This window comes from Roseateles sp. P5_E8 (genome assembly GCF_054177665.1).
In genome coordinates this window covers 56687-113030 of the sequence record NZ_JBGCUM010000016.1, presented here as the reverse complement: position 1 = coordinate 113030, position 56344 = coordinate 56687, and the positions used below count along the sequence as shown (strand labels likewise).

Here is a 56344-nt window from a genome sequence, read left to right as displayed (position 1 = left end):
CAGTTGTTCGCGGTGCTGCGCCAGGATGGCCAGGAAGGCCTGCAGCTGCGGCGCGGCGCTGGCCTGGCTGTCGTACATGTCGACGAGCTGCTTGATCTCCTGCAGCGCCAGGCCCAGGCGCTTGCCGCGCAGCGTCAGCTTCAGGCGCGTGCGGTCGCGCGGCGTGTAGACGCGGTTGCGGCCCTTGCGGCCGGGCTCCAGCAGGCCGGCTTCCTCGTAGAAGCGGATGGCGCGCGGCGTGATGTCGAACTCGGCCGCCAGCTCGGTGATGGTGAAGGTGGCTTCGGTCGCGGCGGCGACAGGTTTGCGGGAGGGCATGGCTAAACTGAATTGACGTTAACGTCAGTCTACTGGGGTCTGTTCAGGTGGCGAGAGTCGGATGCGTTGCCACTCAAAAGCCCGCGAGCAAGGCGCGAAACGAAGCTGGGGTAGGCCCCCAGCGAGGCTTCGCAACGCCGCGCGCGGGCTTTTGAGTGACAACCCTTCGGGAGAGGGTCTGCGCGGGCGCATGGCGTTGTTGCGCGCCTTGCCTGGGCATGAGCCCAGGCGGCGTCGCACGCCTAGCTCTGCACCCGCGCAAACCCTCTCGCACCGACTCTCGCCACCTGAACAGACCCCTTGCCATGGCCAACGCGCGCGAATCCGAACTCCACTACCTTCTCGGCGATACCTTGCCTGGCCCCGGCGAGGCGCTGGACCTCGCGCCGGGCGTCCGCTGGGTGCGCATGGGCCTGCCCTTCGCGCTGGACCACATCAACCTGTGGCTGCTGCGTGATCGCATCGACGGCCGCGAGGGCTGGACCATCGTCGACTGCGGCATCAGCAGCGACGAGACGCGCGCGAACTGGGAGACCGTCTTCGCCGAGCGCCTGGACGGCCTGCCGGTGCTGCGCGTGATCGCCACGCACTTCCATCCTGATCATCTCGGTCTGGCGCACTGGCTGACCGAGAAGTGGAGCTGCCGCCTGTGGATGAGCGCCACCGACTTCAACCTCGCTCGCCTGGCCAGCAGTTCGACGGTGGGCATGGGCGGCGCCACGGCCGCCGCCTTCTTCGGCAGCCATGGCCTGAGCGACGAGGACTCACTGGCCAAGATCCGCGACCGCGCCGACTACTACCCAAAGATGGTGCCCGTCGTGCCGTCCAGCTTCCGCCGGCTGATGGACGGCGCCGAGGTCGAGATCGGCGGGCGCGCCTGGCGCTGCATCGCCGGTTACGGCCACGCGCCGGAGCACATCAGCCTGTTCTGCGCGGAGGCCAAGCTGCTGATCAGCGGCGACATGGTGCTGCCGCGCATTTCGACGAATGTGTCCGTCGTCGACGTCGAGCCCGAGGCCGATCCGCTGACGCTCTATCTCAACTCACTGACCCGCTACCTGGACCTGCCCGCCGACACGCTGGTGCTGCCCTCGCACGGCAAACCCTTCACCGGTCTGCACCAGCGCATCGACCAGCTGCGCGAGCACCACGATGAACGGCTGGCCGAAGTCGTGGCCGCCTGCCGCGCGGCGCCGACGCATGCGGCCGGGCTGCTGGGCGTGCTGTTCAAGCGCAAGCTGGACCTGCACCAGACCACCTTCGCGATGGGCGAGGCTATCGCCCACCTGCACGCGCTGTGGCTGAAGGGTGAACTCAGGCGCGAACTGGGTGCCGACGGCATCTACCGCTTCGTGCCGAGCTAGAAAAAGAAAAGCCGCCGCGGGATGCCCAGCGGCGGCGTTTCGGCCTTCTTTGGTACCTCTCTCCCTCACTCCGCCGGATCGAGCCGGCTTCCGGTACCTGTGGTGACAGCGTTCGACACGAAGTGTTGCTGAACGTGTCTACGCCAGGATGACGCGAGGCTGGGAATATTCACCAGCAAACCATTGCAGCCGGGCTGGCGCTCCGCCGCCGGCTCACTGGACCACGATGGATTCCTCGCGCAGCGCCTCGCGGGAGCGCTCGAAATCGGGCAGCACGGAGCGCACCGTGTCCCAGAAGGCCGGGCTGTGGTTCATCTCGCGCAGGTGGGCCAGCTCGTGGGCGACGACGTAGTCAATGATGGCCGGCGCGAAATGGATGAGGCGCCAGTTCAGCCGGATGCTGCCGTCTGCGCTGGCGCTGCCCCAGCGGGTCTGGGCGGACGACAGGCGCAGCGACTTCATCGCCACGCCCAGCCGGTCGGCAAAGAGCCGGCAGCGGGGCAGGAAGTCTTCCTTGGCGCGCGCTTGCAGCCAGGACTGGCTCAGGTCGCGGATCTGCTCGGCCGCCGCATCGTGCGGCAGCGGCAGGCGCAGCTCGCGCGTGGTGGCGTCCCACACGACTTCGCGTTCGCCGGGCGCGACCAACAGCGTCAATGACTGGCCGAGGTAGGGCAGGCGGCCGCCGTGTATCCAGTCGATGCGGGCGGCCTGCATGCGCTGCTGGCGCTCGCGCTGCTCGACGATCTTGCGCAGGATCCAGTCGCCCTTGTGATGCAGGGCGCGCTCGATCTCGGCGATGGGCACCCAGCGCGGCGCGCTGACGCGCAGGCCTTGCGGCCCGACGACGAAGCCGATGCTGCGCCGCCGCGCGCGCTTGAGTTCATAGCCCACGCGGTGCTGGCCCAGCCACAGCTCGCGCTTGGCCTTGGCCGCGCCGGGGTCGGCGGGGGAAACGTCGGCCTCGGCGTCGAACAGCGCCAGTTGGCTGTCCTGCAGGAGCGGTGAGGCCGGGCGCTTGGGCGGCATGGCGGTCAGCGTTGGCTCGCGGCCGGGTCGCCGGCGACGCCGGCGGGCGGAGGGTTGTTGACGTAGACCTCGGGGTCGAGGCGGCGCATTTCGCTCTCGATCCAGTCCTTCACCTCGGCCATCAGCTCACCCGGTGCACGGCCAACCGAGGGGATCTGCTTGCCGATGGACACGTCCACCACGCCGGGGCGCAGCAGGAAGCTCTTGCGCGGCCAGCAGCGCGCCGCCGTCGCGGCGATGGGCACGACGGGCAGGCCGGCCTCGATGGCCAGGCGGGTGCCGCCGGTCTTGTAGTCGCCCACCTCGCCGCGCGCGATGCGCGTGCCCTCGGGGAACATGATGACCCAGTTGCCCTGGCCGCCCAGGCGCTTGCCCTGCTTGAGCACCTTGTTCCAGGCCTCGGTGCGGCGGCCGCGGTCGATGTGGATCATGTCCATGCGCGCCATGGCCCAGCCGAAGAAGGGCACGTAGAGCAGCTCGCGCTTGAAGACATAGGCCAGCGGGTGGCTGAACAGCGCCGGGTAGGCAAAGGTTTCCCAGGTGCTCTGGTGCTTGGACAGCAGCACGACGCCGGCGCGGCGGTCCGACGCCGGCGGCAGGTTCTCCATGCCATGGAGGCGCCAGCGGATGCCGCAGATGAAGCGCGCACCCCAGATGGCGAGCCTGAGCCAGCCGGCGCAGGCCCAGTAGATCGGGTCGCCCCGCAGGAAGATGGACAGGATGACGACGGCGGTCGCCCAGGGAATGACCGTGACGACGAGGAAGATGACGAAGATCAGCGAGCGGATGGCGCTCAGCAAGGTGGACATCAATTCAGGTCTCCGGCCTGGGTGTCGGGGGACAAGGCCTGGCCGCGCTGCTCGGCGACGCGGCGGCGCTCCTCCTGGATGAGGGTCTCGGCAAAGCTCTTCAGGTCGTCGTGCACGCGGGCGTTGGGCACCTGCACGAGCAGGTTGGCCAGTTCGTCGGTGCTGAGGTGGCCGAAGGGGCCAGTCAGCACGAGGTGGGGAATGCAGCCGGCGTTCTGCGCCGTCAGCAGGTCGGTCAGCGCCGCGCCGACCATGTGCACGTCGGGCAGCTCGACGTCGAAGCGTTCGCCGATCTGCTGGATCAGCCCGGGCAGCGGCTTGCGGCAGTCGCAGCCTTCCTCGGGCGTGTGCGGGCAGAAGAAGGCGGCGTCCAGGCGCCCGCCTTTCTCGGCCAGCAGCTGGTTCAGCCGCAGGTGCACGGCGTTCAGCGAGGCCATGTCGAGCAGGCCGCGGCCGATGCCGGCCTGGTTGGTGGCAAGCACCGTGTGCCAGCCGGCGTGGTTCAGCCGCGCGACGGCCTCCAGCGCGCCCGGTAGCGGGTCGAGCTCTTCCGGCGCCTTGACGTGATCGTCGCGGTAGCGGTTGATCGTGCCGTCGCGGCCCAGGATGACGAGCTTCATGCCGTGGGCGTGGTCGGCGCGCATCGAGGCTTTTTTCAAGTGGCCAGGCGCGACAGGTCGGCCACTCGGTTCATTGCTGCGTGCAGGCGGCCCAGCAGGGCCAGGCGGTTGGCGCGCAGCAGCGGGTCTTCGGCATTGACCATGACGTCGTCGAAGAAGGCGTCAACCGGGCCCTTCAGCGCGGCCAGTGCCTTCAGCGAGCCGGTGTAGTCATGCTGCTCGAACAGCAGGTCAGCAGCGGGCTGCACGTCGGCAATCGCGGCGGCCAGGGCCTGCTCGGCGGCTTCCTTCAGCAGGTCCGGGTTGATGGCGGTGGGCAGCTCGCCCTCGACCTTCTTCAGGATGTTGCCGACGCGCTTGTTGGCGGCGGCCAGCGAGGCGGCTTCGGAGAGCTGAGTGAAGGCGCGCACGGCCTCCAGGCGCTTGGGCACATCGCCCAGACGCGTAGGGTTGAGCGCCAGCACGGCGTCGACTTCCTGAGCGCTGTAGCCCTGGTCGCGCAGGTTCACGGCCAGGCGGTCGGCGAAGAACGTCAGCAGCGCGTCGCGCGGGTTCGTGACCAGCTCGCCAAACGGTGGCACGGCGGCGTCGATCAGGGCCGGCAGGTCGAGCGGCAAGTTCTTCTCGACGAGGATGCGGATGACGCCCAGTGCGTGACGGCGCAGCGCGAACGGGTCCTTGTCGCCGGTGGGCAACTGGCCGATGCCGAACAGGCCCACCAGCGTCTCCAGCTTGTCGGCCAGCGCCACGACCGTGCCGGTGTGGTTGCGCGGCAGCGCGTCGCCGGCAAAGCGGGGCTTGTAGTGGTCCTCGATGGCGATGGCCACGCCGTCGCGCAGGCCCTCGTGGCGGGCGTAGTAGCCGCCCATGATCCCTTGCAGCTCGGGGAACTCGCCAACCATGTCGGTCAGCAGGTCGCACTTGGCCAGTTGAGCGGCTTGCTTGACCTTGCTGTCCAGCACCTTGAACTCGTCGTCGGCGTCCACCGTGTAGGGCAGGGTCGCCATGCTGAGCTGGTTGACGATGGCGTGGGCAATCGCCCGCACGCGCTCGGCGCGCTCGCCCTGGCTGCCCAGCTTGCCGTGATAGACGACCTTGGCGAGGCCGGGCAGGCGGTCTTCGAGCTTCTTCTTGCGGTCCTGGTCGAAGAAGAACTTGGCATCCGCCAGGCGCGGGCGCACGACGCGCTCGTTGCCTTGGACGACGGCGCTCGCATCGGCAGGCGCGATGTTGCTCACCACCAGGAAGTGGCGCGTCAACTTGCCGTGCGAATCGAGCAGCGGGAAGTACTTCTGGTTGGCCTTCATCGTCAGGATGAGGCACTCCTGCGGCACGGCGAGGAACTCGGCCTCGAAGGCGCAGGTCAGCACGTTGGGGCGCTCGACGAGGGCGGTGACTTCGTCCAGCAGGGCTTCGTCGTCGATAGGCGTCAGGCTCAGCGCATCGGCCGCGCCCTTGAGCTGGCGCGAGATCTCGGCGCGGCGCTCGGCAAAGCTGGCGATGACGGCGCCCTGCTCGCGCATCTGAGCGGCATAGCTGTCGGCGGACTCGATGGTCACCTCGGGCGTGGCCGCCTCGAAGCGGTGGCCCTTGGTCACGCGGCCGGAGGTCAGGCCGAGCGCCTGAACCGGGATGACGTCGCTGCCGTGCAGCGCGACGAGGCCATGCGCCGGGCGCACGAACTTCACGTCGCTCCAGCCATCGGCCAGCTGATAGCTCATGACCTTGGGGATGGGCAGCTTGGCCAGCGTCTCGTCCAGCGCCTTTTGCAGGCCTTGGGCGAGCGTGGCGCCGGAAACGGTTGATTTGACAAACAGCGATGCAGCCTTACCTTCGCCGCTTTGCGAAACCCAAGCCGTGCTGCTATCTGAGGTCGTAGCAACCGGCGATGCTGGAGCCCATTTAACTTGCTCTTCAGGAAAGCCTTGCGCGCTCAATTTCTTCAGCAGCGCCGCCGAGAAATGACCTTCAGCATTGAGCCCGACTGATGCCGGCATGAGCTTTTGTTCAACTTCCCGGTCCGGCGCCTTGGCGGCGACGCCCACGACGTGTACGCCGAGGCGGCGCGGCGACGCGAACGACGTGACAGCGGCATCGGTGCCCGCCAGGCCTTGCGCCTCGAGGCTGTCGGCCAGCACGCAGGCGAAGGACTCGCCCAGCTTCTTCAGCGCCTTCGGCGGCAGCTCTTCGACAAACAGTTCAACGAGCAGATTCATCAAGCGGCCGCCTTCTTGCTGTTCTTCAGTTCGATCTGCGCGACGACTTCATCGGCCCAGGCTTTCGGTGCCATCGGGAAGCCCAGCCGCGCGCGGCTGTCGAGGTAGCTCTGCGCCACGGCGCGCGCGAGGTTGCGGATGCGGCCGATGTAGGCCGCGCGCTCGGTCACGCTGATCGCGCCGCGTGCGTCCAGCAGGTTGAAGCTGTGGCCGGCCTTCAGCAGTTGCTCGTAGGCGGGCAGGGCGAGCTTCTCGACCATCAGCTCCTGGCTCTTCTTCTCGTGCGCGGCAAAGGCGCCGAGCAGGAAATCCACGTCGCTGTGCTCGAAGTTGTAGGTCGACTGCTCGACCTCGTTCTGGTGGAACACGTCACCGTAGGTCAGGCCGTCCGTGTAGACCAAGTCGTAGACGGATTCCTTGCCCTGCAGATACATGGCCAGGCGTTCCAGCCCGTAGGTGATCTCGCCGGTGATGGGCTTGCAGTCGATGCCGCCGACCTGCTGGAAGTAGGTGAACTGCGTCACCTCCATGCCGTTCAGCCAGACCTCCCAGCCCAGGCCCCAGCAACCAAGCGTCGGGTTCTCCCAGTCGTCCTCGACGAAGCGCACGTCGTTCTTCTTCAGGTCGAAGCCCAGGGCTTCGAGCGAGCCGAGGTAGAGCTCCAGGATGTTGGCCGGTGCAGGCTTCAACACGACCTGGTACTGGTAGTAGTGCTGCAGGCGGTTGGGGTTCTCGCCGTAGCGGCCGTCCTTGGGGCGGCGGCTGGGCTGCACGTAGCCGGCCTTCCAGGGCTCGGGGCCGAGGGCGCGCAGGAAGGTGGCGGTGTGGCTGGTGCCGGCGCCGACTTCCATGTCGTAAGGCTGGAGCAGTGCGCAACCTTGTTGGGACCAATAGTCCTGAAGCGTCAGGATGATTTGCTGGAAGGTCAGCATGAGGCTCTGGGAAACGGGGGTGCTCGATTCTATGAGCCGGCCCTCTTGAGTCCCATCAGGGTCAACAGCGCCAACGCCCAGAGCGGCCACAGACCCAGCGCGTTGAGCCAGCGGGCATACGGCGTGGTGCCGGTGCGGCCGTCGACGCTGGCTTCCAGCACGCCGCGTTCGAGCGGTGGCATGCGGGCCGTGATGCGGCCGCGGTGGTCGACGACGGCGGTGGCGCCGGTGTTGGTCGAGCGCACGACGGGGCGCTGGAATTCCAGCGCACGCATCTGCGAGAACTGCAGGTGCTGGTCCTGGATCATGACGGTGCCGAACCAGGCCAGGTTGCTGACGTTGACGAAGGCGGTCGCGGCGTCGGGGCCGACGGCGCTCTGCACAAAGTCCTCGCCGAACAGATCCTCGTAGCAGATCAGCGGCCGCAGACGTTGGCCGGCCACGGCCCAGGGGCGCTGGTGATCGCCGCGTGCCTGATCGTCCAGCGGGATCTTCATCGCATGCACGAACCAGCCCAGGCCCGGCGGGATGAATTCGCCGAAGGGCAGAAGGTGGCGCTTGCCGTAGTGGTAGTTGCTGCCCAGGGCAACGACGGAGTTCACCCAGCCTTCGTCGGCACTGCCCAGGAATGCACCCAGCAGCGCGGGCCGCTCCGGGCGGGACAGGCGCGTCAGCGTGGCCGGGTCCAACTCGACCAGTGGCAGCGGCACGACGGACTCGGGCGTGATGACGACCTGGCCCTTGGCCGATTCAATGAGCTGGGCCAGCGCTTCGAGGTTGGCGGCGAAGCGGGCAGGGTCGAACTTCTGGTCCTGCGGGATGCTGGGCTGCACGAGGGACACGGCGATGTGGCCGGTCGACGTGGTGAAGTCCTGCGGCAGCAGCAGCCCAGCGAGCGGCAGCAGCAGGGCCGGCGCGGCGAAGCCCCAGGCGCGTTCCTTCAGAAGTGCGAGCCCTGTTGCGGCCAGCGCGGCCAGCGCCGTGATGCCGTAGACGCCTATCCACGGCGCCCAGCCGGCGAGCGGCCCGACCGTGTGCGCATAGCCCGAGGCGATCCACGGGAAGCCGCTGAGCCAGGTCGCCCGCGCCAGCTCGGCCAGCAGCCAGGCCGGCACCAGGGCCAGCAGGCGCCAGCGCCCGGGGGCGATCCAACGCGCGGTCAGGCCCAGGGCGATGGCGTAGTAGCCGCTCAGGAACGCCGCCAGCAGCCCGACGGCCAGCGCGGCGGCCAGCCAGGGGATGCCGCCGAACTGGTGCATGCTGATATGCATCCACCACAGGCCCGAGGCCAGCCAGCTGAAGCCGAACAGCGCGCCGCAAAGGGCTGCCATTCGCGGTGTGCTGTGAGCGGCCAGACTGAACAGCAGCGTCAGCGCGGCGATCTGCGCCCACCAGAGGTGCGTGGGCGCGAACGAGGCGGTCTGCAGCAGCCCGGCGGCCAGCGCGGCCGCAGCGGCAATGCCCGTCCTCACGCCTCGGACTCGCCTTCGGGCACGCGCGTGACCTTGAACCACCGCACGGCGCCGCCGCGGGTCAGCATGACGGCGAAGTTCAGGCCGCCCACCCGCACGGACTCGCCGCGGCGCGGCACCCGGCCGTGTTCGTGGGCTATCAGGCCGCCGATGGTGTCGAAGTCATCGTCCGGCAGGGCCAGGCCGAAGCTGCCGTTGACGGCCGCAATGGTCGCGTCGCCAGCCACGCGCTGGCTGCCGTCGGCCAGCGTGTACAGGCCCGACTCGCCGTCCTTATCGTCGAACTCGTCCTCGATCTCGCCGACGATCTCTTCCAGCACGTCCTCGATGGTGATGAGGCCGGCCGTGTTGCCGAACTCGTCGATGACGATGGCCAGGTGGTTGCGGTTGGAGCGGAAGTCGCGCAGCAACTCGTTCAGGCCCTTGCTCTCGGGCACGAATACGGTGGGCCGCAGCAGCGCGCGCAGGTTGAGCTCGGGTGCGCGCTGCATCTTCAGCAGGTCCTTGGCGAGCAGGATGCCGATGATGTTGTCGCGCGTGTCCTCGTAGACAGGGAAGCGCGAGTGGCCGGTATCGATGACGATGCCGAGCAATTCGTCGTACGGCGCGGCGATGTCCAGCAGGTCCATGCGTGGCGTGGCCACCATCGCGTCGCCGGCCGACAGCTCGGCCATGCGCAGCACGCCTTCCAGCATCTGGCGCGACTCGGGCTCGATCAGCTCGCGCTGCTCGGCGTCGGCCAGGGTTTCGATCAGTTCGGACTTGGAGTCGGGGCCGGGGTGCAGAAACTCCAGCATGCGCTCCAGCAGGCCTCGGGCCTCGGGCGGGTGTTTGGCGGCCCCGCGAACTGGGGGCCGGCCTGAATGCGGTTCGCTCAAGGGGCGGTCAGGGTATTGCGGAAGGGACAGAATAGCCGATTGGTTTGACAAAGCACTTGCCTTGCGGCGCTTCGTCCCTATATCCGCTGCCTTCTCTAGAAAACGGTCCCGCCATGTCTGCTTCCGCCAACGGCCTCATCCCCGCCACCATCCTCACGGGCTTCTTGGGTTCCGGCAAAACCACGCTGCTCAAGCGCATCCTGACCGAAGCCCACGGCCAGAAGATCGCCGTCATCGAGAACGAGTTCGGCGAAGAGAACATCGACACCGACATCCTCGTGTCGGACACCAACGAGCAGATCATCCAGATGAACAACGGCTGCGTCTGCTGCACCATCCGCGAGGATCTGCGCACGACGCTCTCCGACCTGGCCGCCAAGCGCCGCAAGGGCGAGCTGAGTTTCGACCGTGTCGTCATCGAAACCACGGGCCTGGCTGACCCCGGTCCCGTCGCCCAGACCTTCTTCATGGACGACGAGATCGCCGAGGCCTACCTGCTGGACTCGGTGCTCACGCTGGTGGACGCCAAGCACGCCGAGGAACAGCTCAACAGCCGCCAGGAGGCGCGCATGCAGGTCGGGTTTGCCGACCAGCTCTTCATCAGCAAGAGCGACCTGGTCGAGCCGGCAGCCGTGGAGGCGCTGATCCACCGCATCAAGCACATGAATCCGCGCGCGCCCATCACGGCGGCGCATTTCGGCGAGGTGCCGCTCACCAAGATCTTCGACCTGCGCGGCTTCAACCTGAACGCCAAGCTGGAGATCGACCCCGACTTCCTGAATGCGGACGCGCACGACCACAAGCACGACCACGATCACCACGATCACGAGCATGGTGAGCATTGCGACCACCCCCACCACCATGCCCACGACGATGATGTGAAGAGTTTCGTGTTCCGCTCCGACAAGCCSTTCAACCCSGCCAAGCTSGARGATTTCCTSGGCGCCATCGTGCAGGTCTACGGCCCCAAGATGCTGAGATACAAGGGTGTCCTACACATGAAAGGCACGGAGAAGAAGGTCATCTTCCAGGGCGTGCACCAGATGATGGGATCCGATCTCGGCCCGAAGTGGATGCCGGGAGAGAAAAAGCAGAGCAAGATGGTGTTCATCGGCATCGACCTGCCGAAGGACGTGTTGTTGCAAGGTCTGGAAGGTTGTCTGGCGTGATGTTTTTGGCCCGCGACGGTGTTGTTTCGGGCCATCGCGGGCGTCTCGGTCCTCATGGCTACAATCCGCCGCGCTCAAAGTTGGGCAGCAGGCTGGAAAGCAGTGGGATCAAGGTCTGACACCGCGCCGATGCAAGCCCTGAGCGAGGAGAAGACTGTGAGCAAGACCCCGGCCCCGAAATCCGCATCCAAGGGTGCGAAGAAGAATGACCCTGGCGCCGACGTCGCAACGATGGAGTTGCCCGCGCCGGCCAATCGCTTTGCCGACCGTTTCGCCCCGCCGAAGCCGCCAGCGCGTGGTGCCAACCACGAAGTTGACGCGGCGCCGCGCGTGGCCGCCAAGGGCGACCCCAAGCTCGTCAACGCCTGGAAGAACAAAGCGGGCGCTGAACTGAGCGACGCCGAGGTTCTGGCCATGCCGGACGCGGAGTACATGAACGCCAAGCAGATCGAGTTCTTCCGCGCCAAGCTGGAAGGCCTCAAGGCCGAGGTGCTGTCCAACGCCGGCGAGACGACCGAGCACCTGCGTGAAGACACGACCATCGTGCCCGACCCGGCCGACCGCGCGACCATCGAGGAAGAGCATGCGCTGGAACTGCGCACGCGCGACCGCGAACGCAAGCTGCTGAAGAAGATTGTTCAGTCCATCATCCGGCTGGACAGCGGCGACTACGGCTACTGCGACGAGACCGGCGAGCCCATCGGCCTGGGCCGGCTGATCGCCCGCCCGACGGCGACGCTGTCGCTCGAGGCACAGCAGCGCCGCGAGCTCAAACAGAAGATGTTCGGAGATTAAGCTCTCGCCATGACCGAGTCCAAGCCCGCAGACCCCAAGGAAGGCGACAGTTTCTTCCGCAAGGTTGCGCGCTTCGTCGCCAATCCGACGACGGACTGGGCCGAGATCAATTCGCGGCAGGACGACCCCGAGGGCGACCTCGCCAAGGCCGAACTGCGCGCGATGGTGGAGCGCAAGCGCCGCAACGACTTCGTGCGCAAGCGCGAACTCGACATGCTGCGCCGCATCCGCCGCGAGGGGCTGACGCCCGAGCAACTGGCTGCTCTGGCCGCGTCGCAGTCCAAGCTCGGCGATGACGAGCGCATCAGCGAGCCCAGCTCCAAGATCGACCTGGGCGTGAAGGCCAAGATCGACGAGATCGAGCAGCAGATGGTGGGCGAAAGCTTTGCGACGACGCAGGCCGTGCCCAAGCAGCAGCCCGGTTTCTTCGAGACCAGCACACGGCCCGTCGCCTTTGCCTCCACGAGCACCGCGCCGGCGCCGATGGACCCGTCGGGCGGCCGAGTCAGCGAGTTCTCGACGCCCAAGGAAGTGCAGCGCCTGTCGGCGCCGACGCCGCCGGCGGCCGTCACCATGGGGGCGGCCATCCCGCCGCTGTCCGACTCGCCGGCCAGCCGTCTGCCGGACCTGCCGCCGTTGGACATGTCGCTGTCCTTTACGCTGGCCGAGTCCGGCGCGCCCGTCGAGGTGCAGGAGGTCGTGCACGACCCCGAGCTGGACGAAGCCGTCATTGCCTTCGCCAACGCCGACTACGAGCACAGCGAGCGTTCGCTGACCGAACTCGTGCGCCCGGGCGGCAGCCGCAACCTGCATGGCGAGACCTGGCTGGTGCTGTTCGACCACTACCGCGCCACCGGCGCCCAGGGCAAGTTCGAGGTGCTGGCCGTCGAGTACGCCCAGCAATTCGGGCTGTCGGCGCCGCAGTGGTTCTCCATGCCCAGGCTGGTGGCCGAATCGGCCCGCCAGGCCAACCGCTCGCCCATGGCCAAGGCCGGTCAGATCAGCTGGACGGCGCCGTCCACGCTGAGGGCCGAAGACGTGTCGGTGCTGCAGAAGCGCTCTGAAACCCTGCCCATGCCCTGGGTGTTCGACTGGGGCGCGCTGGACGAGGTCGAGATCGAGGCGGCCATCCAACTGCGCCAATTGCTGCGCCAATGGGCCCAGCAGCAGGTCGACCAGCGCTGGGCCGGTGGCGACCACTTCCTGAACCAGCTCAAGGAACTGGCCCCCGTCGGCGAGCGCGACACCGACCCCGCGTTGTGGATGCTGCGCCTGGAAGCGCTGCGCTTGGCCAACCGGCCGGACCAGTTCGACGAAGCCGCCATCGACTACTGCGTGACCTACGAGGTCTCGCCGCCGTCCTGGGAGCGCGCCAAGTGCCGCGTGCGCATCGGCAGCGAAGGCACGTCGACCAACAGCCCGGCCAACAGCACCATGCAGAGCGAGGCGCATTCGAGCTTCCTCGACACCGGCCTGCTCGACCCCGCCAGCGCGACGGTCCAGGTCGAGCTGAGGGGGCAACTCAGCGGCGATATTTCCGACACCTTGCGAACCATGGGTGGTGAGGTCGGCGAAGCCAGCCTCATCAACATCTCCTGCACCAAGCTGATCCGCCTGGACTTCATGGCCGCCGGTGACCTGCTGAACTGGGTGTTGCAGCGCCGCAGCGAGAACCGCATGGTGGTCTTCAACGACGCCCACCGCCTCGTCGCGCTGTTCTTCGGCGCCATGGGCATCAACGAGCACGCGAAGGTGAAGGTCAGAATCAACTGATCTTGCACTGCGGCTAGGGAGGGCATGCGCAGCCCCTGCGGGTCGCGTTTGCGACAGAACCGGCCCGCGAGTAGGCGTGCTGCGAAGCTGGGGCTGTCGCCCCAGCGAGCGGCGCAACACCCGCGCGGGCCGGTTATGTCACAAACCCTTCGGGGCGTGGCTTTGCCGGCGCTGGTCGGCGTTGCGAACCTGGCCCAGGCACCAGCCTGGACTGCGGTCCGCGCCTTGCCCAGCATCCGGCAAAGACCTCGCCGCGACCCACAGGGGTTGTGCAAGCCCTCCCTGGCCCTATCTGGAGCCTCTATGTCCTCTGATTCCTCCTCCTCCGTCTATCACGGCACCACCATCATCTCGGTGCGCCGCCAGACGCCCGCCGGCTGGCAGGTCGCCATCGGCGGCGACGGCCAGGTGACGCTGGGCAACACCATCGTCAAGGCCAGCGCGCGCAAGGTGCGCAAGCTCTACCGTGACCAGGTACTGGCCGGTTTCGCCGGCGCCACTGCCGATGCCTTCACGCTCTTCGAGCGCTTCGAAGCCAAGCTGGAGAAGCACCAGGGCCACCTCGTGCGCGCCGCCGTCGAGCTTACGCGCGACTGGCGCACCGACCGCGTGCTGCGCCGGCTCGAAGCCATGCTGGCTGTGGCCGACCGCACGGCCTCCCTCATCATTACCGGCAACGGCGACGTGCTGGAGCCCGAGCAGGGCATCGTCGCCATCGGCTCGGGCGGCGCCTACGCGCAAGCTGCGGCCAAGGCGCTGCTGGCGCACACGGAACTGGGTGCGGCGGACATCGTCAAGAAGTCGCTGGAGATTGCCGGCGAGATCTGCATCTACACCAACCAGAACCACACCTTGGAGGTTCTGGAATGAGTTCCATGACGCCTCAAGAGATCGTTTCCGAACTGGACCGCCACATCGTCGGCCAGCACGCCGCCAAGCGCGCCGTGGCCATTGCCATGCGCAACCGCTGGCGCCGCCAGCAGGTCGACGAGAAGTTGCGCGGCGAGATCACGCCCAAGAACATCCTGATGATCGGCCCGACCGGCGTCGGCAAGACCGAGATCGCGCGGCGCCTGGCCAAGCTGGCGGGTGCGCCCTTCATCAAGGTGGAGGCGACCAAGTTCACCGAGGTGGGCTATGTCGGCAAGGACGTGGATTCCATCATCCGCGACCTCGTCGAGGTGGCCGTCAAGCAGGAGCGCGAAGTGGGCATGCGCCGCTGCCAGGCCCGCGCCGAGGACGCCGCCGAAGACCGCATCCTGGACGTGCTGCTGCCCGGCGTGGAAGCCGACAACGCCACGCGCCAGACCATGCGCAAGCGCCTGCGCGAAGGCCAGCTCGACGACAAGGACATCGAACTCGACCTCGCCGCGCCCAAGGCCAGCCTGGAGGTGCTGACGCCCTTCGGCAACCAGCCCGGCATGGAGGACATGGCGGAGCAGCTCAAGGGCATGTTCAGCCAGTTCGGCGGCAACCAGAAGAAGACGCGCAAGCTCAAGATCGCCGAGGCGATGAAGCTGCTGGTGGACGAAGAAGCCGCCAAGCTCGTCAACGAGGACGAAACCCGTGCGACGGCGCTGCACAACGCGCAGGAGATGGGCATCGTCTTCATCGACGAAATCGACAAGGTGGCCTCGCGCAACGAGCACGGCGGCGCCGAGGTGTCGCGCCAGGGCGTGCAGCGCGACCTGCTGCCGCTGGTCGAGGGCACGACGGTGACGACGAAGTACGGCCTCGTGAAGACCGACCACATCCTCTTCATCGCCAGCGGCGCCTTCCACCTCGCGAAGCCCAGCGACCTGATTCCCGAGCTGCAAGGCCGCCTGCCCATCCGCGTCGAGCTGGACTCGCTGTCGGTGGCCGACTTCGAGGCCATCCTGACGAGCACGCATGCCAGCCTCGTCAAGCAGTACCAGGCGCTGCTCGCAACCGAAGGCGTCACGCTGGACCTGCAGCCCGACGCCATCCGCCGGCTCGCGGAGATCGCATTCGAGGTCAATGAGCGCACCGAGAACATCGGCGCGCGCCGCCTGGCCACGGTGATGGAGCGGCTGCTCGACGAGATCAGCTTCGACGCGCCCAACCGCTCGGGTCAGACGCTGGTGCTGGACGGCGCCGCGGTGGACGCCAAGCTGGCCGCGCTGGCGGCCAACGAGGATCTGAGCCGCTTCATTCTCTAGTGGGGGAGGGCAGCAGCGCTGCCCGTCCAACGCAGCAGCTGCATCAGGTTGGGCGCCTGCGTCTTGCCCAGCAGGTTGCGTACATGGCTGCGCACGGTGCTGACGCACAGGCCCAGGTGGCGCGAGGTCGCGTCCACGGCTTCACCGTCCGCCAGCAGCAGCAGCACATGGCGCTCGGCCTGGCTGAGGCGGCACTGGCGCGTGAGCGCGTCGATGCGGGCGGCCTGGGTCAGGGCCGGTTGATCCAGGTGCACGGCCAGCAGCACGCTCGGTGTGGGCCAGTCCGACGCCTGGGCAATGGCCGGCGCCAGCGGCGCCGCATGCAGCCAGCCGGTGGCCAGACTGGGCGTGAACCACAGCGCCGTGCGCGACGACGACCCCGCCGAGGCCAGGGCCAGCAGTTCGCCCAGGCGCGACGCGTCGAGCTGGCCCACGCTCATCAGATGACCCGAGCGCGACTGCCCCAGGCCCTCGGCCAGCACCTGCTCGGCGCTGGCATTGGCGAACAGCAGACGTCGGTCGGGCAGCAGCACCAGCAGCGGCTGCGGCAGGGCGCCGAGCACCAGGTGTGGCTGGCCCGGGCGATCAGGCTTGTCGGAATGAACGGTTTGCAGCATGTAACCCCCTGAGGCGCGTGCATCGTGGTTGGGCCGTCGGGCGCTCGTCATGCGACCCGCGCCTGGCCGGCGTCGGGCGGCGCGGCACCCATCCACAAGGGCGGGCTGCGCAACACGCTGCTCATGGGCGGCAAGCCGGCGGCCAGGCGAACCAGGTCTTCCAGCCGGCCGGCGCCGAGCTTCTCGCGCAGCGAGCCCACTTGGGAGCGCAGCGTCGCGATCGCAACGCCGCGTTCGCAGGCGATCGCCTCCACGCGCTGCCCGGCCAGCAGGCCAACAAGCACGCGCTGCTCGGCGCTGGTCAGCGCATAGAGGCTGCCCAGCATCTCCACCGCCAGGTCCGGCGCCGGCTGGCGGCGGCCCAACATCACCAGCGCCCAGCGGGCCTGATGTCCGAGCGGCATCACCGAGACCATCAGCCGCTGAGACCCGTCGCTCAGCGCCAGCATCTGGCGGTGCCGGGTCAGTGCCGCAGCACGCAGCGCGGCCTGCCACTGCCGCAGCGCCGACTGCGCGTCCTCGGCGAGGTAGAGCAGGCCGGTGTCGTCGACGGCCAGCGGCCGCCCGCCCAGCAGTTCGCGCCGGGCCACGTTGTTGGCCAGTGCCAAGCGGCCGGTCTCGCTGCAGACGATGACGCCGGTGTCCAGCTCCTCCAGGATCTCGGCGAACTGCGACGTGTCCAGCCCGGCCGTATCCATGTCGTAGCGAGCCCCGGCCGCCAGCGCGGGGCGGCTCGGCCGGAAGCTGGCCATGGAAGGCGTGGCGCCGTCGCTTCGGGTGATCGAGTCAAACATGCAGTTCTCCTACGAGTTGTGCATGCAGTCTCGGAGGCAGCGCCTAAATAATCCTTTGACGGTTGCTAAGGTGGTTCTAAACGTTGCTAAGTGAAACCAGGGGAGTGCCATGAGTTTTCAGGCCAGTTGGGCGGGTGCGGCCGGTACGCCGCCGAAAGAAGCCTTCCACGTCGAAACCATCGTCGACTCGTTCACGCAGGAGGACGTGATCGGCATGGTGCGTCACCCGGGGGTGCCTTATGTCGTCCGGGGTACCGATTCCGCGCTGACGTTTGACGCGCAGTGCCGACATATCGGCCTGGCGTATCTGGACGCGCTGTGGGAGGTGTTGCGGCAGGAGCCGGCCGCCGTGCTGGACCCGCAGTGGATCCGTGACGATATCCGTGAGGCCCTGACCAAGCCGCGCGATCCCAGCGGGCGCTGCTTCGGGTGGCTGCCGGTGACCTGGCCCGGGGCCGGCGCCGGTCGCCGGCCGCTCGGCTCGTTCATGGCCGATCGGGTCGATGAGAACGGCGTGCGGGCCGGGCCGAGCCTGCTGGTGCTGCTGGCCGGCTCGGTGGACACCGAGTACCAGCTCCAGTTCGGCAGCGACATGGGGCTGCGCATCGTGTTGCACCTGCATGACGGCGAAGTGCGCATCCACGGTGTCACGCTGGCGGGGCTCTCCAGCAGGCGCGCGCTGGAGGTCATTCCAGCCCAGCCCGGCGACATCTTTGGCTTGGTCGACAGCGTGCGTGCCGTGGTCGGCAAGGCGCTGGATTGCGAAGAGCAGGTCTGGATCAACAACCTTGAGAACGTCTGCCAGCCCGACACGCCGCCCGGCCATCTGATCGCCGTCGGCTACGCGCTGCGCTGGCCCAAGGCCACGGAGAAAGATCCGGAGCGCGCCGCCGTCCGGGCGCGTACCTACGACTTTCGCGTGGAGCTTGCCGTCGAGACTGGCAACAAGGTGCGGCTGGTGCGGGTTCATCGCGACGTGTACATCGGTGCCGGTGCGACTGCCACGCTGAACTGCTTCGTGCAGGATGCGGCGTCCAACGACAGGCCCTCGTCGGGCCAGTCCGACGACCCGTCCGACTTGCCAAATACGCTGGCCGGGCGCCGCTCCACATTGAGCGACGAAGCGCTCCGCAAGTTCAGGGACCCGGTCAGCGCCGAACTGGTGGGAGGCCACACGCTGAAGTACAGCGATACAGGCGTGGAATTCTTTGAGACGCGGGCTGCCAGCGAGCGCAGCACGCGCCGGCTGGGTGGCCGCACCGTGGCCGCCAATCGCCGCGGCGTGGTGACGGTGGCTGCCGCCGACGCCGAGGGTTATGACGCCCTGTCCCCGCCGGCCAGGTCCGACGAGCAGGCCTCGGTCGACGCTCACCTTCGTGCCGCCGAGTTCTTCGGGCGCATGCTGGCCTATGGCCTGCGCCCCCCAGCCTACTTCCGGTTTGCACGTCTGCCGCTGGTACACCGTGCACGCCCGGCGATGCGCTGGGCGCCGGATGGCGAACTCCCCATCGCCGAAGTGCGCCCCTTCAATGACGCCCCTGCCGCCGGCAAGACCGCCAGACAGAGGCCGAGCGACACGCTGCAGCTGCTGGTGAACTACGGCTCGGCCGACCCCGTGCACCGCCACAAGCTGCGGCTGGTGAAAGACACGCGCTTTAAGGCCCAGTACCTCAGCGTCGCCAGCGACCCGCGCTGGGCCTGGCACGAGTTCGGCCATGTGCTGAACTTCGCCAGCACCGGTGAACTGGAGTTCCCGTTCGCGCACAGCGCTGGCGACGCGCTGGCCGCCATCGCGAGCGATCCCATCTCCCATCTGGCTAGCTGGGAAAAACCCGACGCCGAGATCCGCCACGCCACCTACCCCTGGATCGAAGTCCCCGGCCGCAGCCACGGCCGCTCGGCGATGGGCGGCTACGGCTGGTGCGGCTGCCGCAACCTCGTGCGCCTGGACTTCTCCGCCTCGTTGGACCGTTACCACCACACCTACTTCGGCGAGCAGATCATGTCCTCGTCGCTGTTCCGCCTGTACCGCAGCCTGGGCGGTGATACGCGCGCCGCCGGCGGCCGGCGCGAGGACGAAGACGAAAGGGTCCGCCTCTCGGCCTCGGACTACTGCATCTACCTCATCATGCGCGGCATCTCGCTGCTGGGGCCCGACACGCTGGCGCCGGCACGCACGCCCGACCAGTTCGTCAGCGCTCTGATCGAGGCCGACCTGGGCACCGACGCCTGGGCGTTCGAAGCGACCTGGCCCTACAACCGCGGGTCTCGCGATGTGCAGCGCAAGGGCGGCCGCGTGCACAAGGTCATCCGGTGGGCATTCGAGCAGCAAGGCCTGTACGCCACCGACAACCCGCGGGTCATGACCGAGAAGCAAGGCCTGGCGCCACGAGTGGACGTCTACATTGCCGACCGCAGGCGCCGCGACGAGGGCCTTCCTGGCGATGGCGGCTATGCCCCGGTGCCGCTTCGTCTGGGTGACGATCAACCCTGGCATGCGCATGGCGACTGGCTCAGGCGCAGTGGTGGACAGCTCACCGTGCAGGTGGCCAACCGTGGCAGCCAGACGGCTTCCGACACCCGCGTGCGGGTCTGGTGGCTGTCGGCAGTTGGCGCGGCAGGCCAGCTGGCGTGGGATGCCATCGACGTGCCGGACTCGGCGCAGCCTATCCCTGCCGGCGAGGGCGGCGTCACGGCCTTCCAGGTTCCACTGCCGCCCGAGGCTGAGGCCCTGACCGCGCTGTGGGTGCTCGTCAGCGCCGACGCGCCGGCCGACCCCTCCAACCTGGCGAGCGGTGTGTCACCGCCGAAGTCCCGCGGCGATCTGCTGGAGCTCGTTGCACACGACAACAACCTGGCGCTGGCCCGGCTCTAGCGGCAGCCAGGCCGCAACGACAAACGGGCCATGCGCTGGCCCGTTTGTCGTGTCGTCAGGCGCTACAGCTCAGGCCATTCAGCCCGCGCCTTGGTCAGCACCGTTTGCAGGGACGGCACCCTGATGGCCGGTATCGGGTCGACGTCACCCTTCTTGGGAGCTGGGCGGGTGCACGCGTGCCAGACCAGGGCCGCCAGGCGGCGGCCAGCGGCGCTGTCGCTGGCGTAGTGCACACCCAGGCGCTCGCGGCCCCTCGCGATGCGCCAGGCCATCCAGAGCAGCGGTGAGTGTTGGTCCATGCCATAGGCCAGGTCGAAGAAGTCTTGCAGCGCGGGCTGCCTGCCGATGGTGTCCAGCTCCGTTCCCTTCGCCGCTTTCGCTCCCCTCTTCTCGGGATCGAAGACACCGAAGCGCTGGGCGATGCCCGGCACGGATAGCAGCAGCAGCGCCGTCAGGTGGCCCACCGTCGCATGCCCGCTGGGGAAGGAGGGATGCTGCGGCGGCCCCCAGGGCGGGGTCAGCCCCGGACACAGGGTGGAAGCGCGAACGCGCTTGTAGTGGGACTTGTATTGCATCTTCACCAGGTTGCCGATGGCACTGGCGCAGTTCATCAACTCCATCGTCCAGGGCTTGGTGGCCGGATTGATGCCCATCAGGTGCACGAAGTAGGGCACGATGGCGCCTGACTGCGCGGCCAGTTCTTCCAGGTAGCGCATGCGGTCGTCGCGCATCAGGTCGACCATCTCGTTGAGCTCCCGGCTGACCACGGTGGACGCGGCGGCGCGCGTAGTCGCATCGTCGTCATCGCGGGCGCGCCACGTGAGCAGGTCTTTAGTTCCTTCGAACGCCCGCTGGATGTCGGAAGGCCCGGGGTCCGTGCCGGCGACCGCATCCTCCCGGGCCAGCCAGTCCTTGTGGTGACGCGCGAACTCGCGCGCGGCCATCACCGAAGGCGCGGCGAGGTTCAGGTCTTGCAGCCACTCGGTGAGCTGGGGGTCGAAGTCCAGCGACCAGAAGCGCAGGCCAGGGTCCCAGTCACTCGGTTGCCATTCCATGACCTTCTTGAGCGTGCCGTCGGTGTTGGGCGTGACGGGGTAGGGGTTGATGCGTACCGCGTAAGGGAACGACGGCCAGCCATCGCCCTCCGTGAAGTCCATCACCCAGGGCAGCGGCGCCAGCCCGGCCGGCGTGGCGTACTCGAAACGCGCCACCGCGCCATAGCCGCCCAGAAAGCCGGTGCCGCTGGCGCTTCCCGCGCCGGTGTTGTGAGAGGCCACGACCACCGGCACTGCGGCCGCGGCGCCACTCGCCCACACGTTCGATGCCACGTTGTGCGAACCGTGGGCCCCCACGTTATGTGAGCCGTGGGCGCCCACGTTGTGCGAGCCATGGGCCCCGACGTTGTGTGAGCCGTGGGCGCCTACGTTGTGCGAACCATGGGCACCCACGTTGTATGAGCTGCCAGCACCCACGTTGTGCGCGCCGTAGGCACCCACGTTCGGCGAAAAGAAGCTGTTCTGGGCATTCCAAACCATGTGGTCCTCCTTCTGGGTTTCAAGTCACGGTGACTGTCATTCAGGCAGGCCGGCCTGGCGCAGGGCCGACAGCAGGTCGTCGAGTTGCGGGCGCTGTATCGGTGATCTGCGCCCGAACGCCTCGACCGAGAAGTCCGGGCAATCGATGAGGAGCTGCTCCGCGAGTGCGCGGGCTTCGGCGAGCTCGCCCGTCCGGACCAGCGCCCCAATCTGCAGCCGCCGTGCGCCGTTGAAGCCCGGATTCATTCGCAGTGCCTTGCCGAGCCAGCCGGCGGATTCGTCGTAGCGACGTGCCACGAAACTGGCGCCGCCGCAGATGGTGAGGTGCCAGAACATGTGCTGGTCGAAGGGGCTCAGTCGCATGGCGCGGTCCAAGCGCTCCAGGGCCTCTTCGGCGCGGCCGATGTAGAACAGCGTGGCCGCGCTGCGTGCCCAGGCTGCTGCGCAGCTGGGGTTCAGCGCCAGGGCCTGTTCGAACAGGTCCAGCGCCTCCTGGTGCTTCTTCTGCAGCGACAGCATGTAGCCGGCCACCGACAGCACCCAGGCGTCGCGGGCGTCCAGCCGGGTTGCCTGCAGTGCATGCTCCAGCGCCAATCGGCCTTCCTCGCCATCGGGACCGGAGAGACCCTCGAACTGGCGCAGGCTGTACCACCAGGCCAGGTGGGCGTGCGCCTGCGCGTAGCCGGGGTCCAGCGCGACGGCGCGCAGCAGCATCTCGCCTGCGGTGTCGAATTCCAGCGTGCCCGGTTTCACCATGCCGCCCAGTGCGCGCAGCACGCAGTCGTAGGCGTCGTAGCTGGCCGTGGGGCGATGGCGGGCCTGGGCCACTTCTTCGTCCTGCACCTGCGGCGCTGCAGCGGCGGCCACCTTCGCGGCGATCTCGGTCTGGAAGGCAAACAGGTCTTCGACGACGCCGTCGAAGGGCTGCTGCCAGATGACCCGCTGGTCGGCGGCATGGATCAGGCTGACGTGGATGCGAACGTGCGAGCCGGACCGCCGCACGCGGCCCGTCACCAGGTAGCGCACCCCCAGCTCCGCAGCCACGGCGGCGGGGTTTAGGTCGTGGCCGCGATAGCGCAGCGTGGAGCCGTGGGCGATGACGAACAGCGCCCGGTTCAGCGACAGCGTGGCGATGATCTCCTCGGTGACACCCTCGCCGAAGTAGGCATCAGCGGTCGGCCCCTCGGTGGCGAAGGGCAGCACTGCCAGCGAAGCCAGGCGCACGCCGACCGGGCGCAACGCGGTCACGGCGTGGCGTCGCGCGCCGGCCATCACCCGCAGCACATGCAGCGGGCGTTGCGACTTCTGCATCACGCGCTGGCCCAGCGGTTCGAAGCTGACCGCGATCTTCTCGGCGACAAAGTCGCAGACCTTCTGGGTGGTGAGGATCTCGTCGTGCACGGCGCTGAGTTGCAGGTCGGACGCCACGTTGACGCCGTCACCCACCAGTTTGCCGTCGTCAACGATCACGTCATCCACTGCAATGCCGATGCGCAAGTGAAACGCCGTGTTCTCTGCCGGGTCGCCGACTTGGCGACGCTCGGCCAGCAGCTCCTGCAGTTCCACCGCCCAGGCCACGGCTTCCACGGCGCTGCCGAACTCCAGCTGCAGCCGCTCGGCAGTGAGCTCGATGGCGCGGCCGCCGAACTGCGGCAGGCTGCGCTCGATCAGGTCGACGCGGATGCGCTTCCAGGTGGTCGCGGCGCGGGTCGGATCGCGCGCCACCAGGCGCGACCAGCCCACCACCTCGGCCTGCACGATGACCGCCAGCCGGCGCTGCAGGCGGATGACGGGGGCGTCACCGTCGGCCGGCGTGGGTTCCGCGGGCGCTGGGGCGTCCACCGGCGTGGCTTTCAGCCGATAGCCGCGGCCGGTGACGGTGACGATGGCCTCGTGGCCCAGCAGGCGGCGCAGCGTGGAGATCTGCACCGTCAGGTTGTTTTCTTCCACCACCACGCCGGGCCAGGCCAGATCCAGCAGTTCGGCCTTGCTGACCACGCGCTCGGCGCGTTCCGTGAGCGCCAGCAGCACATCGAAGGCACGCGCGCCGATGCTGACCGACCGGCTGCCGACGAGCAACTGGCGCGCTTCTGGCCGGATCTCGAACTGCTGGAACACCCTCGCCTGTGTCACCCGATGGCTCCTCAAAGCTCTTGTTCGGTGGCCTGCCACTGTGCGGGCAGCTGCGCGTCATCTGCGGTGCAGATGACGCGCGATTTCGGTCCGCATAGCTTAGGTCATCGCGCTGGCCCGAATGTGGCGGCGCGGTAATACAAAGGCCGTGACAAGGAGGCAACGACCATGGCAACACTGACCCCACAAGACCCATCCGGCGCCAGCGGCGTGACGATGACGGAGATGCTTTCTCTGGACCGCCGGGTCAGCCTCTATGGCCTGCGCATCACCGACCTGTCGCCGCGCGGCGACCTCGGGCTCGGTTTGGACCCGGAGGGCCCGGTGGGCTTTGCGCTGGTGCGCGGCTATCGCCGCAACGGCCAGTTCAAGCGGCTGGACGAGGCGCTGGTGCTGAGCGTCTTCGGCGAAGGCCGCGCCTGCGACCCCGCCGACGTTGACGCAGCGGTCGGCGAACGCGTGTGGGAGGTGGCGCTGGCCGACCGACTGCTGCGGCTCGAGTTGCAGCGCGGCAGCCTGGCGGCGCTGCTCAACGTCGGCTAGGAGCCTGCGCCGCAGCCACCGCCAGCAGCCCGTCGAAGATCAGGCCTTCGATGAGCTCATGCGGTGCATCCAGCGCCGGTGCCACCTTCCAGCCGGCGCCGCCGGTCATCAGCAGCAGTGGCTCGCGGCCTTCGCGTTGCTGGAGCAGGCGGTGCATGTGCTCGATGGCGCCGGTGATGGCAAAGGTGCCGCCGGTGGTGAGCGCATCGCTGGTGTTGGTGGGGAAGTCGCGCACCTCGCCGGTGGGCACGCGCAGGCCGGCGGTGCCGCCTTCCAGCGCGCGCAGCATGATGCCGTGGCCAGGCAGGATGAGGCCGCCGAGGAACTGGCCGTCGGCGGAGAGGGCGTCCACCGTCACCGCGGTGCCGACCATGACGGTCAGCACCGGGCCATCGAAGCCGCGCTGCAGCGCATGCGCGTGCGCGCCGATGACGGCCACCCAGCGGTCGGCGCCCAGGCGGGTGGGATGGTCGTAGCCGTTGCGGATGCCGGCCGCCTCGGTGGAGGGCACGACCCAGCGCGGCGTCAGGTCCCAGTGCTCCATCTGCTCCTCGACGCGGCGGCGCACGGCATCGCCGGCGACATTGCTGCCCAGCACGCGCGTCGGCGGGGCCAGGGCTTGCCAGTCTTCGTCGGCCAGGCGGTCGATGTTCTCCAGGAACACGGCGCCGTGCTGCAGTGGTGCGCTGCCGGGCGCGGCGCCTTCCGGATAGGTGGCCCATTTGAGCCGGGTGTTGCCGATGTCGATGGCCAGAAAGCTCATGGTGGGCCGTGCCGTGAACGATGCCGCGAGCCTACCAGCAGGTTTTCGCGCTCCGCTGGGGGTTTCTGCTTCAATCAAAGGTCACCCCCGCTCAACCTCGTCCGCCCGGAGAACTCCCATGCTGCGTCGTCTACGCATTCAGGCCCGGCTCTGGCTGGCCTTCGGCATCATCCTGGCCATGACGGCGCTGCTGGTGGCCGTGGGCGGCTTCGGCTTGAACGTGTCGCAGAAGGCCATCCAGGGCATCACGCAGAAGCTCATCCCGGCGTCCAACATCACGGTCGCCGCGCGCAGCCGCCTGCTGGAGAGCAAGACGGCGACGTCAACGATGGTCGCCTCCATCTTCAACAAGGACGGCATCACCCGCGCCCGCAAGGAGTGGGACACCGCCCAGGCGGGCCTGGACAAGGCCATGGACGACTTCGGCAGGATCTCCACCGAGGAGAAGGGCAAGACGGCCCTCATCAAGTTCCGTGCGCTGATGGTCGACTACCGCAAGACCGTCGGGCCGGCGGCCGACAAGCTCGCCGCCGATGGCTATGCCGATGCCCAGGCCGCCCTCGAAGACATGAAGGCGGCTGACGCGGCCTACGACCCGGCGCTGGCGATGCTGAACAACATCGAGGGTGACCTGAAGACGCGTGGCGACGATGTCTTCGCCAAGGTCGACAACCTGGTCAGCGGCCTGTTTGTGGGCCTGCTGGCGGCTTTTGTCGTCTGCATCGTCATCGGTGGTGTGCTGGCCGTGCTGATCTCGCGCTCCATCATCGGCCCGCTGGTCGCGGCCAAGCGTTTTGCCGAACGCATGGCCGATGGCGACCTGTCGCGCGCGCCCGAAGCCCGTGGCACCGATGAATCCGCCGAGATGATGATGGCGCTCGCCGCGATGCAGAAGTCGCTGTCCGAGATCGTCGGCCAGGTGCGCGAGTCGGCCGAGAGCATCCAGGTCGCGTCCAGCGAGGTGGCCAGCGGCAACATGGACCTGTCGCAGCGCACCGAGCAGACGGCCTCCAACCTGCAGCAGGCCTCCAGCGCCATGACCGAGCTGACCGGCACTGTGGGCCAGAGCGCCGACTCCGCGATGACGGCCAAGCAGCTTGCCGGTGCGGCTGCCACGACGGCTGGGCGTGGCGGCGAGGTGGTGTCGCGCGTGGTCAGCACCATGGGCGAGATCAACACCGCCAGCAAGAAGATCGCCGACATCATCGGCACCATCGACGGCATCGCCTTCCAGACCAATATCCTGGCGCTGAACGCGGCCGTGGAAGCGGCGCGTGCGGGTGAACAGGGCCGCGGCTTCGCCGTCGTGGCCGGCGAGGTGCGCTTGCTAGCCCAGCGCTCGGCCGAAGCGGCACGCGAGATCAAGGGCCTGATCGGCGCCAGCGTCGAGCGCGTTGAGGCCGGCACCCAGCTCGTCAACGACGCCGGCACGACGATGACCGACATCGTCGGCTCGGTGCAGCGCGTGACCGACATCATTGGCGAGATCAGCGCCGCCGCCATCGAGCAAAGCCAGGGCATCGCCCAGGTCAACGGCACGGTGACCGAGTTGGACCAGATGACGCAGCAGAACGCCGCGCTGGTGGAGGAGTCCGCCGCGGCCGCTCAGTCGCTGAAGGAGCAGGCGGTGCGGCTGGCGGGCCTGGTGTCCTCGTTCAAGCTGAGCTGACGAGCTGTTCGATGTCGGCAGCCGCCGCGTGGGCGGCGACTTCGCCGATGACGAGCAGCGCCGGGCTCTTCAGCCCCTCGCGGGCAATGCAGTCGGGCAGGCCGGCCAGCGTCGTCACGGCATGGCGCTGCTGGGCTGTGTGGGCGGCGCTGACGATGGCTGCCGGCAGGTCGGGCTTCAGGCCGGCGGCGAGCAGCTGGGCCGTGATGTCGGCCGCGCGGGCCACGCCCATGTAGATGACCAGCGTGAGGCCGGTGCGGGCCAGCGCGGCCCAGTCGGGCTCGGCGCGGCCCTCGCCCGGGTGGCCGGTGACCAGGATGACGCCGGGCGAGGCGCGCCGGTCTGTCACCGGGATGCCGACGGCGGCTGGGCCGGCGATGCCGCTGGTCAGACCTGACACCACTTCGACATCGATGCCCGCTGCCCGCAGCGCGTCGACCTCCTCGCCGCCGCGGCCGAAGACGAAGGGGTCGCCGCCCTTGAGGCGCACCACGCGGTGGCCGGCGCGGGCCTCGCGGATCATCAGCGCGTGGATGAAGTGCTGGTCGGTGCTGATGCAGCCGCCGCGCTTGCCGACGCGCAAGAGGCGGCCCTTCACCAAGGCCAGCACACGCGGGTCGATGAGGTCGTCGGCGAGGACGACATCGGCCGCTTCGATGCGCTTCAACGCGCGGACGGTCAGCAGTTCGGGATCGCCCGGGCCTGCGCCCACCAACGAGACGGTGCGTGAGTTCATGCGGGAACCTCTTCAGGCGTTGTGTTCACCAGGCGCCGCAGCGTCGGCAGGCAGGAGCCGCATTGCGTGCCGCAGCGCTTTTCGCCCTGCAGCTGCGCCAGGCGTTCGGCCGGTGTGCCGCTGCAGCGGGTCAGCGTGATGCGGATGACGTCCTCGCGCACGTCGAAGCAGTTGCAGATCTGCGGGCTGGGCGCGGCACCGGGGTTGCTGGGCGGGGCGCCGGGCGAGAGCAGCCAGCGGCCCACCGTGGCGGCGGCCGTGCGCTCGCGCCAGAGGTCGACGAGCCAGGCGCCTTCGTCGTGCTGGCCGACGCGCAGCAAGGCCTGCAGCGGCGCGGCCTGCAGGTCATCGCCATCGAGCCTGAGCAGGCGCAGCCGGCCGCGCCGCGCATCGGCATAGCGCAGCACCGCGGGGCCGCTCAGGCCCAGCACGGCGGCGAGTTCCTCGACCAGCTCGGGCGACGGCGTATCGGCGCAGGCGGCCTCGAAGGCCCAGCCGACCTGAGTCCCCTTGCCCGGTTCGGGCAGGCAATGTGCATAGCCGAAGCGCGGCATCAGCGCGCGCAGCTGCTCGCGCAGGCGCTGGCCGTCCTCGGCGGGCACCCAGGCGCAGGCGCTGAGGCGCCAGGGCAGGTGGGCCGGCTCGATGGCGACGGCGCTGAACTTCAGCTCGGGCTGCTTGGAGTCGGGGCAGAAGGCGCCCTGCGTGACCGCGTTGACGCCCAGCTGCGCGCCAATGAACTCGTCGCCCCAGTGCATGGCGATGTCGGCGCCGGCCAGGGCAACGTTTTCGTCGAACTTGAGCGGCAGCACGACCTCGCCGCGGCTGGAGCGCACATGGACCAGCGCGCCCTCGGCCAACTGGTGGCTGGCGGCGTCACCGGGGTTGATGCGCACCAGCGGCCGGCCCTCGTGAGCGAACAGGCGCGGCACGCTGCCGGTGCGGCTCATGCCGTGCCACTGGTCGCGCATGCGGCCGGTGGTCAGCGCGAAAGGGCGGGCCGGCGTGGCGGCCTCGGCGGTGGCTTGATAGGGCTTGGCGATGAAGCGGGCGCGGCCGTCGGCGGTGGCGAAGCGGCCGTCGGTGTAGAGGCGCGCCGTCGGGCCGGTGACGAAGGGCCATTGCTGCGGGCCGTCGCTGTCCAGCGTCGCCCAGTTGAGGCCGGTGATGTCGAGGTCGCGGCCGCGCGTCGCGCTGCGGTGTTCCAGCCAGAGGTCTTCGGCGGTCTGGGCAGTGATGCGGGGCGGGCGCGCCAGGCCGGCGTCGATGAGCGCGGCGATGTCGCGAGCGATGCGCCAGTCGGCGCGGGACTCGGCCGCCGCCGGCACGGCCGCGCGCACGCGGCTGATGCGGCGTTCGCTGTTGGTGACGGTGCCTTCCTTCTCGCCCCAGGTGGCGGCGGGCAGCAGGTAGTCGGCATAGCGGGCCGTGGCCGTGTGGGCAAAGGCCTCCTGCAGGATGACCAGCTCGCAGCGCTCCAGCGCCTGGCGCACGGTGGCCTGGTCGGGCATGGACTGGGCGGGGTTGGTGCAGGCAATCCACAGCGCCTTGATCTCGCCGCGCGCGGCGGCCTCGAACATCTCCACCGCCGTGTGGCCGCGTTTGCCGGGCAGGCCAGGCACATGCCACAGCGCCTCGATCTCGGCCCAGTCCTCGGCCTTGCCCGGGTCGCGGTGGCCGGGCAGCAGCGTCGCCATACCGCCGCTCTCGCGGCCGCCCATGGCGTTGGGTTGGCCCGTCAGCGAGAAGGGGCCGGCGCCGGGCTTGCCAATCTGGCCGGTGGCCAGATGCAGGTTGATCAGCGCCGTGTTCTTGGCCGTGCCGCTGCTGCTCTGGTTGAGGCCCTGGCAGTACAGGCTGAGCGAACTCGGCGAGGTGGCGAACCATTCGGCGGCCTGCCAGATGTCAGCCTCCGTCACGCCGCAGACCTCTGCCGCGCGCGCGGGTGTCCAGTCGCTCACCAGCGCCTTCAGCTCGTCGAAGCCTTCGGTGGATGCGGCAATGAAGTCCGCCGCCGTCCAGCCGCGCGCGATGACCGCGTGCAGCAGGCCGTGGCACAGCGCCACGTCCGTGCCGGGGAGGATCTGCAGATGCAGGTCGGCCAGCTCGGCGGTCTCGGTGCGGCGCGGGTCGATGACGATCAGCTTGTGAGCGGGCTTGGCAGCGCGTGCCACTTCCAGGCGGCGGAACAGGATGGGATGGGCCCAGGCCGGGTTGGCGCCGCTGACCAGGATGCAGTCGGCCAGCTCGATGTCCTCGTAGCTGCAGGGCGGCGCGTCGGCGCCCAGCGACTGCTTGTAGCCCACCACGGCCGAGCTCATGCACAGCCGCGAGTTGGAGTCGATGTGGGGCGTGCCGATGACGGCGCGGGCCAGCTTGTTGAAGGCGTGGTAATCCTCGGTCAGCAACTGGCCGGAGATGTAGACGCCGATGGACTCGGGGCCGTGCGCGGCGCGGATGGCCAGCAGCTTGTCGGCGATCTCGCGGTTGGCGGATTCCCAGCTGATGACCTCGGGCTGCGCGCCGCGCTCGGTCCGGCGCATGGGCTCGCGCAGGCGCTGGTGCTGGATGACGACGGGCGTGGCTGTCAGGTGCAGGTTGGTGCCCTTGGTGCACAGGCGGCCGAAGTTGGCCGGGTGGTCGGGGTCGCCGCGCACGCCGGTGATCTGCGCGCCGTCGTGCTCGATGACGACTCCGCAGCCGACGCCGCAATAGGGACAGGTGGACTTTGTCTCGTTCATGCTCTTGTGCTCAGGCCTGCGCCAGCTGGCGGGCGAACTGGCCGGTGACCGTCTCCATGACGACCAGCAGGTTCTCGCTGGCCACGAAGACGTCGTTGGCGGCCTGGGCGCTCTGGCTGTCGTTGCCCAGCGCGGTCTGAAGGAAGACCCACTGGCCCTGGGCCAGCTCGAGGTTGGCGCGTATCGCCGGCGTCGCTTCGCCGGCGGTGTTCAGCGTGCGCATGGCCAGCTCGAACTCCGCGCTGGCCTTGGCGGTTTCGCGCTTGACGAGATCGGCGCGCGCGCCCTGCTGGCGGGCCAGGAAGTACAGGGCCAGGCGTTGCGACAGCATGCGCTGCCGGCCCGACAGGTTGACCAGCCGCGCCGCCGCCGCGCTGGAACGCTCCTGCAGCTGCGTGGTGGCCAGGTGGGCCAGGCTCAGCACTTCGCTGGAGCGCTTCAGCAGCTCGTCGACCTGGCCGCGCACCGGTGCGGCCAGCAGCAGCGAGCGGTAGTCGCCAAAGCGGCTGCGCAAGGCCTTGTAGCTGCCGGAGATCTCGGGCGAGGGCGAGAAGGCCAGCAAGTCGTTCAACTGGCGCTCGAAGCGCTCGGCGCTGTCCTCCAGCACCTGGCGGGCGCGCGGCGCCAGTTCGGGCTGCAGCTGGCCCAGCCAGGCCTTGCCCATGCGCTGGCTCAGCATGCGTTGCGCGCCGGCCTTGTCGATGGCCTCGCCCAGTTGCGCGATGCGGGCCTGGGCCTGGGGCAGGGCGGCCATCAGGGTCAGGCCGGCCAGCAGCGTGGAACGCCGGTTCATGGTCATGGGGGGCTCAGGCGGCGGCGCAGGCGGTGTCGTTGGCGGCTTCGCTCGCGTACTGTTCGCCGAACATCAGCCGGTCGCGGATGCCGCTGATGTCGCTGCGCTCGCGCACCAGCTTGAAGTACCAGCTGCCGTCCACCGTGTCGCCGTAGAGGCAGGCGCCGACGAGCTGGTCGTTCTGGATCACCAGCTTCTTGTAGACGCCGGTGAAGGGGTCGCTGAGCACGATCTCCTCGGTGCCGGCGCCGCCGGCGAAGTTGCCGGCCGAGAACAGGTCGATGCCCGTCACCTTGAGCTTGGTGCTGACCTGCGAGCCCAGGTAGCGGCCAATGCCGAACTGGGCCAGATGCGTAGCGCAGACCTTGCCCTGCTCGAACAGCGGCGCCACCAGGCCGTAGGCAATGCCGCGATGCGCGGCGCATTCGCCCACCGAGTAGACGCGCGGGTCGGTCACCGTCTGCATGGTGTCGGTGACGACGATGCCGCGGCTGCAATGCAGGCCGGACTTCTCGGCCAGCGCGGTGTTGGGGCGCACGCCGGCCGCCATGACGACGAGGTCGGCCGGCACTTCGATGCTCTGGCCGTCAGCGGTCTTCAACTGGATGGCGCGGACCCGGCCGGCCTCGTTGCCCAGCAGTTGCTGCGTCTGCGCGCCCAGCATGAAGTTCAGACCGCGTTCCACCAGGGAATCGCGCAGCAGGCCGCCGGCCATGGTGTCGAGCTGGCGTTCCATCAGCGTGTCCACAAGGTGGACCACCGTGACCTGCATGCCGCGCAGCATCAGCCCGTTGGCGGCTTCCAGGCCCAGCAGGCCGCCGCCGATGACGACGGCATGCTTGTATTGAGTGGCCGCGTCGATCATCGCGTTGGTGTCGGCAATGTCGCGGTAAGCGATGACGCCTTCCAGCTCCTTGCCCGGTACCGGCAGCACGAAGGGGTTGGAGCCGGTGGCGATGAGCAGGCGGTCGTAGTCAGCCGTCGTGCCATCGGCGGCGGTGACGCGCCTGCGCACGCGGTCGATCTCGGTGACCGCCAGCCCCAAGTGCAGCGTGATGCCGTGGTCGGCATACCAGCTCAGCGGATTCAGGATGATCTCGTCGATGGTCTGCTCGCCGGCCAGCACGGGGCTGAGCAGGATGCGGTTGTAGTTGGGGTGGGGCTCGGCGCCGAAGACGGTGATGTCGTAGAGGTCCGGCGTGATCTTGAGCAGCTCTTCCAGCGTGCGCACGCCGGCCATGCCGTTGCCGATCATCACGAGCTTCATCTTCTTCATGTCGGGCTCCATACAGCAAAGCTGGTCTGCCCTTTGCTTTGCAAGGCATGTGCCAGCGATGAAGCTGGCCTCCAGACCTGCCGCAGCGTTCAAAACGCCCAGCGGCGCCCCACGCCGAAGCGCTTGCTATCCCGGTGCGGGTGCACTCATCCTCAAAATGCACCATCGGCGGGCGACTGCTCCGCAGTGCTCCACTCACGCGCATGCGCTTCGAACTCGATACCGGCCTGTCCAGCCTGCAGGGCAAACGCCCGCGCAATGAAGACTTCGCGGGCGTGCAGGCGCCCGCCGCGCACGAGGCCGAGCGTGGCTGGGTGGCGGCCTTGGCGGATGGCGTCAGTGGGGGTGGCGAAGGCTTGATGGCCGCGCAGACCTCGGTGATGAGCCTGCTGCGTGACTTCCATGCCGTGCCGGCCGAGTGGGACTGCAGCGTCGCGCTGGACCGCCTGCTGGGCCACCAGAACGCCTGGCTGGCCTCGCACAACCGCCGCCCCGGCGCCGATGGTCAGCCGCGCGAGGCGCTGACGACGCTGACCGCCGTGGCGCTGCGCGGCCGCCGCTACGCACTGGCCCATGTGGGCGACAGCCGCGCCTGGCTGCTGCGCGACGGCGAATGCCTGCTGTTGACGCAGGACCACCGCATGGAGCGCCGCGACTTCGCCGGCCTGACGCGCGCGCTGGGCCTGGACGACGCGCTGCGCCTGGACCACAGCGCCGGCGAGTTGAAGGTGGGTGATCGCCTGCTGCTGACCAGCGACGGCGTGCACGGCACCTTGCGTGGCCGCCAGATCGCCGACCTGCTGCGCACGACGCCCGGCGCCCAGGCCCTGGCCGACGCGCTGACTTCAGCGGCCCTGGCCGCCGGCAGTCACGACAACGCCACCGCCCTGGTGCTGGACGTGAAGGACCTGGCCGACCCCGGCCTGGCCGACCTTGCCGCCCTGGGCCGCACGCTGCCCAGCCCCGGCCCGCTGGGCGTGGGCGCCGTGCTGGACGGCTACCAGGTCACGGCGCTGGTGGCCGACAACGGCGTGCACCGCCTGCTGCAGGCGCGCGAGCTGGCCACGGGCCGCCTGGTCGCGCTGAAGATGCTGCGCCCCGGCCGCGCCGACGACCCCGAAGAGCGGGCCATGCTGGCCCACGAGATCTGGCTGGGCCTGCGCCTGGCGGAGGCGCCTCGGCACCGCAGGCGCGGTGGCGAGAGCGGCTTCGTGCGCGTGCACCCGCCGGCCGACGGCGCGACGCATTTCTATGCCGTGTTTGACTGGCACAGCGGCCTGACGCTGGAGCAATTGCTTGCCAAGGGGCCGCTGGACGTTGGCCAGGCCACGGCGCTGGGCGGCGCCGTTGCGCGCTCTCTGAGCCTGTTGCATGCGGCCGGCGTCGTGCACCGCGACATCAAGCCTGCCAACCTGCATCTGGGTGATGACGGCCAGTGGCGCGTGCTCGACCTCGGCGTGGCGCTGAGCCCGCGCGCGTCGGCCGCAGCGCGCGAGCTGCACGCCGGCACGCCAAGCTACATCAACCCCGAGCAGTGGCAGGACCCGCCGGCTCCGCCGGATGCCGGCTCGGACCTGTTCGCACTGGGCGTGACGCTCTACCAGTCACTGACCGGCCGCCTGCCCTATGGCGAGATCGAGCCCTTCCAACTCGCCCGCTACAAGCGCGAGCCGGCCAGCGTCAGCCGCCTTCAGCCCAGCGTGCCCATGCCGCTCGATCGTCTCGTCATGCGTGCCGTGGCGCGCGAGGCCAGGCTGCGTTTCGAGACGGCCGACGAATTGCTGCTCGCGCTGGAAAGGCTGGCGGCGCGTGACCAGCCCGCCTCGGCCCGGCCGCCCAAGGCACCGCGCGAGGCGGTCAGCGGCTGGCAGATCGCCCTGGGGGTTTCGGTGCTGCTGAATCTGCTGTTGATTGCCTGGCTGGTGTTCTTGCCCCGCTGAAGCGGGGTATCCGCTCAGACGCGCTGGTAGTTCACCGGCTCGGCGGTGTTGGCAGCGGCGCTGCGGGCGCGGCCACCCTTCTCGGCCCAGGTGCGCGTCCAGCGGATCTGCATGACGCGCATGACGCCCAGCATCAGCACGGACAGCACGGCGAACACGACGAAGCCCCAGAGGTAGGTGCCGGCATGCTGCTTGGACATGCCCATCAGGTTGGGCACCAGGCCGCCGCCCAGCGCGCCGATCTCGCCGATCATCGAACCGGCGACCGCCGTGGCCGCCGGCCAGCGCAGCGGTACCAGTTGGAAGAGGGCGCCATTGCCGGCGCCCAGGGCGGCGAAGCAGACGATGAGCAGCAGCGTCGTCAGCACCAGCGAGCCGCTGGCCATGCCCACGCCGGTCAGGCTGATGGCCACCACCACCAGCACCAGCGTCAGCACATTGACGCCGCCCCAGCGGTCCGACAGGGCCCCGCCGACCACGCGCACCGCCGCGCCCATGAAGGCCGCCAGCATCGTCAACTGGCCGGCCTGCACCTTGGAGACGCTGAACTGGTCGTAGTAGTAGGTGGGCAGAAAGGTGATGAGGCCGATGAAGCCGCCGAAGGTCACGCCGTAGATCAGGCTGAAGGCCCAGCCGTCCTTCTCGAACAGGCAGGCGACGTGCTGGCGCATGGAAGCGTGAGCGTCGACGTCGGGCGGCTCCTTGGCGAAGACGATCATGACCAACATCGGCAGCAGGATGGCCGCAGCGGCAAAGGCATAGACCGTCTGCCAGCCATAGGCCTGGGCCAGCGGCGGCGCGACCAGTACCGACACCGCCGTGCCCACATTGCCCGCGCCCACCAGGCCCATGGCCAGGCCCTTGTACTTGGGCGGATACCAGCCGGAGCCGAGCGACAGCGCCACGCCGAAGCTGGCGCCGGCAATGCCCAGCAGCACGCCCATGGCCAGCAGGTCGTCGTAGCTCTTCACCATGAAGAAGCCGTAGAGCATGGCCACGGCGATCATGCCCATCTCCACCAGCGTCGCGTTCTTGCGGCCGATGTACTGCGACAGCAGGCCCAGCGGGAAGCGCATTAGCGCGCCGGCCATGATGGGGATCGACAGCATCAGGCCCTTCTGGGCCGGCGTCAGGTTGTAGGCCTCGCTGATGAAGGGCGCCAACGCGCCGTTGAGCACCCAGATGCAGCAGGAGAACGCGAAATAGAAAAAGGCGGCAAACAGCGTGGGCGTGTGGCCGGCGCGTTTGAAGTTTTGCAGGGCGGACATCGTGGGGACTCTATCGGTCTGGCGGCCGAGCGCCCACGCCTACCCACCGGTCGCGTGCCTGGGCGGCAAGGACATCACGGCGGGAGTGAGCTCGCACCATTGCGAGCATCGTGCCCCGATACTTGCAAACCTCATGCCCACTCAACGGCGAGCTGGCTGGCCTGTTTCTTGCGCCGTTTTGGGGCGTGAGTTCAGAAGCCATGTCAGATACCGTCGCCCTCTCTCCCGCACCCTCCCTGCCGCTCCTGCTCTGCTGCCCGCAGCAGCCCCCTCAGGCCGCCGCTCTGCTGGCCTTGGGCTGGCAGCCGCGCACCGTTTCAGAGCTTGCGCCGCTCGCCGATGAGGCGGCGCTTGGCCTGCTCTGGTGCCCGGATCGCACCGCCTTGGCGCAGTTTCTGCACTCCGAGCGGGCTTTCGGCCTGCCGGTGGTGCTGCTCTCGCCCTTACCCGATGCCGCCGAACGCCAGGCCCTGCTGGCGCGTGGCGCGCTGCAGTGGCTGCCCCTGGACACCGACGCCGCCGTGCTGGACCAGGCCCTGCTGTGGGCGCAGGGCCTTTCCGCACAGCTGCTGGCCCGCGACAGCGCCGCCCAGGCCAAGCTCGACGAACGCAAGTGGACGGAGCGCGCCAAGGGCCTGCTGATGCAGGCACGCGGCATCGACGAGGCCGCCGCCTTCGCGCTGCTGCGCAACACCGCCATGCAGACCCAGGCCAAGCTGCCCGAGGTGGCGCGCGGCGTGGTGCACACGTCGGAGTTGGCCGAGGCCCTGGAGCGTGCCGGCGCGCAGCGCATGTTGAGCCAGCGCCTGGTCAAGCTGCAGGCCTTGCGCCAGTGGCCGCGCCTGGCGCCGCCCGAGCGCCGCGAGTGCCAGGCTTTGCTGGACGCCTCGGCCGAGCGCGTGGCCGCCAACCTGGCGCGGCTGTCCGAACTGCTGCGCACGGACCTGGCCGACGAACTGGCGGCCGTCTCCAGCGCCTGGGCCCAGCTCGACGCGGCCCTGAGCACCCGCCAGCCCGACCTCACCCGCAGCGACCGTGCCGCCCAGCGCCTGCTGGACAGCAGCGAGACCCTGGTGGCGCGCCTGTCCGAACGCGCCGGCCAGCGCCCGGTGGGCCTGCTGGCCCAGGTCACGCGGCTGCGCCTGCTGAGCCAGCGCCTGGCCAAGGAGGGCCTGCTGGCCCAGGTCATCCCGGGGCACGACACCAGCGGTCTGGCGGCGGGCCTGGACGAGTTCATCAAGGCCTACGACCAAGTCCGCGCCGCGCCCCTGGCCGGCCCGGCCCTGCAGCCGGCGTTTGCGGCGGTGGACGAGGCCTGGCTGGTGCTGCTGCGCGGGCTGCGCGTGGAGCAGGGCGACGCGGTGCAGCGCATGCATCAGGGCAGCGAGCGGCTGCTGCAGGCGCTGGAGGCCTTGATTCGGGCGTTGCAGGGGTCGTTGCAGTTGATCCTGGGTTGATGTGTTTGGGTTGGGTTGGGTTGCTTTGCGGGGAGCTGGTTTGACTCCCGGCATGCACCTAGTCATACCGAGTCCCAGCAAAAGCAAACCAACACGACAGCGCATGATCCCCACCATGAGCAAAGCCCAGCACCTGCGCGGCACCAGCCGCCTCGCGACGGATGCCGTCACCGGCGTCACCGACCTCGTCGAGGCCATGCACGCCGAGATCACGCGGCTGCCGCTGACCGCGCAACGCGACCGCACGAGTGGCATCACCGGCCTCGTCTACCGCAGCGTGCGCGGCGTGACGCGCCTTGTGGGCGGTGGGCTGGACCTCGCCCTCGGAGCGCTGACGCCTTTGCTTGGCCAGGCAGCACCCGCCCGCGCCAACGCCACGCTGGCGGCGTTGAACGGCGTGCTCGGCGACTACCTCGAAGCCACCGCCAACCCGCTCGCCACGCCCATGAGCCTGCACCCCCTCGTGGAAGGCGCCACAGGCGCACCGCTGATCCTGCTGCACGGCCTTTGCATGAACGAGGCGCAATGGCGGCGCGACGATGCCGACTTCCCCGCGGCGCTGGCCGCCCTGGGCTACCAGCCGCTGGGCCTGCGCTACAACACCGGCCGCGCCATCTGGCGCAACGGCGCCGAGCTGGCCAGGCTGCTCGAGAGCGTGCCCGGGCCGATCACGCTGCTGGGCCACAGCATGGGCGGACTCGTCGCGCGCAGCGCCATCGCCCAAGCGCGTGGAAAGAAGTGGCCCAAACGCCTGCAGCGCCTCGTCACGCTGGGCAGCCCCCACCTCGGCGCGCCGCTGGAACGCGGCGGCCAGCAGGTGCAGCAGTTGCTGGCCGTCAGCGCCTACTCGCGCCCGCTTGCGGCGCTGGCGGCCAGGCGCAGCGCGGGCATACGCGACCTGCGCCACGGCAGCCTGCTCGAAGCCGACGAAGGCAAGGCCAGCCGCATCGCGTTGCCCGACGGCGTGGCCTGCTACGCCGTGGCCGCCACCACGGCCAAGAAGCCCAGCGGCCCGCCGGCCCGCTGGCTGGGCGACGGCCTCGTGCCGGTGGCCAGCGCGCTGGGCCAGCACCGCGAAGCCACGCGCCGGCTGGCTTTCGCCGACACCGCCGTCTTCGCCGGCCTTGGCCATCTCGGCCTGCAGACCGATGCCGCCGTGCTGGCACGGCTGCAGGACTGGCTRGGCGCTGGCCACCGGTAACCCGGCCGGTCATTGCGCCTCGGCGGCTGCGCAGAGATCAGGACAGCCACCGAATGCGCAAAGCTGCACGCAACGGTTTCCGGCCGGGCCAACGCCCCAGAGTGCAGCGGGTGGGAAAGCCATAGACTGGGACAGCCGCGCTTTCACGGCGTCGCAGTTGCATGCGCCGCGCCGATGCGGGCCTCCAGTGCACTCCATCGCCGCAGGTATGGCGCAGACAGAAAAAGGGCCGGACCGGTCGCCAACAGATCAAGGAACGGTAGCGCGGGCGGGCATGCGGCTCGCGTTGTGCGCGGCGCTCGGCATGCCGTTCGCGCTGACGGCGCTGGCAGAGCCAACGTCCACCGCGGCAGCAAGCACGTCCGCCAAGCCTGACACCCCGGCGCCGGCTGTGGACATCGCGGCTGTGAAGGCGGCGATCACCGCGGACGACCGCCGTCGGCCCGTCGCCTCGATCGCCCTGGCCCGGCAGGCACTCTCGGCGACCGCTCTGAAACCCGAAGATCGGGCCTGGCTGCGCACGCGCCTGGTGCGAGACCTGATTCGCATGGAGCGGACCAACGACGCCATCGCCCAGGCGGTCCTCGGCCAGCAGGAGGCCTCCGATGAGCGTGGGCGCCTGCACTTTGACCGGCTGCAGATGTCGGCATGGACGGAAGCCAGCAACCCTGCAGAGGTGCTCAAGGTGTACCAGCGCATCGCGGCCCGGCTGCCGGCGCTGGCCGGCCATAACGCAGATGCCACCGCCAGGCTGATCGCGGCGGACAGCTGGCGCCTCGCCGGCATGGCGATGACGCGGCTCGGCCGTCTGCCCGAGGCCGCCGAACTGCTGACGCGGGCTCTGCGCATCCTCGACGAGAGGCCTGACGCCGTCTACGAGTTCGCGCATGCGCTGACCGCCATGGCCCTGGTGCATTCGCGGTCCGGCCGCGTCGACGAAGCACTGCGCAGCGTGCAAAAGGCCATCGACATCTCGGAAGCCGCAGGAGATCGCTCCAGCCTGTCCAGCTACTCCCTGCGCAAGGCGCACTTCCTGGGCATGCTCGGTCGCGCCGACGAGCAGTACGAAGCGCTGCTGAAGGCCCGCGCCTCGGCGCAGGAGGAGCAGAACAACTACAACCTCGCGGTCGCGGCAACCAACCTGGCCGACGTCGCCCTGCAGAAGAAGGACTACCGCAGCGCGCTGAGCCACGCCGAGGAGGCCATTCCGCTCGTGGAGCGCACGGGCGACAAGGAGTCGCTGTGGGTCAGCTGGATCAACAGGGGCATTGCGTTGAACCGGCTCGGCCGGCCCGGCGGCATCGAATGGATACGCAAGGCCGTCGCCGCCTTCTCCGCGGCACCCGGCATGGCCGCCAACGCCGCCGAATTCCATGGCGTGCTGGCGGAAGAGCTGGCCTTCACGCACGACTACCCGCAGGCCTATGAGGCCGCCATGCAGTTCAATCGCCTGACCGGCGAGGTGCGCAAGGCCGCGGACCAGAAGCGCATCGCCGAAGCCAACGCGGCCTACGAGGCCGACGGGCGCCAGCGCCAGATTGATGCGCTGGAGCAGGAGCACCGCTATCAGCAACGCTTCCGCTGGATGCTGGCGCTGGCCGCAGTGGCAGGCCTGATTGCGGCGGTGGTTGCGGCCGTCAGCCGCTACCACGTCAAGCGCGCCTATCGCGCCATGCGCGACATGGCGTTCTCCGATCCACTGACCGGCCTGCGCAACCGTCGCCACCTCGTGAGCACCATTCACGAAGACCTGGCGCTGGCCCGGCGCCGGCTTGAGACCGTGGGAGCCGGCCGCGCGAGCGCCAACGTGGACATCGTCTTCATGATGATCGACGTCGACCACTTCAAGGCGGTCAACGACGTGCACGGCCATGCCGCCGGCGACGCGGTGCTGAAGCAATGCGCCGAGGTGCTGCAAAGGCAGCTGCGCGAGTCCGATACCCTCGTGCGCTGGGGTGGCGAGGAGTTTCTCGTCGTCGTCCGTCAGGCCAACGCGAAGGAGTGCCATCTGCTGGCAGAACGCCTGCGTGCCAGCATCGCCACGCATGACTTCGTGCTGGACGACGGTCAGGTGCTGCGCAAGACCTGCTCCATTGGCTACGCCTGCCATCCGCTCGGGCGGGATGCCGCAGCACAGCCGCCGGCAGACTGGAACGCCACCGTGGACCTGGCCGACCAATGCCTGTACGTCGCCAAGGCCAGCGGTCGCGACCTCTGGGTCGGCGTCGTCGACCACGATGCCAGCCGCGCCCGCGAGCACCCCGGCACCGACGAGCTGCGCGCCGGCGTCGACCTCGGCATCTGGACCTTGCGCTGGCGCGACGGCCGCGACCTCGCCTGGCCGCCGTCGGCCTCTCCGATTTCGTCGCCTGCGCGACGGACCTCGCCCGGGGGTGACGACTAAGCTGCCTGGCTGCACAAGAACGCCAGGAGACCGCCATGCCCGACAGCCACTACCGCATCTGCCCGCTCTGCGAGGCCTGCTGCGGGCTGGAGGTGAAGACCGAAGGCGCCCAAGTCATCGCCATCCGAGGTGCGGCCAACGATGTGTTCAGCCACGGCTACCTCTGCCCCAAGGGCGTGAGCCTGAAGGACCTGCACGAAGACCCCGACCGCCTGCGCACGCCGCTGATCAAGCGCGATGGCAAGTTCGTGCCGGCAAGCTGGGACGAGGCCTTTGCCGAGATCGAGCAGCGCCTGCTGCCAGTCTGGCGCGAGCAGGGGCCGGACTCGGTGGCTCTGACCATCGGCAACCCGGCCGCGCACAAGGTCAGCCTGCTGGCCTACACGCCCCGTCTGGTTCGCGCGTTAGGCACGCGCAACGTCTTCAGCGCGTCGACGCTGGACCAGATGCCCAAGCAGCTCAGCGCCGGGCTGATGTTCGGCCACTGGCTGTCCATCCCGCTGCCCGACATCGAACGCTGCGACTACCTGCTCATCCTCGGCGGCAACCCGATGATCAGCAACGGCAGCCTGTGGACGGTTCCCGACTACCGGGGCAAGGCCAAGGCCATGCGGGCGCGCGGCGGGCGCATCGTCGTGGTGGACCCGCGCCGCAGCGAGACGGCCGCCGCTGCCGACGAGCACCTGCCCATACGCCCCGGCGGCGATGCGCTGCTGCTGCTGGGCATTGCGCACACGCTGTTCGACGAAGGCTTGGTCAAGCTCGGCCGTCTTGAGGAACACGTCAACGGCCTGGAAGAAGCCCGCGCCGCGGTGCTGCCCTTCCCGCCCGAGCTCACCGCCGCCGGCTGCGGCATCGCGGCCGACACGCAGCGCCGCATCGCCCGTGAGCTGGCCGCTGCGCCGCGCGCCGCCGTCTACGGCCGCATCGGCACCTGCACGACGCGCTTCGGCACGGTGAATTCCTGGCTGGTCGACCTCATCAACGTGCTGACCGGCAACCTCGATCGCGAAGGCGGCGCGATGTTCGCCAAGGCCGCCGCGTTTGCGTCCAACACCCAGGGCAAGCCGGGCAGTGGCAAGGGCATCACGACCGGCCGGCGCAAGAGCCGCGTGTCCGGCGCGCCCGAGGTCTTCGGCGAGCTGCCCATCACGGTGATGGCCGAGGAGATGCAAACGCCTGGCGAGGGTCGGATCAAGGCGCTCATCACCATCGCCAGCAACCCCGTGCTGTCGGCGCCGAACGGTCCGCGCATCGCCCAGGCGCTCGACGACCTGGACTTCATGCTCAGCCTGGACATCTACGTCAACGAGACCAGCCGCCACGCCGACGTCATCCTGCCGGGCCTGTCGCCGCTGGAGGACTTGCACTTCGACGTCGCCTTCCCGCAGTTGAGCCACCGCAACCATGCGCGCTTCTCCGGCCCGGTGTTCGACGCGCCGGCCGGCACGCCGCAGGAATGGCAGACCATCCTCAAGCTGTGCGCGCTGCTCGAAGGCCGCGGCCTGGGGGTGGATGTGGCCCAGCTCGACGACGAGGCGATCGAGTCCGACGTGCGCCGCTTTGCCGGCGACAACACGCCGGCCATCCTGAGCGCGCTGCAACCCTGGCGCGGCCCCGAGCGACTCATCGACCTGCAGCTGCGCGTAGGCCCCTACGGCGACCAGTTCGGCCGCAAGCCCGACGGGCTCAACCTTGCGAAGGTGAAGGCCGCGAGCACCGTCGAAGGCGGCGGCGTGGACCTGGGTGCGCTCACCGCCCGCATCCCTGAAGTGCTGCGCACGCCCAGCGGCAAGATCGAGCTGGCGCCGCCGTCCATCCTGGTCGACCTGGCCCAGGTGAAGGCCGAGCCGGCGCCTGAATTCAGCCTCATCGGCCGCCGCGACACGCGCTCCGGCAACAGCTGGATGCACAACCTGCCCGTGCTCGCCAAGGGGCCGGAGCGCTGCACGCTGCTCGTCAACCCCGCTGATGCGGACCGCCTGGGCCTGGCCGAGTTCGCCAAGGTGAAGAGCGCCGTGGGCGAGCTGATAGCGCGCGTCGAGCGCAGCGCCGACATGAGCCCCGGTGTGGTGAGTCTGCCGCATGGCTGGGGGCATGACCTGGACGGCGTGCTGCTGGGCGTGGCCCGCGAGCGGCCGGGCGTCAACATGAATGCACTGCTGAGCGACACGGCGCGCGACCCGCTCAGCGGCAACGCGGTGCTGAGCGGCGTGGCGGTGGAGATCACTGCCCCTTGAACAGCCCCTGAAACGGCCGCGACACGGTCAGCGTGTCCGGCGAGCCGCGCAGCCGCAGCACCATGCCGCCCTCGTCGTCACGCAACGCACTGGCGATCTGCGCGCTGGCGACGACGACGGAGCGGTGCACCTGCTGGAAGCGCGCCGGGTCCAGCTGGGCCAGCAAATCCTTCAGCGGCGTGCGCAGCAAGGCCTCGCACTGCTTGCCGGCCTCGGCGTAGACGACGCGGGTGTAGCGGCTGTCGGATTCGCAATAGATCACGTCCTCGACGCGGATCAGCCGCACCTCCTTGCCCACGCCGGCCTGCAATGTGTCGGGCCAGGCCGGGCGGCGCTGCTGGCCGGCCAGTTGTGCCAGCAGCTGCTGCAAGGCCTCGGGTGACGCAGCCGGCCGCTGCAGGCCTTGCCGCAGCCGCGCCACCGTCTGCGCGAGGCGCGCCGGGTCTAGCGGCTTGACGAGATAGTCCACCGCGCCGGCGTCGAAGGCCTGCAGCGCATGGTCGCCGTGGGCGGTGACGAACACCACCGGGCAGCGGCCGGCGATGCGCCGCGCCACGTCGATGCCCGACAGGCCGGGCATGCGGATGTCGAGGAAGCACACGTCCGGCTCGTGGGCCAGCCACTGGTCCCACGCATCGGCGCCCTGCTCGGCGCTGGCCACGATGCGCGCCTCGGGCCAGGCCAGGGCCAGCGCGTCAGCCAGCTGCTCGCGGGGTGCGGGTTCGTCGTCGGCAATGAGCAGTCGGGTCATGCGGGTTCCGGGGTGATCAGGATCTCGGCGCGCGTACCGCCTTCGGTGCGGCGCTGCAGTGTGAAGCAGGCGCGTTCGCCGAAATGGTGCTTTAGCCGCAGGCGCAGGTTGGCCAGTCCCACGTCGTCCTCGGCGTCGTTCGCCAGGCCCAGGCCATCGTCGTCCACGCGCAGCCACCAGTGGCCGTCGGGCTCGCGGCCCGCTGCCAGCGTCAGTCGGCCGCCGCCTATCTTGGGCTCCAGGCCATGCTCGACGGCGTTCTCCACCAGCGTCAGCAGCAGGCCCGGCGGCAGCGGCTCGGCCTCCAAGTCAGGCGCGATGTGGACCTCGCCCTGCACGCGGCCGTCCAGGCGCGTGGCCAGGATGGCGAGGTAGTGCCGCACGGCTTGCGCCTCGTCGGCCAGCGGCACGACGCTGCGGCCTAACAGCTCGGTGCTGCGGCGCAGGAAGCCGGTGAGCTCGCGCAGCAGCGGGCCGGCGCGCTCGTCGCGCCGGTCCACCCAGTGCTGCAGCGTGGCCAGCGTGTTGAAGACGAAGTGCGGGTGTATCTGCGCCTGCAGCAGGCGCAGGTCGGCCTCGGCGGCGGCGCGTGCGGCGGCGTCGCGCTCGGCCACGAGCTTCAGCCGGGCGAGCTGGTGGTCGCGGGCCATGCGTCCGGCACGCGTCACAACGACGAGCAGCAGCAGGAATCCGACCGCGAGCGGTAGCACGGTGGCGAGATCGGCACCGAAGGGATTCAGCTTTCTCGTCGCAACGCCAACTACAAATCCGCCTATGCCCGAAAGGATGAGCCAACGTGGAGCCAGCTTCGACCCTAGCCAGGCAGATAGCAATGCGCACGTCAACCCGATCCACAGCACCAACGCGCCGCCCAGCGCCTGGCCCCAGCCTGCGCCCCTGCCTAACAACCATGCGGTTGCTCCCGCGAGCACCAGCGACCAGCCGGCCCAGGCCCCAAGGCCCTTGAGGGAGTAGAGATAGATGTCGACCAGTTCCATGCGCTCGCGCAGCGCTGGGTCGTCACGGCCGATGCGTTCGTAGTACGGCAGCGCCCAGCGGTAGTAGCGCCGCTGCAAGCGGTTGCCGTGGGCGAGGGGATTGGGGGTGTCCATGGGCCGCACTCTAGGTGCGGCTGCCGGGCAGGCGCTCTCCCGATGGGCGACTCACGTCAGGGCACGCACGAAACGCCGCCAGCCCTGCATGAGGCGCCGGCTGGTCGTTTCTCAAATGGATGGCGAGCGCGGGTTTCGCGCCGCCAGGATGGTGGGCCGGCCGTGCCGCTGATCAAGCGGGCGATGCCGGCCTGAGACGAGCCGGTTCAGCGAACGCGGTCGGTCTCGAGCGCGATGCGGTCGACGCTGCCGTCCACGTTGCGATACAGGCGCACGCGCCGCAGACCGTCGGGGCTGACGAGCAACTCGTTGTTCTCGGCCTTCCAGGCCTCCAGCGGGCTCTCGTCGAGGGCGACGCCCAGCCGGCTGGCGCCGACATGAACCTTCAGCGTGCGGCCGTCGTCCAGCAGGTATTCGCCTTGCGCCAGGCGCAGCATGGACCGGGCCGACACGGCGGGCACGGTGGGTTCCTGGGCACTCGCGGGCGCGGTGAGCGTGAGGGTTGCGAGCAGAGCGGCCGAGAGGGTGAGCGGGCGCAGTTGGGTCCAGGTCTTCATGGTGTGGGTACTCCTTAGGTTCCCCGAGGCCAGTCGCCTCGGCACAAACCCTAGTGCAAAGCCCATGCCAGCTTTTAAACCAGTGTTTACCCGCCCATCTCATCAATTTTTGCCCCAGCGCTGGGCCGGGCTGCGCCGCCTTAGGGAGTTATGCCTCGCGATGGCGCCCAGCGCCGCAGCGACGCGCCGCCCGCGCCCAGCAGCGCTATCAGGGCCAGGCCCGCCGACTGGGGCTCGGGCAGGCGGTTGTTGACGACGACGTTGTCCAGCGAGATGTAGCCGAAGCCACGGCCGCCAGAGATGCTGACGCTGAGCACGTCCTGGCCAATCACCAGCGTGCTGTAGCTGCGGTCCAGCGTCGCATCCATACTGCCGCTGCCGCCCATGGCCAGCAGATAGGACACGGTGACGACACCGCCGACCTCGGCGTCCGGCACATACCAGCTCAGGCCCAGGTCGAGCCGGTCCAGGTAGAAGGCGGCGCCACCGACGGCCGTGATGCTGAGCGGGTCGATGCTGTAGAGCAGCGAGGCCGTGCCGTTGTAGGCGCCCGGCAGCGGGTTGCCGCCGATGTCTTCCGGCGGCCGGTCCTCGACGCCCATGCAGTCCTGGCACGTCACCGTGAAGTTCAAGCCATCGGTCTCGATGTTGGTCATCGAATAGTCGTAGCGCGGTTGATAGCTGTCGAAGGTGACGATGGCCGCGTTCGCGGGGCTGAGTGCAGCGGCCAGCAGCAAGGGGGCGAAAATTCGCATGGGTGTCTCCGACAGCTTGTTCTAGGAATGGCTGCCGATACTGACAGCGCCATGTGTCAGCAACCGGCGCGGTATCCCATGTTTGCGGGGCTGCGATTCATGGGGGATAAGCCAGTCCTTAGCGCGCTGCGATCAGCGTCGCCACCTCGGCCGCCGAGCGCACACCCAGTTTGGCGAAGACGCGCGCGCGGTGGACCTCCACGGTGCGGATGGACACGTTCAGCTCGTCCGCAATGATCTTGTTGAGCTTGCCGGCCGCCACACGCGCCATAACCTCGCGTTCGCGCTCGGTCAGGCTGGCCAGCCGCGCGCTGCGCTCCGCCACCTGGGCGCCTTCGGCTTGCATGGCGGCGTCCACGGCCAGGGCCTGGGCGATGCGGTCGGCCAGCGCGTTGTCGCTGTAGGGCTTCTCGAGAAAGTCGAAGGCGCCCTTCTTCAGCGCCTCCACGACCATGGGGATGTCGCCATGGCCGGTCAGGAAGAGCACGGGATTCTTCAACTGGCGCGCCAGCAGCTCGTCGTGCAGGCGCGTGCCGCTCATGGGCTCCATGCGCACGTCCAGCAGGAAGACGCCCCGGGGCGGCCGCCGCTCCAGGGCCAGCGCCTCCAGCAACGCTGGGCCGCTGGCGAAGGCGCGCACGTCCAGGCCGCGCGAGCGCAGCAGGAAGGCGAGCGCATCGCGCACGCCGGGGTCGTCGTCGACGAAGAACACGGTGCCTGTCAGCGGTTCATGCATAGGTGGACTCGCGAGCGTATTCACGATTCAAGGGCAAGCTGAAGGAGAACATGGCGCCGCCGCCCCCTGCCTCCTCGGCATCGAGCACGCCCTGATGGGCTTCGACGATGGAGCGGCAGATGGCCAGGCCCATGCCCATGCCTTCGGACTTGGTGGAATAGAAGGGCGCGCACAGCTGCTCGACGCGCCGGCCCGCCAGGCCCGGGCCGTTGTCGCGCACGTCGATGCGCACGAAGTCGCCCGCCACATGGCTGCTGACGGCGATGCGCCGGCCAGCCTCGCGCGCCTGCAATGCATCAGCGGCGTTGCGCACCAGGTTGATGACGACCTGCTCGATCAGCACGGCGTCGGCCAGCACCGGCGGCACGCTGGCGGCCAGGTGCAGGTCCAGCGTGACACCGCGGCGCTGCAGGTCGCGGCGCAGCAGGTCCAGCGCCGCGCTGATGACGTCGTTGAGGTCGCAGCGCTCGTGGCGCGGCTCGCGCCGGGTCAGGAACTCGCGGATGCGGGCGACGATGCGGCCGGCATGCTCGGCCTGCTGGCCCAGGCGCTGCAACGCGCCCAGCACCAGTTCGTCTTGCACGCCCAGCTTGGCCAGCGAGTTGGCGATACCGGCGTTGTAGCTGGCGATGGCCGTCAGCGGCTGGTTGAGCTCGTGGGCCAGCGTGGAGGCGACTTCGCCCAACATGGTCAGCCGGGCGTTGTGGGCCAGCATCTCGACCTCGCGGCGCTCGCGCTCCTCCAGCCGCTTGCGCTCGGTGATGTCGACGATGCTGCCCATCCAACCGATCTGGCGGCCGCTGGCGTCCACCAGCGGCGACTCGAACACCATCACGTCCACCGGGCGGCCCGAGGCGTGCTGCCAACGCGCCTCGAAGCCTTCGCGCGGCGCCTGGCCGGCGAGGTTGCGGCGGTTGCGCTCGGTCAGCTCGTCCAGCGCGTCGGGGGGCCAGTAGGGCATGGGCGGCAGCAGGCCCACCAGCGCCTCTTGGGCCAAGCCCACCATGTCGCAGAAGGTGCGGTTCACGTACAGCAGCCGGCCGTCGAAGTCGCGCGCGCGCAGCGCCACCAGGGCCGAGTCCTCCATCGCGCGGCGCCACGCGGCCTCGGTGCGGCCGGCCACCTCGGCACGCTGCACCTGGCGCATCTGGCGGCGCAGCAGCCAGCTGGCCACGGCGATCAGCGGCAGGAAGCCGGCCACCAGCACCCAGGCCAGCGGCCGTATGCCGTCGGGCATGGGCTCGCGCAGCGTCAGCTCCAGCGCGGCGTCGGTCAGCGTCTCGTCGGCCAGCGGGCTGGCGCGCAGCGGGCCGGTCAGCGCGACGCGGTAGCTGGGCCGGGGCCCCTGGGCGGCGCGCAGCGGCGACTCGGTGCTGGAGGCGATGACCTGGTCGGCGCTGTCCACCAGCTGCAGGTCGTACTTGCGCGCCAGCCACCAGGGCACGCCGCGCTTGAGCAGCAGCGCCGGGGCGTAGCGCACCACCAGCACGCCGTCGGGCGCGACGTGCGCGGTCAGGTGCAGGGACAGGCCATCCTCGTAGCGGTTGGCGCCGGGCTCGGCCGGCACCTCGGCCAGCACGCGGTTGCGCGCGTCCAGCCAGGTGACCGACAACCACAGCCGCCGCAGCCCGGCGTTGACCTCAGGATGGGCGGCCAGCACAGCCTCGCCCGGCGCCTGGCCGGCCAGGCCGGCGGCAAGCTGGCGCAGATGGGCCTGCTCGTCGTCGATCCGGGCGCGCAGCTGGGCCTCGGTGCTGAGCGCGTCGGAGATCAGCGTCTGGCGCTGCTGCTCCTGCTCCTCGATGCCGTTGGCCCGCACCCAGGCCAGCACGCCGCCCACGAAAATCAGGGACAGCACCAGGGGCGCCAGCCACAGGCTGCGGGTCAGGAGCTTCATGCCCGCAGTCTAAGAAGCTGCGGCGCCCGGGGCCATGTGGAACTCCACAACGACAGCCTTGCCATCAGCTCCGAAGATGCCGTCTATATGAAGGAGACATCCATGACTCTGCCCCGCCTCGTGCTGGCAGCCGCGCTGGCCCTGACTTTCGGTGCGGCACAGGCCCAGGCGCCCATCGTCATCAAGTTCAGCCATGTTGTGGCGCCCGACACGCCCAAGGGCAAGGCCGCGCAGCGCTTCAAGGAGCTGGCCGAGGCCAGGACCGGCGGGCGCGTCAGGATCGAGCTCTACCCCAACAGCCAGCTCTACAAGGACAAGGAAGAGATGGAGGCGCTGCAGCTGGGCAGCGTGCAGATGCTGGCGCCGTCGCTGGCCAAGTTCGGGCCCCTGGGCGTCAAGGCCTTCGAGGTCTTCGACCTGCCCTATCTGTTCAAGGACACCGAAGCCTTCCGCGCCGTCACCGAGGGCCCGCTGGGCGCCGAGCTGTTCCGCCAGCTGGAGCCCAAGGGCATTCGCGGCCTGGCCTATTGGGACAACGGCTTCCAGATCATGAGCGCCAACCGGCCGCTGCGCCAGGTGGCGGACTTCAAGGGCCTGAAGATGCGCATCCAGTCCAGCAAGGTGCTGGACGCGCAGATGCGCGCCCTGGGCGCCATGCCGCAGGTGATGGCCTTCAGCGAGCTCTACCAGGCGCTGCAGACCGGCCTGGTGGACGGCACCGAGGGCGTGCCGAGCAACTACTACACGCAGAAGATCTTCGAGGTGCAGAAGCACATGACGCTGTCCAACCACGGCCACCTGGCCTATGCGGTCATCGTCAACAAGAAGTTCTGGGACGGCCTGCCCGCCGACGTGCGCGGCCCGCTGGAGGCGGCGGTCAGGGAGTCGGCCGTCTACGCCAACGCCATCGCCAGCACCGAGAACGCCGCGGCGCTGCAGGCCATCAAGGCCAGCGGGCGCACCCTCATCTACACGCCGACGCCGGCCGAGACCAATGCGTGGAAGAAGGCGCTGATGCCCGTCCACCAGGAGATGGCGTCGCGCGTGGGCCAGGCCACCATCGCGGCGGCGTACAAGGCAGCGGGCTTCGTCGCGCCGCGCTAGCGCCTCGGCAGCGTGCGCGCGCCGCGTGCCGGTGCCGTTTGGTCGCCTGCAGCACCGCCGTGGTGCCAGACACGCTGTTACCCCGCCCGAGCGCCATTGAGGCACGCAACTTGCACTGGCCCGGGGCATGGACACGCCCCCATTCCCGCTGCCGGGTCTGCGCGTGCTGCTGGCGGACGCCGGCCAGCGCCGCAGCCCCGTCATCCGCCTTGAGCTGATCCGGCTGCGCTGCCAGCTCGTGGATGTGCTTGACCTCGTCGCCGAGCCCCACGCGCTGGGCACCGCCCTGCAGCGCATGGCGCCCGAGCTGCTGCTGATCGACTGCGAGCAGCCCTCGCTCGAGCTGCTCGGCCAGCTCGCCGTGGCCCAGCTGCAGCGCCCGCGCCCGGTGCTGCTGGTGGCCGAGCAGATGGCGCCCGAGCAGATGCGCGCCGCGCTGCGCGCCGGGGCCAGCGCCCTGCAGCTCGCCGGCCTGCCGCCGCAGCGCCTGGGTGCGCTGCTGCAGCTGGCCCTGGCCCGCTTCGAGCACGACCAGGCCCTGCAACAGGACCTGCGCCAGACCCAGACCCAGCTCGCCGAACGCAAGCTCGTCGAGCGTGCGCGCGGCATCCTGATGCGCGAGCAGGGCCTGGACGAAGAGGCCGCCTTCCAGCGCCTGCGCCAGCTCGCCATGACCGGCGGCCAGACGCTCGCCAGCGTGGCCACGCGACTCATCGACGCCGACCAACTGCTGCGCGCACGCTAGGAGGCTGTCGGGCTTTGGGTCGGGTGCGCGCCGGGGAGAGTTGCGGGGCGAGTTGCGGGGCGAGGCAAGGCGCCGACGAGGCGTGGGGCGCCCCCCCCACAACGAGTCGGCAACGCCGTATCGCCCCGCAAATCACCCCGGCCCTTCGGGTTGGGCCTGTAAGGGGGCTGATCCGTCGTTGCAAAAGCTCGCTGGGCGGCCAGCCCAGCTCCGCTTTGCGCCTCGGCTGAGCCCCCTTGCAGGCCCAACGCGCACCCGACCCAAAGCCCGACAGCCTCCCGGGGCTCAGCTCTCCGCCTTGGGGCGCGGCGCACCACAAGCACCTCCCAGCCACGCACCGGCGCGACGCAAACCGCCCGCTGCAGCGCCAGCCATGCGCCGGGCGCGTGCAAATCATCACGGCCGGCCAGCCGCAAAAGCTGGCACGCAACCTGCTGAAAGAGGACTGAGACCTGCAATGGCGCAGGTCTCTCGGGCCAACCGGCTTTGAATCGGTTGGCACTTCGGGACAACGACGTCCGACCTCCCCTATTCGTCTTCGCGACCCGCTGCGTGGGCGAGAGCGTGGCCGCCGTTGCACCCTGCATGACCCAGGAGCCTGTGATGACCGCCTTCGATAACTCGACCACCACGCCCCACCCGCAACGCCGCAGCCTGCTCGCCGCCGCTGCCGCACTGCCCTTCGCCGGCCTCGCCGGTGGCGCCTGGGCCCAAGGTTCGGACAAGCCCGAGAAGGAAGAAGTCCGCATCGGCTTCATCCCGCTGACCGACTGCGCCTCCGTCGTCATGGCCTCGGTCCTGGGCTTCGACAAGAAGTACGGCGTCAAGATCATCCCCACCAAGGAAGCCTCCTGGGCCGGCGTGCGCGACAAGCTCGTCAACGGCGAACTCGACATGGCCCACGTCCTCTACGGCCTCGTCTATGGCGTCCATCTGGGCACCAGCGGCCCCAAGAAGGACATGGCCGTGCTGATGCACCTGAACAACAACGGCCAGGCCATCACGCTGTCCAAGGCGTTGGCCGACAAGGGGGCCGTTGACGGCCCCTCGCTGGCCAAGGTGATGGCCGCCAACCCGCGCGAGTACACCTTCGCCGGCACCTTCCCGACCGGCACCCACGCGATGTGGATGCACTACTGGCTGGCCGCAGCCGGCATCAACCCGCTGTCGGGTGCCAAGCTGATCACCGTGCCGCCGCCGCAGATGGTGGCCAATATGCGCGTGGGCAACATGGACGGCTTCTGCGTCGGCGAGCCCTGGAACCACCGCGCCATCATGGACGGCATCGGCATCACGGCGAACACCACCCAGGACATCTGGAAGGACCACCCCGAGAAGGTGCTGGGCACGACGGCCGAGTTCGCAACCAAGTACCCCAACACCACGCGCGCCGTCATGATGGCCGTGCTGGAAGCCAGCCGCTGGATCGACGCCAGCCTGTCCAACAAGCTGAAGATGGCCGAGACGGTGGCGCAGAAGGCCTACATCAACACCGGTGTCGAGGCCATCAACCAGCGCATCCTGGGCCGCTACCAGAACGGTCTGGGCAAGACCTGGGACGACCCCAACCACATGAAGTTCTTCAACGACGGCGCGGTGAACTACCCGTACCTGTCCGACGGCATGTGGTTCCTGACCCAGCACAAGCGCTGGGGCCTGCTCAAGGCCCACCCCGACTACCTGGCCGTGGCCAAGCAGATCAACCAGACAGCGCTCTACAAGCAGGCGGCCGGTGCCCTGGGCATCAGCATCCCCAAGAGCGACTTCCGCACCAGCAAGCTGATCGACGGCGTTGTCTGGGATGGCAAGGATCCGGCGAAGTACGCCGACGGTTTCAAGATCAAGGCGTAAATCATGGTCTCCGCAGTCTTCCACTCCCCCGGCGACGCTGTCGCTCCGGTCAACCCCATCGCCATCACTCGCCCGGCCGTGGCCACTGCGGCCGAGCCGCCCAAGGCTGCACGCAAGCGCACGCCGTTCGACTGGCGCGCCCTGGCGCTGCGCGTGCTGCCACCGGTGCTCGGCATGGCCGTGCTCATCGGCCTGTGGGGCATCGCCACGATGAAAGGAGGCAGCTTTCCAACCCCGGCCGCCACCTTCGACGCCGCCGTGAAGCTGTTCTCCGATCCGTTCTACAGCAATGGCCCGAACGATCAGGGCATAGGCTGGAACATCCTGAACTCGCTGGGACGAGTCGGCATGGGCTTCGGCCTGGCGGCACTGGTGGGCATCCCGCTGGGCTTCATCATCGGCCGCTTCGAGTTCGCCAACCGCATGGTGTCGCCGCTGATCGCGCTGCTCAAACCGGTCTCGCCGCTGGCTTGGCTGCCCATCGGCCTGCTGGTCTTCAAGAGCGCCAACCCGGCCGCCATCTGGACCATCTTCATCTGCTCGATCTGGCCCATGGTCGTCAATACGGCCGTCGGCGTGCAGCGGGTGCCGGAGGACTACCTGAACGTCGCCCGCGTGCTCAAGCTCAGCGAGTGGAAGGTCATCACGCGCATCCTGCTGCCCGCGGTGCTGCCCTATGTGCTGACCGGCGTGCGCCTGTCGGTGGGCACGGCCTGGCTGGTCATCGTCGCGGCCGAAATGCTGACCGGCGGCGTGGGCATCGGCTTCTGGGTCTGGGACGAGTGGAACAACCTCAACGTCGCTCACATCATCATCGCCATCTTCGTGATCGGCACGGTCGGGCTGCTGCTCGAATGGGCACTGATGTCTCTTGCCAAGCACTTCACTTTTGAGGACTGATGCCATGAAGCCGTTCATCCAAGTGCAAGACGCCGAGATGGTGTTCACCACCCGCAAGGGCCGCTTCCATGCACTGCAGGGCGTCAACCTCGACGTGCAGCGCGGCGAGTTCATCACGCTGATCGGCCACTCCGGTTGCGGCAAGTCCACGCTGCTCAACCTGATCGCCGGCCTGCTGAAGGCCACCGAGGGCGTGCTGCTGTGCGACGGCCGCGAGATCGCCGCGCCCGGCCCTGAACGCGCCGTGGTCTTCCAGAACCATTCGCTGCTGCCTTGGCTGAGCTGTCTGGACAACGTGCTGCTGGCCGTCGAGTCCGTCTTCGGTGGCAAGGAGAGCCAGGCCCAGCTCAAGGTGCGTGCCCGCGCAGCGCTGGAGCTGGTGGGCATGAGCCACGCACTGCACAAGCGCCCGCACGAGGTCTCGGGCGGCATGAAGCAGCGCGTCGGCATCGCCCGTGCGCTGGCCATGGAGCCCAAGGTCCTGCTGATGGACGAGCCCTTCGGCGCACTGGATGCGCTGACCCGCGCCAAGCTGCAGGACGAGCTGCTGAAGATCGTCGCGCGCACGCAGAGCACGGTCATCATGGTCACGCACGACGTGGACGAGGCCGTGCTGCTGTCGGACCGCATCGTCATGATGACGAATGGCCCGGCGGCGACCATCGGCGAGATCCTGGAGGTCGGCATTCCCCGGCCCCGCGTTCGTGTCGAACTCGCCGAGAACCCGCGCTACATCGCGGCGCGCAAGGAGGTCATCGACTTCCTGTACACGCGGCATGCGCATGTGGAGCAGGCGGCTTGAGCGCCTTGGCTTGATGGCTTTGAGGTTGTTTTAGCGTAGAGGGTGTCTGCTTGCCGCATTGCCGGGAGTCCCGCCCGCCGGGGCGGACTCCGGGCAACTCGGTACCGAGCAAAAAGGACAGCCGCAAAAGCACTCAATCGACAGCTACATGCCCACGCTTCAGAGCGTGCCAAGCGCCTGGGCCAGCCGGCGCACCGCCTCCGGGATGCGTGCGGCCGTGATGCTGCCGTAGCCCAGGACCAGGCCATCCAGCCCCTGGGCGCCCAGCCAATAACGGCTCAACGACTCGACGCCCACGCCAGCGGCCCAGGCCCGGCGCGCCAGCTCGACGGTGTCGACGCCCGGCAGCGCCACGGCCAGATGCAAGCCCGCGATGGCCGGGAAGATGAAGGCCCGCTCGCCAAGATGGCGCTTCAGCATCTGCTCCAGCACCCGCCGCCGCTCGGCGTACTCCGCCCGCATGCGGCGCACATGCCGCAGCAGATGGCCCTCGGCGATGAAGTCCGCCACGGCCGCCTGCGTCAGCGCGGGCGTGCCGGAGTCCGCCACCCGCTTGAGCGCCACCAGCGCATCGCGTGCCCAGGCGGGTGCAACGACATAGCCGATGCGCAGCGCCGGCAACATGCTTTTGGACAGGGTGCCGACGTAGAACACCCGGCCGTCGCGGTCCAGCGTCTTCAGCGCATCCAGCGGCCGCGACGTGTAGCGGAACTCGCCGTCGTAGTCGTCCTCGATGACGACGGCCTGCCGTGCCGCCGCCCAGTTCAGCAGGTCGCGCCGACGCGCCAGGGACATCGGCACGCCCAGTGGCGACTGGTGCGACGGCGTCACGCAGACGATGCGCGCATCGGCCGGCAAGGCGTCGACGACCAGTCCATCACAGTCCACCGGCACCGGTGCGAGCACGGCGCCCGCCGCCCGCAGCGCCGCATGCAGCGGCGGGTAGCCGGGGTCCTCGACGGCCGCCAGCGTCAGGCCCGGCGTGACCAGCACGCGCGCGAGCAGGTCAAAGGCCTGCTGGGCCCCCGCGGTAACGATGACATCGTCCGCCGTGCAGGCTACCGCGCGCGCCGACGACACATGGCCGGCGATGGCCTCGCGCAGTGCAAGCAGGCCCTGCGGATGCGCGTAGCGCGCCGGCTCACGCGCGGCCGCTTGCAGCGCACGTGTCTGCAAGCGGCGCAGCACATCAAATGGAAAACTCGCCACGTCCGGCGAACCGGCATTGAACTGATAGGCCGGCGCCGGGCCGTTGCCGACCGGTGCCGGCCAGACAGCGCCCTCGCCGCGCAGCCAGCGGCTGTCGGCCCAGGGCGCGACGCTGGCGCGGTCCGACACGGCCACCGCCGCTCGCGGCAGCTCGGCCACAAAGCTGCCGCCCGCACCGCGCGACTCCAGCCAGCCTTCCGACGCCAGCAGCTCGTAGGCCGCCACCGCCGTATTGCGCGACACGCCGACGCTCGCCGCCAGCTCGCGCGAGGACGGCAGGCGCAGGCCGGGCGCGAGGCGGCCGCTGGCGATGGCCTCGCGCAGGGCCGCATGCAGGCTGGCCAGGCGTGATCCGCGGGCGGCGAGCTGCAGGTCGATTTCCAGGCTTGGATCCATGGTTGTTGCCAGACTTGGCTCTTTTTGTGGAGCCATGCAAGCCGGCACTCTAAGGCCTGGAACCAAGCTCAAGGAGATCCCCGCATGAACGCCATGAAGACGCCCCTCGACGGCCTGCAGGCCCATGTCCACCCGCATGTCACGGCAGCGCTGCAGCGCGCCGGGCTGGACGACTGGATGCCCGAGGGCGAAGGCAAGTGGTCGCTGCCGCTGCAGTTCCTGCCCGACGGCGGCTGGGTCGAGCTGATGCGCCTGGCGCCCGGCACCAAGCTGACGCTGCACCGCCACCACGGCGAGGTGCATGGCCTCAACCTGCAGGGCAGCCGCCGCCTGGACGACGGCCGCATCATCAACGCGGGCGACTACGTCTTCGAACCCGATGGCAATGTCGACAGCTGGGAGGCCGTGGGCGACGAGGTGCTCGTGCTGCACGTCGTGGTGCGTGGCGACGTGGACTACGTGGGTCGCGACGGCGCCGTGCAGCGCCGCATCACGACGGCCGACCGGATCGCCGACTACCTGGCCTTCTGCGCCGAGCGCGGCCGGCATCCAAGGCTGGCCCAGCAGGGCTGACGCCCCGGGCGGCGGGTATTACCGCCTAGAAAACGACTTCCGCGCGCAACCCGCCTTCAACCCGATTGCTCAACACCAGCACCGCCCCCTGCCGCCGCACCAGTTGCTGGGCGATGTACAGCCCCAACCCAGTCCCGCCCGTGGAGCGATTTCGCGACCCCTCCACGCGCCGGAACGGCTGCCGCACGCGCTCCAGTTCGGCCTCGGGGATGCCGGGACCGTCATCCTCCACCACCAGCCGCGTCACCCCGGCCGACAGTTCGACGCGAACACGTGCACTGCCGGCATAGCGCAAGGCATTGCCCACCAGGTTGTCGACCACACGGCGCAATGCCACCGCGTCGGCGGTGATGACGGCGGGCGGCCCCTCGAAGTTGACGTTGGCACCCGTCTCGGCCAGGTCGTCCACCGCCGACTGC

The 56344-nt window shown here is 69.2% G+C and carries 45 protein-coding genes and 1 pseudogene (2 of these 46 cut by a window edge); 20 read left to right on the top strand and 26 right to left on the bottom strand.

What is annotated here, in order from left to right; translation table 11 throughout:
* A protein-coding gene (locus ACXRVZ_RS12165) for a MerR family transcriptional regulator (RefSeq protein ID WP_457420681.1) crosses the window boundary here: on the bottom strand, positions 1–318 show its 5' portion. It extends 87 nt beyond the left edge of the window; only the first 318 of its 405 coding nucleotides appear in the window; the start codon lies at positions 316–318; the stop codon falls past the left edge of the window.
* Positions 319–623: 305 nt separating this feature from the next.
* Between ACXRVZ_RS12165 and ACXRVZ_RS12160 the strand changes: the two genes are divergently transcribed.
* The gene (locus tag ACXRVZ_RS12160) at positions 624–1682 is read left to right on the top strand and encodes an MBL fold metallo-hydrolase (protein ID WP_457420679.1); all 1059 of its coding nucleotides are present in this window, start codon (positions 624–626) and stop codon (positions 1680–1682) included.
* Positions 1683–1895: 213 nt separating this feature from the next.
* On the opposite strand, the gene ACXRVZ_RS12155 is transcribed toward ACXRVZ_RS12160, so the two are convergent.
* The 7 genes from ACXRVZ_RS12155 to ACXRVZ_RS12125 are packed head-to-tail and all read right to left on the bottom strand — an operon-like array spanning position 1896 to position 9635.
* On the bottom strand, positions 1896–2708 hold the full coding sequence (locus ACXRVZ_RS12155; RefSeq protein WP_457420677.1) for a M48 family metallopeptidase: 813 nt from the start codon (positions 2706–2708) through the stop codon (positions 1896–1898).
* A 5-nt stretch (positions 2709–2713) separates the two neighbouring features.
* Positions 2714–3517: a lysophospholipid acyltransferase family protein gene (locus ACXRVZ_RS12150; protein ID WP_457420675.1), complete on the bottom strand. Its 804-nt coding sequence runs from the start codon at positions 3515–3517 to the stop codon at positions 2714–2716.
* Positions 3517–4161: a D-glycero-beta-D-manno-heptose 1,7-bisphosphate 7-phosphatase gene (gene gmhB, locus ACXRVZ_RS12145; RefSeq protein ID WP_457420673.1), complete on the bottom strand. Its 645-nt coding sequence runs from the start codon at positions 4159–4161 to the stop codon at positions 3517–3519. The genes ACXRVZ_RS12150 and gmhB overlap by 1 nt, the downstream gene beginning before the upstream one ends.
* 11 nt (positions 4162–4172) lie before the next feature.
* On the bottom strand, positions 4173–6353 hold the full coding sequence (glyS, locus tag ACXRVZ_RS12140; RefSeq protein WP_457420671.1) for a glycine--tRNA ligase subunit beta: 2181 nt from the start codon (positions 6351–6353) through the stop codon (positions 4173–4175).
* Positions 6353–7285 (bottom strand): glycine--tRNA ligase subunit alpha, encoded by a 933-nt coding sequence (glyQ, locus tag ACXRVZ_RS12135; RefSeq protein ID WP_457420669.1) that lies wholly within the window; start codon positions 7283–7285, stop codon positions 6353–6355. The genes glyS and glyQ overlap by 1 nt, the downstream gene beginning before the upstream one ends.
* Positions 7286–7314: 29 nt before the next feature.
* Positions 7315–8757: an apolipoprotein N-acyltransferase gene (gene lnt, locus ACXRVZ_RS12130; protein ID WP_457420667.1), complete on the bottom strand. Its 1443-nt coding sequence runs from the start codon at positions 8755–8757 to the stop codon at positions 7315–7317.
* A complete protein-coding gene (locus ACXRVZ_RS12125) occupies positions 8754–9635 on the bottom strand; it encodes an HlyC/CorC family transporter (protein ID WP_457420665.1) in 882 nt (293 codons plus the stop codon). The genes lnt and ACXRVZ_RS12125 overlap by 4 nt, the downstream gene beginning before the upstream one ends.
* 113 nt (positions 9636–9748) lie before the next feature.
* On the opposite strand from ACXRVZ_RS12125, the gene ACXRVZ_RS12120 reads away from it, so the two are divergent.
* The 5 genes from ACXRVZ_RS12120 (at position 9749) to hslU (ending at position 15552) form a co-directional block, all read left to right on the top strand.
* Positions 9749–10804: a CobW family GTP-binding protein gene (locus tag ACXRVZ_RS12120; protein WP_457420663.1), complete on the top strand. Its 1056-nt coding sequence runs from the start codon at positions 9749–9751 to the stop codon at positions 10802–10804.
* Positions 10805–10960: 156 nt separating this feature from the next.
* Positions 10961–11599, top strand: coding sequence for an RNA polymerase-binding protein DksA (gene dksA / locus ACXRVZ_RS12115; protein WP_457420661.1), 639 nt, complete (start codon positions 10961–10963; stop codon positions 11597–11599).
* 9 nt (positions 11600–11608) lie between these two features.
* A complete protein-coding gene (locus tag ACXRVZ_RS12110; RefSeq protein WP_457420659.1) occupies positions 11609–13372 on the top strand; it encodes a hypothetical protein in 1764 nt (587 codons plus the stop codon).
* A 303-nt stretch (positions 13373–13675) separates the two neighbouring features.
* Positions 13676–14242: an ATP-dependent protease subunit HslV gene (gene hslV / locus ACXRVZ_RS12105; RefSeq protein WP_457420657.1), complete on the top strand. Its 567-nt coding sequence runs from the start codon at positions 13676–13678 to the stop codon at positions 14240–14242.
* Positions 14239–15552, top strand: coding sequence for an ATP-dependent protease ATPase subunit HslU (gene hslU, locus ACXRVZ_RS12100; protein ID WP_457420655.1), 1314 nt, complete (start codon positions 14239–14241; stop codon positions 15550–15552). Before hslV ends, hslU begins: the two co-directional genes overlap by 4 nt.
* Here hslU and ACXRVZ_RS12095 read toward each other — a convergent pair.
* The gene (locus ACXRVZ_RS12095; protein ID WP_457420653.1) at positions 15549–16169 is read right to left on the bottom strand and encodes a helix-turn-helix transcriptional regulator; all 621 of its coding nucleotides are present in this window, start codon (positions 16167–16169) and stop codon (positions 15549–15551) included. The genes hslU and ACXRVZ_RS12095 overlap by 4 nt on opposite strands.
* Positions 16170–16216: 47 nt before the next feature.
* Positions 16217–16963: a helix-turn-helix transcriptional regulator gene (locus tag ACXRVZ_RS12090; protein ID WP_457420651.1), complete on the bottom strand. Its 747-nt coding sequence runs from the start codon at positions 16961–16963 to the stop codon at positions 16217–16219.
* A gap of 109 nt (positions 16964–17072) precedes the next feature.
* On the opposite strand from ACXRVZ_RS12090, the gene ACXRVZ_RS12085 reads away from it, so the two are divergent.
* Positions 17073–19838 (top strand): hypothetical protein, encoded by a 2766-nt coding sequence (locus tag ACXRVZ_RS12085; RefSeq protein WP_457420649.1) that lies wholly within the window; start codon positions 17073–17075, stop codon positions 19836–19838.
* Between the two features lie 62 nt (positions 19839–19900).
* Here the strand turns inward: ACXRVZ_RS12085 and ACXRVZ_RS12080 are convergent, their stop codons facing one another.
* Complete coding sequence (locus ACXRVZ_RS12080; protein ID WP_457420647.1) at positions 19901–21373, bottom strand: hypothetical protein; 1473 nt, start codon at positions 21371–21373, stop codon at positions 19901–19903.
* A gap of 36 nt (positions 21374–21409) precedes the next feature.
* Positions 21410–23506, bottom strand: a complete 2097-nt coding sequence (locus tag ACXRVZ_RS12075) for a winged helix-turn-helix domain-containing protein (protein WP_457420645.1) — start codon at positions 23504–23506, stop codon at positions 21410–21412.
* Positions 23507–23674: 168 nt separating this feature from the next.
* On the opposite strand from ACXRVZ_RS12075, the gene ACXRVZ_RS12070 reads away from it, so the two are divergent.
* A complete protein-coding gene (locus tag ACXRVZ_RS12070) occupies positions 23675–24049 on the top strand; it encodes a hypothetical protein (RefSeq protein ID WP_457420643.1) in 375 nt (124 codons plus the stop codon).
* Here the strand turns inward: ACXRVZ_RS12070 and ACXRVZ_RS12065 are convergent.
* A complete protein-coding gene (locus ACXRVZ_RS12065) occupies positions 24036–24812 on the bottom strand; it encodes a type III pantothenate kinase (RefSeq protein ID WP_457420641.1) in 777 nt (258 codons plus the stop codon). The two genes, ACXRVZ_RS12070 and ACXRVZ_RS12065, sit on opposite strands and share 14 nt — an antisense overlap.
* A gap of 118 nt (positions 24813–24930) precedes the next feature.
* Here ACXRVZ_RS12065 and ACXRVZ_RS12060 point away from each other — a divergent pair, with 118 nt between their 5' ends.
* Positions 24931–26481 carry a methyl-accepting chemotaxis protein gene (locus tag ACXRVZ_RS12060; RefSeq protein WP_457420639.1) on the top strand — a complete coding sequence of 517 codons (1551 nt, stop codon included), beginning with the start codon at positions 24931–24933 and terminating at the stop codon, positions 26479–26481.
* Here the strand turns inward: ACXRVZ_RS12060 and cobA are convergent.
* The 4 genes and pseudogenes from cobA to ACXRVZ_RS12040 form a co-directional block, all read right to left on the bottom strand.
* Positions 26468–27217, bottom strand: coding sequence for a uroporphyrinogen-III C-methyltransferase (cobA, locus tag ACXRVZ_RS12055; protein ID WP_457420637.1), 750 nt, complete (start codon positions 27215–27217; stop codon positions 26468–26470). The two genes, ACXRVZ_RS12060 and cobA, sit on opposite strands and share 14 nt — an antisense overlap.
* Positions 27214–29958, bottom strand: coding sequence for a nitrate reductase (locus ACXRVZ_RS12050; RefSeq protein WP_457420635.1), 2745 nt, complete (start codon positions 29956–29958; stop codon positions 27214–27216). Before ACXRVZ_RS12050 ends, cobA begins: the two co-directional genes overlap by 4 nt.
* A 10-nt stretch (positions 29959–29968) precedes the next feature.
* Positions 29969–30751 (bottom strand): type IV pili methyl-accepting chemotaxis transducer N-terminal domain-containing protein, encoded by a 783-nt coding sequence (locus ACXRVZ_RS12045; protein WP_458232436.1) that lies wholly within the window; start codon positions 30749–30751, stop codon positions 29969–29971.
* A gap of 16 nt (positions 30752–30767) precedes the next feature.
* A pseudogene (locus tag ACXRVZ_RS12040) lies at positions 30768–32027 on the bottom strand (NAD(P)/FAD-dependent oxidoreductase); the annotation flags it as partial.
* Between the two features lie 203 nt (positions 32028–32230).
* Between ACXRVZ_RS12040 and ACXRVZ_RS12035 the strand changes: the two are divergent.
* Positions 32231–33967, top strand: a complete 1737-nt coding sequence (locus tag ACXRVZ_RS12035) for a bifunctional protein-serine/threonine kinase/phosphatase (protein WP_457420631.1) — start codon at positions 32231–32233, stop codon at positions 33965–33967.
* Positions 33968–33981: 14 nt separating this feature from the next.
* Here ACXRVZ_RS12035 and ACXRVZ_RS12030 read toward each other — a convergent pair whose 3' ends face one another.
* On the bottom strand, positions 33982–35235 hold the full coding sequence (locus ACXRVZ_RS12030) for an MFS transporter (RefSeq protein ID WP_457420629.1): 1254 nt from the start codon (positions 35233–35235) through the stop codon (positions 33982–33984).
* Between the two features lie 200 nt (positions 35236–35435).
* Between ACXRVZ_RS12030 and ACXRVZ_RS12025 the strand changes: the two genes are divergently transcribed.
* The 4 genes from ACXRVZ_RS12025 to ACXRVZ_RS12010 all read left to right on the top strand — a co-directional run bounded on the left by ACXRVZ_RS12025 (position 35436) and on the right by ACXRVZ_RS12010 (position 42537).
* Positions 35436–36692, top strand: a complete 1257-nt coding sequence (locus ACXRVZ_RS12025; RefSeq protein ID WP_457420627.1) for an ANTAR domain-containing response regulator — start codon at positions 35436–35438, stop codon at positions 36690–36692.
* A 115-nt stretch (positions 36693–36807) separates the two neighbouring features.
* Complete coding sequence (locus ACXRVZ_RS12020; RefSeq protein ID WP_457420625.1) at positions 36808–37893, top strand: alpha/beta fold hydrolase; 1086 nt, start codon at positions 36808–36810, stop codon at positions 37891–37893.
* Positions 37894–38197: 304 nt separating this feature from the next.
* On the top strand, positions 38198–40297 hold the full coding sequence (locus ACXRVZ_RS12015) for a diguanylate cyclase (protein WP_457420623.1): 2100 nt from the start codon (positions 38198–38200) through the stop codon (positions 40295–40297).
* Positions 40298–40332: 35 nt separating this feature from the next.
* Positions 40333–42537 (top strand): molybdopterin-dependent oxidoreductase, encoded by a 2205-nt coding sequence (locus tag ACXRVZ_RS12010; protein WP_457420621.1) that lies wholly within the window; start codon positions 40333–40335, stop codon positions 42535–42537.
* On the opposite strand, the gene ACXRVZ_RS12005 is transcribed toward ACXRVZ_RS12010, so the two are convergent.
* The 6 genes from ACXRVZ_RS12005 to ACXRVZ_RS11980 form a co-directional block, all read right to left on the bottom strand.
* Entirely contained in the window at positions 42524–43288 is a 765-nt protein-coding gene (locus ACXRVZ_RS12005; RefSeq protein WP_457420619.1) for a LytR/AlgR family response regulator transcription factor, read from the bottom strand. The genes ACXRVZ_RS12010 and ACXRVZ_RS12005 overlap by 14 nt on opposite strands.
* Positions 43285–44400, bottom strand: coding sequence for a sensor histidine kinase (locus ACXRVZ_RS12000; RefSeq protein WP_457420617.1), 1116 nt, complete (start codon positions 44398–44400; stop codon positions 43285–43287). The genes ACXRVZ_RS12005 and ACXRVZ_RS12000 overlap by 4 nt, the downstream gene beginning before the upstream one ends.
* Before the next feature lie 206 nt (positions 44401–44606).
* Complete coding sequence (locus ACXRVZ_RS11995; protein WP_457420615.1) at positions 44607–44957, bottom strand: hypothetical protein; 351 nt, start codon at positions 44955–44957, stop codon at positions 44607–44609.
* A 140-nt stretch (positions 44958–45097) separates the two neighbouring features.
* Complete coding sequence (locus tag ACXRVZ_RS11990; RefSeq protein ID WP_457420613.1) at positions 45098–45712, bottom strand: hypothetical protein; 615 nt, start codon at positions 45710–45712, stop codon at positions 45098–45100.
* 118 nt (positions 45713–45830) lie between these two features.
* Complete coding sequence (locus ACXRVZ_RS11985; RefSeq protein WP_457420611.1) at positions 45831–46448, bottom strand: response regulator transcription factor; 618 nt, start codon at positions 46446–46448, stop codon at positions 45831–45833.
* Complete coding sequence (locus ACXRVZ_RS11980) at positions 46441–48345, bottom strand: sensor histidine kinase (RefSeq protein ID WP_457420609.1); 1905 nt, start codon at positions 48343–48345, stop codon at positions 46441–46443. Before ACXRVZ_RS11980 ends, ACXRVZ_RS11985 begins: the two co-directional genes overlap by 8 nt.
* Before the next feature lie 102 nt (positions 48346–48447).
* On the opposite strand from ACXRVZ_RS11980, the gene ACXRVZ_RS11975 reads away from it, so the two are divergent.
* The 5 genes from ACXRVZ_RS11975 to ACXRVZ_RS11955 all read left to right on the top strand — a co-directional run bounded on the left by ACXRVZ_RS11975 (position 48448) and on the right by ACXRVZ_RS11955 (position 53747).
* Complete coding sequence (locus ACXRVZ_RS11975) at positions 48448–49449, top strand: TRAP transporter substrate-binding protein (protein WP_457420607.1); 1002 nt, start codon at positions 48448–48450, stop codon at positions 49447–49449.
* 127 nt (positions 49450–49576) lie between these two features.
* On the top strand, positions 49577–50194 hold the full coding sequence (locus ACXRVZ_RS11970) for an ANTAR domain-containing response regulator (protein WP_457420605.1): 618 nt from the start codon (positions 49577–49579) through the stop codon (positions 50192–50194).
* A gap of 603 nt (positions 50195–50797) precedes the next feature.
* Complete coding sequence (locus ACXRVZ_RS11965) at positions 50798–52045, top strand: CmpA/NrtA family ABC transporter substrate-binding protein (RefSeq protein WP_457420603.1); 1248 nt, start codon at positions 50798–50800, stop codon at positions 52043–52045.
* Between the two features lie 3 nt (positions 52046–52048).
* Positions 52049–52945: a nitrate ABC transporter permease gene (ntrB, locus tag ACXRVZ_RS11960; RefSeq protein ID WP_457420601.1), complete on the top strand. Its 897-nt coding sequence runs from the start codon at positions 52049–52051 to the stop codon at positions 52943–52945.
* Positions 52946–52949: 4 nt separating this feature from the next.
* Positions 52950–53747, top strand: coding sequence for an ABC transporter ATP-binding protein (locus ACXRVZ_RS11955; RefSeq protein ID WP_457420599.1), 798 nt, complete (start codon positions 52950–52952; stop codon positions 53745–53747).
* Between the two features lie 159 nt (positions 53748–53906).
* Here ACXRVZ_RS11955 and pdxR read toward each other — a convergent pair whose 3' ends face one another.
* Positions 53907–55352 (bottom strand): MocR-like pyridoxine biosynthesis transcription factor PdxR, encoded by a 1446-nt coding sequence (pdxR, locus tag ACXRVZ_RS11950; RefSeq protein WP_457420597.1) that lies wholly within the window; start codon positions 55350–55352, stop codon positions 53907–53909.
* A gap of 84 nt (positions 55353–55436) precedes the next feature.
* Between pdxR and ACXRVZ_RS11945 the strand changes: the two genes are divergently transcribed.
* Entirely contained in the window at positions 55437–55925 is a 489-nt protein-coding gene (locus ACXRVZ_RS11945) for a cupin domain-containing protein (RefSeq protein ID WP_457420595.1), read from the top strand.
* Positions 55926–55950: 25 nt separating this feature from the next.
* Here ACXRVZ_RS11945 and ACXRVZ_RS11940 read toward each other — a convergent pair whose 3' ends face one another.
* Positions 55951–56344, bottom strand: the end of a protein-coding gene (locus ACXRVZ_RS11940) for an ATP-binding protein (RefSeq protein ID WP_457420593.1). Its footprint extends 752 nt past the window's final position; the window shows 394 of its 1146 coding nt (coding positions 753–1146); its start codon lies beyond the right edge, outside the window; it ends in the stop codon at positions 55951–55953.

What these genes read in the sequence shown, in the direction of transcription:
- ACXRVZ_RS11955 (WP_457420599.1), top strand. Translation starts at nt 52,950, where the DNA reads ATGAAGCCGTTCATCCAAGTGCAAGACGCCGAGATGGTGTTCACCACC.
- pdxR (WP_457420597.1), bottom strand. Translation starts at nt 55,352, where the DNA reads ATGGATCCAAGCCTGGAAATCGACCTGCAGCTCGCCGCCCGCGGATCA.
- ACXRVZ_RS11985 (WP_457420611.1), bottom strand. Translation starts at nt 46,448, where the DNA reads ATGCATGAACCGCTGACAGGCACCGTGTTCTTCGTCGACGACGACCCC.
- ACXRVZ_RS12090 (WP_457420651.1), bottom strand. Translation starts at nt 16,963, where the DNA reads ATGTTTGACTCGATCACCCGAAGCGACGGCGCCACGCCTTCCATGGCC.
- ACXRVZ_RS12005 (WP_457420619.1), bottom strand. Translation starts at nt 43,288, where the DNA reads ATGACCCGACTGCTCATTGCCGACGACGAACCCGCACCCCGCGAGCAG.
- gmhB (WP_457420673.1), bottom strand. Translation starts at nt 4,161, where the DNA reads ATGCGCGCCGACCACGCCCACGGCATGAAGCTCGTCATCCTGGGCCGC.
- ACXRVZ_RS11965 (WP_457420603.1), top strand. Translation starts at nt 50,798, where the DNA reads ATGACCGCCTTCGATAACTCGACCACCACGCCCCACCCGCAACGCCGC.
- ACXRVZ_RS12155 (WP_457420677.1), bottom strand. Translation starts at nt 2,708, where the DNA reads ATGCCGCCCAAGCGCCCGGCCTCACCGCTCCTGCAGGACAGCCAACTG.
- ACXRVZ_RS12060 (WP_457420639.1), top strand. Translation starts at nt 24,931, where the DNA reads ATGCTGCGTCGTCTACGCATTCAGGCCCGGCTCTGGCTGGCCTTCGGC.
- hslU (WP_457420655.1), top strand. Translation starts at nt 14,239, where the DNA reads ATGAGTTCCATGACGCCTCAAGAGATCGTTTCCGAACTGGACCGCCAC.
- ACXRVZ_RS12015 (WP_457420623.1), top strand. Translation starts at nt 38,198, where the DNA reads ATGCCGTTCGCGCTGACGGCGCTGGCAGAGCCAACGTCCACCGCGGCA.
- glyS (WP_457420671.1), bottom strand. Translation starts at nt 6,353, where the DNA reads ATGAATCTGCTCGTTGAACTGTTTGTCGAAGAGCTGCCGCCGAAGGCG.
- cobA (WP_457420637.1), bottom strand. Translation starts at nt 27,217, where the DNA reads ATGAACTCACGCACCGTCTCGTTGGTGGGCGCAGGCCCGGGCGATCCC.
- ACXRVZ_RS11995 (WP_457420615.1), bottom strand. Translation starts at nt 44,957, where the DNA reads ATGAAGACCTGGACCCAACTGCGCCCGCTCACCCTCTCGGCCGCTCTG.
- hslV (WP_457420657.1), top strand. Translation starts at nt 13,676, where the DNA reads ATGTCCTCTGATTCCTCCTCCTCCGTCTATCACGGCACCACCATCATC.
- ACXRVZ_RS12085 (WP_457420649.1), top strand. Translation starts at nt 17,073, where the DNA reads ATGAGTTTTCAGGCCAGTTGGGCGGGTGCGGCCGGTACGCCGCCGAAA.
- ACXRVZ_RS11990 (WP_457420613.1), bottom strand. Translation starts at nt 45,712, where the DNA reads ATGCGAATTTTCGCCCCCTTGCTGCTGGCCGCTGCACTCAGCCCCGCG.
- ACXRVZ_RS11970 (WP_457420605.1), top strand. Translation starts at nt 49,577, where the DNA reads ATGGACACGCCCCCATTCCCGCTGCCGGGTCTGCGCGTGCTGCTGGCG.
- ACXRVZ_RS12050 (WP_457420635.1), bottom strand. Translation starts at nt 29,958, where the DNA reads ATGAACGAGACAAAGTCCACCTGTCCCTATTGCGGCGTCGGCTGCGGA.
- ACXRVZ_RS11945 (WP_457420595.1), top strand. Translation starts at nt 55,437, where the DNA reads ATGAACGCCATGAAGACGCCCCTCGACGGCCTGCAGGCCCATGTCCAC.
- ACXRVZ_RS12035 (WP_457420631.1), top strand. Translation starts at nt 32,231, where the DNA reads ATGCGCTTCGAACTCGATACCGGCCTGTCCAGCCTGCAGGGCAAACGC.
- ACXRVZ_RS12160 (WP_457420679.1), top strand. Translation starts at nt 624, where the DNA reads ATGGCCAACGCGCGCGAATCCGAACTCCACTACCTTCTCGGCGATACC.
- ACXRVZ_RS11975 (WP_457420607.1), top strand. Translation starts at nt 48,448, where the DNA reads ATGACTCTGCCCCGCCTCGTGCTGGCAGCCGCGCTGGCCCTGACTTTC.
- ACXRVZ_RS12070 (WP_457420643.1), top strand. Translation starts at nt 23,675, where the DNA reads ATGGCAACACTGACCCCACAAGACCCATCCGGCGCCAGCGGCGTGACG.
- ACXRVZ_RS12010 (WP_457420621.1), top strand. Translation starts at nt 40,333, where the DNA reads ATGCCCGACAGCCACTACCGCATCTGCCCGCTCTGCGAGGCCTGCTGC.
- ACXRVZ_RS12065 (WP_457420641.1), bottom strand. Translation starts at nt 24,812, where the DNA reads ATGAGCTTTCTGGCCATCGACATCGGCAACACCCGGCTCAAATGGGCC.
- ACXRVZ_RS12030 (WP_457420629.1), bottom strand. Translation starts at nt 35,235, where the DNA reads ATGTCCGCCCTGCAAAACTTCAAACGCGCCGGCCACACGCCCACGCTG.
- glyQ (WP_457420669.1), bottom strand. Translation starts at nt 7,285, where the DNA reads ATGCTGACCTTCCAGCAAATCATCCTGACGCTTCAGGACTATTGGTCC.
- ACXRVZ_RS12150 (WP_457420675.1), bottom strand. Translation starts at nt 3,517, where the DNA reads ATGTCCACCTTGCTGAGCGCCATCCGCTCGCTGATCTTCGTCATCTTC.
- ACXRVZ_RS12045 (WP_458232436.1), bottom strand. Translation starts at nt 30,751, where the DNA reads ATGAACCGGCGTTCCACGCTGCTGGCCGGCCTGACCCTGATGGCCGCC.
- ACXRVZ_RS12080 (WP_457420647.1), bottom strand. Translation starts at nt 21,373, where the DNA reads ATGGTTTGGAATGCCCAGAACAGCTTCTTTTCGCCGAACGTGGGTGCC.
- ACXRVZ_RS12000 (WP_457420617.1), bottom strand. Translation starts at nt 44,400, where the DNA reads ATGGACACCCCCAATCCCCTCGCCCACGGCAACCGCTTGCAGCGGCGC.
- ACXRVZ_RS12110 (WP_457420659.1), top strand. Translation starts at nt 11,609, where the DNA reads ATGACCGAGTCCAAGCCCGCAGACCCCAAGGAAGGCGACAGTTTCTTC.
- ACXRVZ_RS12095 (WP_457420653.1), bottom strand. Translation starts at nt 16,169, where the DNA reads ATGCTGCAAACCGTTCATTCCGACAAGCCTGATCGCCCGGGCCAGCCA.
- ACXRVZ_RS11980 (WP_457420609.1), bottom strand. Translation starts at nt 48,345, where the DNA reads ATGAAGCTCCTGACCCGCAGCCTGTGGCTGGCGCCCCTGGTGCTGTCC.
- ACXRVZ_RS12025 (WP_457420627.1), top strand. Translation starts at nt 35,436, where the DNA reads ATGTCAGATACCGTCGCCCTCTCTCCCGCACCCTCCCTGCCGCTCCTG.
- ntrB (WP_457420601.1), top strand. Translation starts at nt 52,049, where the DNA reads ATGGTCTCCGCAGTCTTCCACTCCCCCGGCGACGCTGTCGCTCCGGTC.